This window comes from Pseudodesulfovibrio tunisiensis (assembly GCF_022809775.1).
In the GTDB taxonomy this organism is placed as follows: domain Bacteria; phylum Desulfobacterota; class Desulfovibrionia; order Desulfovibrionales; family Desulfovibrionaceae; genus Pseudodesulfovibrio; species Pseudodesulfovibrio tunisiensis.
Genome location: NZ_CP094380.1, coordinates 2,207,501 through 2,262,633, shown reverse-complemented (window position 1 = coordinate 2,262,633; position 55,133 = coordinate 2,207,501). Strand labels below are relative to the sequence as shown.

Genomic DNA, 55,133 nt, shown 5'->3' with positions numbered 1-55,133 from the left:
ACGACGCGGTCGAATTGTCCCGCCACATCCTCTATCCTGCAAAGGTACGCCTCCACGTCGTATTCCACTTGGATGTGGTGCGTGGAATGCTTGGGAAAGAGGAGCAGAGTCCGTTGCGTCCCGTCCTGCTGGCCCTGCGGCCTGGGCAGGTAGGCCGGGTAGGGACCGATGGGGATCGCCTTTTTCCCGCCACGATTGTTTGCGTTGAAGTATTTCGCATAGCGTTCGGATGCGCACAGGAGAATGGGCAGTCTGGAATTTTCCTCCACGTCCCAGATGAATTCCTGGACGCAGGGAGCATGCTCAAGCATGACCTTGAGCGAATATTCCGGTTTCAGGCCGAGAAATTGCTTCAACAGGGCCGCGTGCCCGTAGAACTGGTTGACGGGATGGATTTCGGGACCGCTCAGAGGGCGGTCCTCCGCCATGCTGCGCAAGGTTGTCGGGTCCATGCTTTTCAAGGGGGACTCCTTTTGGGTGGCGCTACGCCGTGAAGTCGTAGAGATTTCGGGAAATGATTTCCCTTGCCACCTCGAGGTCTTCCGGAGCGTCTATGTCGATGCATTCGATCGGGTTTGTCAATTCATGATGATGATAGCGGAAGGAGTGCTGCATGTTGCTGTCCCAATGCAGTTTCCTGTCCCAGTAGGCTGTGGTCACGCCGTAGAAGGTGCCTGCCGGGACGTGGAATGCCGTCAGGCTCAGGGTCTCGTCATCCCCTTGCAGCAGAGGATGCAGGCGGCCGTCCTCCTTTTCGCAGAGATAGCTGACGGCATCCGGCCGCACAGGGATGACCGTCTTGACGACATGATGGCTTTCCATCCTGTTCGACAGGTGGCGAAGCATGCTCGCGGTTCGGAACGGGTGAGTGGGAAAAAGGACGACCAGTCCTTCCGCTTCATATTTTTCCCCGGTCTTCAGCCGATCAACAGTGTATTCCACGCCGAGATGCGGCGAGGCCGTGTCATCCGCGAATTCGGACGGGCGCAGGAACGGCACTTCCGCACCGCTGGCGCATGCCACGTCGGCGATGATCGGATCGTCCGTCGAGACCACGATGCGGTCGAAGACGTTCGAGTTCAGCGCCTGGGAAATGGTATAATCGATCAGGGGCCGTCCGCAGACGTCCGCAATGTTCTTGTGGGGAATGCCCTTGGATCCGCCACGGGCGGGGATGATGCAGAGTCGTTTCACGTCAGACCTCCATCACATGCATGACCGGCTCGTTCGGATTCGCCAGATAGAGTCGGCTGTTGCCGGACCAGTTCCTTTCCATGTTCGCGAGCAGCGAACAGCCGCTCGTGAAGCGCATGAAGCTGGTTTGCAGGATTTTCTCGCCTTGCAGGGAGCAGACGGTCAGGGTGTTCTTGCCGAAAAGGAGAAGTCGGTCGGCTGAAAAGCCCGTGACGCGCACCGGTCGCAGCATGTGGCCTTCCGGCAGGGTGAACAGGTCGGTCGGCTCCGGCCGCAGTTGTCGCACCTGGCCGGAAAATCCTTCGATCATGAATACGCCTTGCGGAGTTTGCGTCACATACGCATGTCCGGGGCAGGCGAGAACGGGCGACACCGAAAAGTCTTCGGCGACTTTCAGAATTGCGCTGTGGTCGGCTGCCTCGTCATAGGCCGCCAGATACACGCCGAATTGTCCGCCGCAGCCGGTGAGGCCGTTCTGCGTGGGAACGAGAAATTCTTCCAGATTCAGGGTGTGCATGACAACGCCATCCGGATTCGTCACGATCACGATTCCGGCCATGGGGTCGCAGGCCCAGACATTGGCCCGGGCATCCGTGAATATCTTTTCGATGCGTCGGGTGTCTGACTGGATTTCCTGTTTCAGGGTTCCGGCATCATCGAACCGGCGAAGCTCGCCCTTGATGGTTCCTGTCCAGAAGCCGCCGGGCACGGCGCAGGTGGCAGAGGTTCGGCGGAACATGTCGTCGCGGAATTCCGCGACCTTGCGGAACCTGCGCAATTCGTCAGGCAGCTCGTTGCGGAACGTGCCGTCCTGCGAGTCCGCAAGGGCCAGCAGTTCCCGGTCTCCGGGAAACCTGCGCAAAGCCTCGAGCAGACATGGCCCGGTTTCCGCTGCCCCGGCGGCCTGAAGCCTCGCACACTGATTCGTCAGGCGCTCTCCTTCACGGCGTATGGCGGCATGGTCGTCAACACATTCGAAATTCCGGCGCAGTTCGTTGCTCAGAACGCGGTTGAGGCTCTTGACCGATTCCCTGAGGTTGCAGGACGTCTGCGGCAGGTTCGACAGCATCTGGGCCTCAAGGAAGCGGCGGCGACAGGTGTCGCGTTCCGCAGGCTGTTTGGCATCAGGAAGTCGTGACATCATGCACCTCTAGAAATTTTCCGCTTTCATGTAGTCCGCAGGCCTCCGGGAGCGAGATTCGGACCGAACCGTTCCGATTGCGCGCAGCAGGCCGGGCAGGTCCCGGACGGAAACGGATTCCGCTGGAGACAGGCGTATCGCCCCGAGCTCCCCCTTGAGTCCAAGGGGCTTGATGGCGATCAGATCCGGAAGCCGCCCAACTGACAAGCCGCCGGTCGGACTGAGGTTTTCCGGGTAGTTCTGCCTGCCCCGTATGGTCGCCCGGTTTGCGCAATTGCGTTTTGTCCCGGTCCCGAGATCAATGTCCCACAGGTGTTCTCGCAGGGAAACCGGGGTCACGAAATCCGCGGTTCTTGACGTGGCTGGTTTTTCCATTCGCCAGATCAGGGATTGGGGCGAATCCTCCATCTCCAGAATTGGCCCGATAAACTTGCGGGTTCCGACCCGGATGGATTCCCGTGCGGAATTTGTCCAGCCGCTTTGCAATTCCTGAACTTCCTGCCCCGAAGATGTCCATATCCGCATTCTGGTCGCGGGAAGGGCCAGGGATTCGCGGATCCATATCCCGGCTTTGCCTTTTCTGCGCAGGCAGAGCAGGTCGGCCGAATCTTCTTCCCGGAGCGCGTCCATGCCCAGAAATTCGAAGCCTGCCGGGAGTGGCAGTTCCGGGAAAAAACGTCTGTACAATCCGTCCGATTCCCTGCGGAGGGCCGAGACGAATCGGGCCGGGGCATACCGCTGCCGTTCGAGTCTGTCCGCGGGGATGATTTCCGGCAGCAGCGGATCAAGGGCAAAGGCATTGTGCGCGATGATCAGGGCTCGCCATGGGCAGGACGGCGTTGCCGCCTTTTCGGCCGAAGCCGTCATCATGGCAGGAAGGGGAAAGGGGATGGACAATCCTGCGGCTTTTGGCATCCTGCTCGCGATCTGGTCCGGAACATCATGCGGATGCAGGTTTTCATCCTTCAGAGCCAGTCGTCCCACGGCCAGAATGTCGTGCGGACATTCCAGTATGGCGCAGTTCAGTCGTGCCGGGGCAACGGAAATGCGGGGAGCGTGGTCGCGTTTCAGGTCCGCAAGAGCGGTCCGTACCGATTCGGGGGAAATCAGGCAGCTGCGGAAATCGATCATCGCGATTTCGTGAGTTTCCCGGGTTCCCATCGCGGCCAGGGTTTGCAGGCTGGCCGGACCGCCCGGCGGGAGCAGGCTTTCCGTCGCCCTGACGTTGCCTCTGGTCGGAACCACGGGCATTCCGAAATCCCATGCCCATGATGGCAGGGTGTCGGGACTGCCCGAAATGATGACTGAATTCTCGCAGGCAAGCTCCTTCAGGGTTTCCCCGAGCCGGGACAGAAGCGTTTTTGCGTCGCCGGTTTCCCACAGCGCGCGTTCGGCCTCGGTCAGTTCGATGGGAAGCAGGATGGTTACGCCTTGCATTTGCGCACTCCCAGCGGAAAATATTGCGGGTCCCAGCGGCCCCACGGCATGCCGTTGTTGCCGGACTGGAAATAGAACGGGGCAAGGTGTTCCCTGAGACCGTCTCCCTGCCGAAGTTCCTCGAACAGATCGCTGGCCCTGCCGAAGTTGGATTCCGGGGATTTCAGGCGAAACAGGTCGATGATGCTCTGCTCGCAGTAGCACCATCCCCTGGACGGTTCGTGAAACCAGTCCTCCCGGTCCGAGCCGCTGATGGTGACGTGCATGGCGCCGCCGGGCTTGAGAACCCTTTCCAGTTCGCGGGCGCAGGCGGCCATGCCTTCCGGGGAGTTGTGTTCCAGCGCCGAGACCGAAACCACGCTGTCCACGGCATTGTCCTCAAGAGCCGAGAGGTCCGAAAGATCGGCTCGCCAGTAGACGATGTCCGCGTCGCTGTTCAGGCACTCCCGGAGCGATGCCTCATTGGTCGCGTCGCAGGTTTCGGCCATGTTGTAGGTTTGCTTGAGGTGCGTGATGTATTCGTTGGAAAAGGTTCGGTCCTCGAAGATCCGGATGTCGGCCACGCTGCGGAATGCTTCGGACGGACGACGCGGAGCGAAATCCACGGACAGGACCTTGTAGCCCCGCATGGCGAGCAGCAGCTGCATCAGTCCGTTTCCTGCGCCTGCGTCAAGGATCAGACTCCCCTTGGGCAGGGCTTCCACTTCCTGAAGCAGCCAGGTCAGGTCGAGCAGATAGTGCCAGCCGATGCCCGGGGTGAACCTGTCCACGGCTGACAGAACCTCCTGCTTGAGGTCGGGCCGGAGCTGGAGAAGTTCCAGCGGGAATATGTCGATGCAGTCCCTGGCTTTCATGTGCGCTACCTTGTCTTGCGAAAGAGGAAATTCGGGTTTTCCGCGACCAGTTCGTAATCGTCCCGGGCCGCGATTTCGAGCATGAACGGATACAGGCCGAAAGGCGCCTGCCTGGATGAATCGTCAAAAAGCGCGAACCCGCCCGGGGCAAGGAATTCATGGACGTTGGCAAAATCCCTGCGGCACTGGTCGGGCTGATGGCTGCCGTCCACATAGGCGAAACCTATGGGACCGCCCAGACGCACGGTCGCGCCGAGCACGTCCACGACTTCGATTCCGGATCGCCACAGTTCGAAGAATTCGTCGGAAAACGCCAGTACCGGATGAGGGGGAAGGTCCCCGGAAAAAAAGGCCACGTTGCGTCGGAAACTCTCCATGACGAAATCGCGGTACTGTTCATGGCTGATGGTGCTTGATCCGACCGGCCCGCCATCCTCCGCGCCTTCGAATATCCATTTGTCCGCGCAGAACAGGGCATTGTCGCGGCCGTTGATTCGACAGAAATGGCGGATTGCGTTGGTGGACAGCCCGCAGAACGAGCCGATTTCGATCATGGGCAGAGATTCGGGCATGTGCTTGACCGCGTGGTCGATGCACCAGACGTTCCCGCGTTCCAGCATGCCTGCGTTGGCGAATCTGAGCCAGGGCAGGAACGAGTCTTCGATCAGCTTCATTTTCCGGTTTCCTCCATGTGGACGGCGTGGTGACGGCAATTCGTCACTGTTCTGTTCGTGAAGCAAGTTTCGGACCATTTGGCAGGCGAACGGTTTTCGGCAAACCGTCGGTTGCGGCACGTTTCCGGAAGTCATTGGCCTTTCTGGCGTGAGGCCGTTTTTGCTTCCCGAAAACCCTATCGGTCATTTTTGCCGATTACTATATGGGTGAATGATTTTGGAGTCCATGTCGGCTTTTTGTCAGGGCCGTGTCAGGGAATGGTCTGCCGGTCGAGGGCCGACGCATGTCCTTCCGCATGGGACGGAAGCTCGGCGGCCTGTTGCCGGGGATGGGAATCGTCAGGTCCGGATCAGTTCTGCGGTGCGGTTTCGAAGGTTTTCCCGATGTTCGTCAGCATGCGCTGCTCCCGTTCATGGATGCTGGCGTAGAGATCGCTGGTCAGGCGGGCCATGATTTTCAGGGTTTCCTGTTGCAGCTCCTGTTTGCCCGATCCGATTCTGCCTTTCCTGAAAAAGAGTTCGCCCTGATGCTGCGGGGACAGCATCCGTTTCTCCCGGGCCTGGAGCGTCTGGAAATCGTTGTTTGCCAAGGCTTGTTCAAGATTGCTCTCGTCAACCTGAACCCCGAGAAATTTCAATATGCAGAAAAAGGAGAAGAACGTCTTGCGGCTCAGGGTCTCGTAGGTGATCAGGAACATGTCCTTCCGGTTTCCGGATGCGTTCAGGCCGAGGCAGGCATTCCGGATCCAGTCCTGAACCGCGACAAGGCAGAAATCGTCAATGGAGACGTGTTCCACCAACTGCCTGAGGGCAGGATAGCGGTTGTGAAAATGGAAGAAGGAGACCAGAGCGTCTTCCGGTCTGCGCACCACATGGATCAGGGCGTGTGCCGAAAAAGGGGTTTGCTCGGCATGGCTCTTGACGCATTTGTACGGAATCCCGTCCGGGAACGCATGACTCGTTACGTCATGGACGTGAATGTCCGGAATCATCGTGTCCTGATGAATGGATCCGGGCTCGCGCCCCATGGCGAGCAGCGCATAATCCGACAGGACTTTTCGCACCCAGGTGTTGCCCGAACGGGGGAAGGAGGAGACATAGGCATCAAAGGATGCCTTGTCGGCCTTTTCCAGCTCCAGGTGCTGGGTGCGGCAGGATGTCATCCGGTTTGCATAAAGGGGGGTCAGTGGCATGGGCTTGTCCTGTTGGCATGCGTTTCGACTATCCGACAACAGTATGAGATGTAGTCTTCAATGTAAACAGGCCCCTTCCGGCTTCTTGTCGCGGCCCCGGGGTTCTGGTACCACTCCTTTGCCAGCCCAACAGCGAGGAGATCATGTTCAGACAAAGCATTCCGGTATTCTGCTATCATAACGTGAGCGACGTGGACGGACACACTCCGGCTCGGTTCTGCGAACATCTCGACGCCATTCAGGACGCCGGATTCCGCACTATTTCGTCCCGGGACCTGCTGCGCGTGGTGCGCGGGGAGATGACCGCCCCGGACAAGGCCGTGTGCCTGACCTTTGACGACGGCCACATCAGCAACTGGCTGACCGTGGTGCCCGAGCTGGAACGGCGCAGCATGACCGGCACGTTTTTCGCGCTCACGGATTTCACGCTGCCGGGCGAGGCGCGGGATTTTTCCACGGCCCCGGCCATGACGACCATGCCGGACGTGTTCCGGGCCGCGTATCGCGACCACGACCATTCCCAATTCATCAATGAAGGGGAGATTCGGGCCATGCTGAACAAGGGCATGGACGTTTTTTCCCACGGCTGCCGGCATCAGGGCGCGTTCATGAGCCTCACCCCGCAGTCGAAAATGGGTGATGCCCGTGCTCATTGGGGCGCATGGACCCTGTACCCGGGCTTCAATCCGGAATGGCCCGTGCCCAAGGTCGGCAGCGGGTATGCATATCGCGGATTCCAGCCGCGTCTTGACGAGGACGGGACCCTGAGTTTCCGCCTGCGGTCCGAGAATGATCGCGCCGCATTCTGCCGCGAGGATTTCCGTCGCAGTCTGGAGCGCATCCGCGAGCTGAACGGGCTGGATGAACAGATTTTCTGCTGGCCGTGGGGCCAGTTCGACGACCTTTCCCTTTCCGAGCTTCGTCGCGCCGGATATGCCGCGGCCTTTACGCTGGAACGCTGGGTCAATGCCCGGGGCACGGACCCGTATCGGCTGAACCGCATCGGCGTGGGCCGGGCCAAGACCGGAAAATGGGTGGCCAAGCGGCTGCGCATGTACGGTTCCGACCCGCTGGCCCGGGTGTTCTTCAAGCTGCACCGCAAGCGGCCCGAGATCGGGCGCGTGCTCTACGCCACGGATTCGACCTCCCTGTCCGGGGGCAGTCGCCAGATGGTCAACAACATCCTTGCCATGCGCGACATGGGCGTGGATGCCTGCGCTCTGGTGGCGTCGGAGTCCCCGTTGCGAAAGGAGCTGGAAGAGCTGGACGTGACCGTGTTCACCTTTGACGGGTTCCGCAACTATCTGCGCGCCGGGCTGTTTCTGCGCGACCTCGTGCGGCGCGAAGGCTTCGACGTGGTCCATTCCTTTCACAACCGGGCCTACAAGATGGGTGTGCTGGCCCGGCTCATGGGCGCGAAGTTCCGGCTCTTCATCAACCGGGGCGTGAATTCCCGGCCCAATGACGTGTTTTTTTTCTGGACGGCCCTGTCCAACGGCGTGATCGCCAATTCCGGAGCATGCGCCGACGTGCTGCAAAAGCATCGGGTGTTGCGCAGGAAGCTGAACGTGGTCTACAACGCATACGCAGGCCCGGATTTCGGCGAACCGCCCATGCGCAAGAAACGCGGGATTCGAATGCTGTTCGTCGGCAATGCCGGACATGTAAAGGGCTTTGACGTCTATCTGCGCGCCTTGGGCCTCTATGCCCGGGCAGGGGCTCGCGACGTGGAATTCGCGGCTGCGGGCGTGCATGACCGCGAACTGTCGCAGTTTTCGGACCTGCTGACCCCGGAGGTGCGCGAGCGGTTCTGCAATCTCGGGCATCTGCCGCACGCCGAAGTGCTGGAGCAGCTTCGTGCCTCGGACATGCTGGTGGTGTCCTCGCGGCTGGAGAGTCTGCCGAACGTGATCGTGGAAGCCTTCAATCTGGGGCTGCCTGTTGTGGCGACCCGGGCCGGGGGCGTGCCCGAGCTCGTGCAGGACGGAGTGAACGGCCTGCTTTGCGAGGTCGAGGACGCGGAATGTCTGGCCGCGAAAATGCGCGAGCTGGCGGACGATGCGTCCCGCAGGCATCACATGGGCTGCATCAACCACGCGGTGGTGCGTTCGCTCCTGTCCCTGAGGAACAAGGGCATGCACCTGATGCGCGTGTATCTCGGGGAACGGCTCATGGAACCGTTGCCCATTGCCGAGGTTGCGGCGCGGATTCCCCGCAGGCAATCGGAGGAACAGGAGGATGAGCATCATCACGGGTAGTCTTGGGGATTCGTGGCAGGCATTGCCTGAATCGCTCAGGCGATTGCTGCGGCTCGGTTTTGCCGGGCGAATTCACCTGTGCGAAATTGCGGCGTACTGTCTTGATTCCGAAGATGTTTCCCTTGCGCCCATCGGATTGGATGCGGCCCTGACCGCGTTTGGCGAAAATCCGTTGGGCGGAGGCCTTGCCCGCGAACTGCTTGCCACGCCCGCTCTTGTGCCTCTGCTGCCCCGGGAAAGTGGGGCCGTCTTGTCCTCCCTGGTCCGGCATTGGGCTGCTCCTTCCAATATCGAGTATTTTCAGCGGCTGCTTGCACGCCGGGACTTCCCGAAGATCAAGCGGTTCATCGAGACCAACGCGGCCCGGGACGCGGAAAACGCGTATTGGCGCGAACAGGCGTTGACCTTCGGCCTGATCGATGCGGACCCGGATTGGGTCGAAGCCCAGCTTGACCTGCCGGGCACAGCCGTGCCGGAGCCGTGTCTGAACGCGGCCCGTGCGCAGGTGGCGCGATTCCGGGGCCATCATGTGGACGCGGCCCGCATGTATCAGGAGACAGGTCCGCTGTTCGGACCGGCCTTTGCCGCGATTCAGGCCGGGCACTGCCTGCTGGCTTCCGGTGATGCGGATACGGCCTCCCTGCTTTTTCTCGATGCTCTGCGCCGTACTCCATGGAACACGTCCCTGATTCTGCGCGTCCACGATCTCGTTTCCGGCGCGGATCGGGAAACGCATGCTCTGCCCGGCTCGTGCGCCGTGCTGCTTTATACGTGGAACAAGGCCGAGGAACTGGCCGCAACCCTTGATTCCCTGCTTGGCTCCGAGCTGGAAGACTGTGCGCTCGTGGTGCTGGACAACGGGTCAACTGACCGCACACCCGAGGTGCTGGCCGAATGGCTGCCCCGGTTTGCGGACCGGCTCGGTGCGGACAACGTGCATTGCGAAACCCTGCCCGTGAATATCGGCGCACCCGCGGCCCGCAACTGGCTCATGAACATGGACATGGTTCGGCAGCGGGATTTCGTCTGCTATCTGGATGACGACGTGGAATTGCCCGCGGACTGGCTGCCCCGGCTGGGCGCGGCCGTGCATTGCCATCCCGACGCCGGCGTGTACGGCTGCCGCGTGGTGGACCATGCGAATCCGGCACTGATCCAGCACGCGGACCAGCATCTGCTCGTGCCGGAAGACGCGTCTTTCGATCTTTCCCGGACCGAGCCGAATCCGTTTCGCCTGTCCAATCTGCATGTCCAGACATTGGACTTCGGCGCGTTCGACGTGCTTCGGTCCTGTGCGTCCGTGACCGGATGCTGCCATCTGTTCCGTACGGAAATCCTGCTGGAATCCGGTCCCTTTGCCCTGCATCTGTCTCCGTCCCAGTATGATGACATGGAGCACGACCTCAGGCTGGCCGAGTCCGGAAGATTTGCCGTGTATCAGGGACATCTGGCCGTGCGCCACAGGAAGCGTTCCGGCGTGGCCTCGCGCATTTCCCCCAGCGAGGAGGGCAATGCCCTTGGCAACAAGTACAAGATGCAGACCATGCATTCCCGCGTCGATCTTCTGGCTGCCGCAGCTCGCGAGCAGGAGTTGCTGGAATGTGATCTGTCCCGCAGAATCCGTCTTCTCGACGACCTGATTTCCGCCTGATTCCCCGACTTTGCCTTTGGGCTCCGCCATGGTAAGAGGGGCGCGGCGGCAGGGGCCTGCTCCTGTCCGCATTCTTTCCTGAAAAACGCGATGACGTTGCGTTGCCCGTCCGAGCGGGTCGCGCTGCTGCCATGCAAATCAGGCGGCCCGTTCCCCGATTCGGTCGCCGGAGGCATATCATGAGCAAGGACGAAACCAAGGAATTTCTCGAAAGCCTGCCGCAGCTCAAGGACGGCGAGACATACTGTTTCAAGTGCTACCCCGGCATTTCCTGTTTCAACGAATGTTGCGGCGACCTGAATCTGGTGCTCACGCCCTATGACGTGCTGCGTCTGCGTCGGGCTCTGGAAATGCCCAGCAAGAATTTCGTGCACGGGTTCTGCGAGGCCCAGCTCGCTCCGGACACCCGGTTCCCGGTGATGCGGCTGCGCATGACCGACAATGCCAGGCGGAGCTGTCCGTTCGTGCGTACCGAAGGCTGTTCGGTCTATCCGAATCGGCCCGGCGCATGCCGCACCTATCCCCTTGGCCGCGCCACCCGACCCGACGGCAAGGGCGGTATTCTGGAACAGTTCTTCGTGGTGCAGGAACCCCATTGTCACGGGTTCGAGGAAAAGGACGCGTGGACCAGCAGGGAATGGCTCAAGGATCAGGGCTTCGAACCCTATGTCGCGTCCAATGACCGCTACATGAATCTGCTGGCGCGCTGGAAGGAAACCGGCAAGTCCCTGCCCGACCAGATGGTGCACATGAGCATGCTCGCCCTCTATCAGATGGACGATTTCCGGAATTTCGTCCGCGACATGAAGGTCTTCGAGCGTCTGGACGTGACCCTGGAACGTCAGGAAGCCGTGCTCACCGACGAGGAGGCCGCCCTGGAATTCGGCATGGACTGGCTCGAACTCATGCTGTTCCGGTCCTGCGATCGCCTCAAGCCCAAGGAGAAATAATGAATCTGCCCGATAATCCGAAACTCGTGAGCATCCGTTCCTATCTGGAACGCCGCAAGAAGCTGCCCGGAGATGCGCGCATCGTGTTTACCAACGGGTGCTTCGACATCCTGCATCCCGGACACGTCGATCTGCTGAAACGCGCTCGCGCCCTCGGCGATGCCCTCGTGCTCGGCCTGAACAGCGACGGCTCGGTGCGCTCCCTTGGCAAGGGCGAGGACCGGCCAATCAATTCCCAGGAAGAACGGGCCTTTGTGCTGGCTGCTCTGGAATGCGTGGACTTCATCATCCTGTTCCACGATTCCACGCCCCTTGAACTCATCAAGGCCGTGCGGCCTCAGGTGCTCGTCAAGGGCGGTGACTGGGCCGTGGAAAACATCGTGGGCCGTGACGTGGTCGAGAAAAACGGCGGCAAGGTCGTGAGCCTGCCTCTCATCGAAGGCTATTCCACGACCGCGCTCGTCGAAAAAATTCGCGGATAGATGCCTCCGGCGGCCCAGGAACCTTTTCGGGAAAAGGTTCCTGGGAATCTCCCAAAGCTTTTCGGTTCTACGCCGCCTGAAATGGCAAGGGAGCTTGAAAGGTTCGTTTGGCGGCGTAGTTGGGCGCGGAAAAGCCCGACTTGCCCTGTCGAGGAGTGCAATTCGGGGGAAACGGTCAGACAGGAAGAAGAGTTTTTTTGGAGATCACCCGTTTTGAAAATGCGGAGCGGCCCGGTGAATGACCCGTCAGGGCATTCACCGGGCCGCTCCCGCATTTTCAAAACAGAATGGGGTCAAGGGGACGTCTGTCCCCTTGCGGGTCTGGGCAGGGCCCAGCCCCCCGGGAGGGTCGCCGAAGGCACCTTTTCTACGGATCGATTCCGGCGTCGCGGTTTTCCTTTCGGATGTGCAACAGCACGGCTGCGGCGAGATAGGCGGCGAGGATGGCGAGATCGCGTGTCCAGAGCGCATGGATGAAGAGGGGAACGAGCACGGCGACGAGGAAGATGTCGAGTCCCTTGCGAAAGGACATGGGAAAGGCGAGCCAGTTCTTTTCGTGATTGATGCAGCGCAGGACGAATCGGTGCCAGCGGGAGTCGGACATGGGCGGCAGCTCCATGCGCAGAAAACCGGCGGCGATGAGGGCTAGGGCAAGGGCGGAGAGTACGTAACTGTGCAGGAACAGACCGAGACTGAACGTGATGATGCCGCAGAACTGGGCGGTCCAGTTCCATGGTTCGCGTCGGCGCGTGGCGGCCAGATGCAGGAGTTGGCGCGGGGAGACCATCATGTCCGGAGAGTAGGCGCGACCGGATTCGATTGCAACATGCCGGGCGATTTTGTAGACAGGGGGATAGGGACCGCCCCGAAGACCGCATTCGTGCAATGACGCGGCGATTTCGGCTTCTGTCTTTTTCTGGTGGTTCGTGTGAATGTCGATGATGTTGGAGGACTGAATGGACCCGTATCTTCTTTCCCGCGCCGTGTCCGAACTGGGCGAACTGCTGCGCGTGAATTCGGCCATGCTGGTGACGGCGGAATCGTGCACGGGCGGGCTTTTGGCTAGTACGTTGACGGATACGCCGGGCAGTTCGGACTGGTTTGCCGGTTCCGTGGTGGCGTATTCCAACAGTGTGAAGCAGAACGTGCTGGGTGTGCCGGAGTCGGTGCTGGAACAGCATGGGGCCGTGAGCGAGGCATGCGTGCTGGCCATGGCCGATGGCGTGATCAGGACGCTGGGCGCGGATTATTCCGTGGCCATATCCGGTGTGGCCGGGCCTTCGGGCGGCTCGCCGGACAAGCCTGTTGGCACGGTGTGGATGGCCTGGGCATGGCCCGGGGGCAGCCGTGCTCGGCTGTACAATTTTCAGGGCTCGCGTGATCAGGTCAAGCACCAGTCCGTGGTGGCGGCCATCAACGGACTGCTTGGCGCGGTTCGCTGACCCTGCGGCGCAAATCCTTTTTGCCGGAGACAAGGCATGAACCCGTTTTTCTTTTTTCAGGTCATTCGCGATGCGTTTGAACGCAGAAGGCGGGATCAGCTCAAAAAAAAGGCTGAGAAGGAATGCGGCTGCTCTTTGGACGAGGAATCGTTCGAGGCCTACCGCAAGGGCCTGAAGCGACCGCGATACGGCCAGCGCCGGGACGCGGACGGGAAAAGGAACGAGGACGAATAGACCTTTTCCGGCAACATGTTTCGGAAAGGCCGGGGGCGCAGGATGCGTTCCCGGCTTTTCTGCGCCCGCTTACTGTGGCGAGAGGCGCACGTCCGGGATGCGGTTGACGGATTCGGTCCAGGTCTTGCCCGAGGTCTTCCAGCCGAGGATGGAAAAGGTCATGGTTTCCGTGCGATAGCCCGGCAGGCGGAATACGGCCCACGCGGTTTCAAAGGGGGGCTGTGGTGTGGTCGTCGCGTCCGAACCGGATGGCCTGGCGCGCGGAATAGCGGCCCGTGCAGCGGGCGAGATACGCGCCGTTGGCACCGGAGAGGCCCACGGGCGGCGTTCCCACCTCGGCGCGCAGGGTGCCGTTCGGGCCGAGTCGTCCCCAGCGTCGGGCATCCGTGCGGAACAGCGCATCCAGATCGGACGGTGCGGACGGAGGCGGGGAGACCAGAAGGAGCACTTCCACATCCCGGAGCGGCTGGTTCGTGACGCTGTCCAGCACCCGGCCCACGCCTTGGTAGCGGATGGTCATTTTCGCATTGAACCGGACAAGACCGTATGCCGCAGCCGAGCAGGCAGCCAGAGCCACGACCGAAAACAGAATTTTTTTGGCAATCCGGGCACGCATGGTCATGCAATGAGCATACGCCTTTGATTCCGGGCGGTCCAGACTGTGGGACAAAGAGGGAAAGCGTTCCTGAAAATGGACAGGATCGTTGATTTTTCTCCCAAGGGATGGCAAGTGGATTGTGTGCTGGATATTCGGGGTTCTGTACGCCTTGCCGCAGCTTGGGGGATTGCCGCGGCGCTGCTGCTGTTGGCAGCCTTTCCGGGTCGCGCCGCAGATCGGGGCGAGCTGGTTTTTGGCATGTCCGCACCCTTTACCGGGGCGAACGGGGAACTCGGCATCGAGTTCTACCGGGGCTTCATGGCCTATATCGACTTCATCAACGTCGAGGGCGGGGTGGAAGGATGGAAGCTGCGCGTGACCCCGGCCAACGACGGGTATAACCCCGGCCCGTGCTTCTGCAATACTGCGGAATTCATCGAAGGCAACGTGTTTGCCCTGTTTTCCTACGTGGGCACCCCGAACACGGCCGCCGTGCTTCCCCTGCTGGAAAAGTTCGAGTCCCGGGACATGTTTCTGCTGTTTCCGTTCACCGGGGCCATGCCCATGCGTTCTCCGCCGTATGGCAAGTACGTCTACAATCTGCGTGCCTCGTATTTCGACGAGACCCGGGCCATGGTGGACCGGTTCACGGATCTGGGGCTGACGCGCATTTCCGTGTTCTACCAGAACGACGCCTATGGCCGGACAGGATGGGATGGCGTGCGCCGGGCGCTCCGGACGCACGGGCTGGAAATGGCGTCCGAGGCTGCGTATCAGCGTGGCGCATCCTTTTCCGAGGATTTCGGGGAACAGGCGCGACTCATTCTGGACGGCGATCCGGACGTGATCGTGTGCATCGGCACCTATGCGTCGCAGGGCGCGTTCGTGCGGGATGCGCGCAATGCCGGATTCGACGGCCTGATTGCCGGTGTCTCGTTTGCGGACAGCGACAAGATGCTCGATCTGCTCGATACCGAGGAGCGTCGCACCGGGTGCAACTATACCCGCAACCTGTTCAATACGCAGGTGGTTCCCTGCTACGAGCGGACCGACCTGCCGGGTGCGGCCCTGTATCGCAAGCTCATGGACAGGTACAAGGGACTGCCCATGACTCCGGGCGACGGCTATTCCCGGCGCCGTTTCAGCTACGTGAGTTTCGAGGGCTTTCTGAACGGCATGCTGCTGGTGGAGGTGGTGCGCAGGATGGCGGACGATCCCCGGCGGGAGCGCATTCCCGAGGTCATGGCCTCGATCCGGGGGTATGATCTGGGCATTGGCGTGAAGGCCAATTTCGGGAACGGGCGGCATCAGGGACTGGATCGGGTCTACTTCACCACGGCCGAGGACGGGCATTTCGCGCCGGTCCGCGACTGGGAGAGGTGGCGGAAATGAAGGCTCCCAAGCTTTTTCAGAAACCCCTGCTGTTCATGATCGCGATTTTCGGGGTCATTGCCATGGTCACGTCCATCACCTTCGGCATGCGGCTGAAGCGTGAACTGACCCGGGAGTACGAGAGCAAGGCCATTGCCCTGGCCGGAAGCGTGGCCGAATCCGACATCGGCACGATCCTGCGGCAGGATGCGGGGTCGGTGCAGGCGCGCATCGACAGGTACCTGAATATTGCGGGCGTCTCCTACGTGCTGGTGGCGGACGAGCATGGCAGGATCATCGCGCACACGTTCGTGCCCGTGGTGCCCGCGGAAATCGAGGACCTTTCCGAGCGCATGGCCGAAACCCTGACCGGCGAGGAACCAGCTCTGCGGGAACTGCGGCTGCCGGACGGCCGGGACTGCCTGCATGTGGCCCAGCCCATTCTCGCGGGACTGGGCGGGTTCGTGCACATCGGCATGGACATGTCCATCATTGCGGCCAACATCCGGGAATCCACGATCCAGCAGCAGTGCATCACGCTGGTGCTGTTTCTGGCCAGCACGATCATGGCCTTCGTGTTCATCTTCAACATTTCCAAGCCCATCAACCTGCTCGCCGAATACGCACGCAAGGTGGCGGGCAACGATTTTGCCGAGGTCCCGGAAATCCGGTCCCGGGATGAAGTCGGCCAGCTTGCCCGGGCCATGCGTGCCATGTCCCGCCACATCGCCGAGCTGGTGGCCAACCTTGAGGAGCGCGTGCGTCAGAAGACCCTGGAGTTGCAGGAGGCCAAGGACGCGCTGGAGCAGAAGGTGGAGGCGCGGACCGCGGAACTCCTGCGCACCAATACCCAGCTCAAGATCGAGATCGCGGAACGCAAGGTCATCGGCGAAGCTTTGCGCAAGGCCGAGCGCAAGTATCGCACGATTTTCGAAAAGGCCGTGGAAGGCATCTATCAGAGCACGCCCAGCGGCCGGTTCGTGAGCGCGAATCCGGCCATGGCGCGACTGATCGGGTTCCAGACCCCGGAAGAGCTGATGAGCTCGGTCTATGACGTGGGCACCCAGCTCTACATGGAGCCGGGCCGCCGTCGGGAGTTCGCCCGGAAGATGCAGGAGCGGGGCGAGGTCAAGGACTTCGTGTCCAAGGTCCGCCGCCGCGACGGCAGGATGATCTGGATTTCCGAGAATTCCCGGGCCGTGACCGATTCCGAGGGGACCATCATCTACTATGAAGGTTCGGTGGAGGACATCACCCTGCGCAAGAAGGCCGAGGACCAGCTCAAGCGGCAGGCGTTTCACGATCCCCTGACCGGGTTGCCCAACCGTGCCCTGTTTCTGGACCACCTGCGCATGGCCATGGACCGCGCCCGGCGGCGCAAGCATCTTTTCGCGGTCCTGTACATGGATCTGGATCGCTTCAAGGTCATCAACGACAGCCTCGGGCACGAGACCGGGGACGAACTGCTGCGCGGCGTGGCCCGGGTGCTGGAAAAATGCGCCCGGTCCGTGGATACCGTGGCCCGGTTCGGCGGCGACGAATTCGCCATCCTGCTGGAGGAGATTTCCGCGCCGCGCGACGCCATCACCTTTGCCCGTCGCATTCTGGACGGGGTGCGCGAGCCGTTCATCATCCGGGGCAACGAGGTGTTCACCTCGGCCAGCATCGGCATCGTGCTCAAGACCGACGGCTACGAAAGGCCCGACGCCCTGTTCCGTGACGCGGACACGGCCATGTATCGGGCAAAGGAGCTGGGCAAGTCGCGCTTCAAGGTGTTCAACCGCAAGATGCACGATCAGGCCCTGAAGCTCATGGCTCTGGAAACCGATTTGCGCCGTGCCGTTGATCTGGGCGAATTCGAGGTGGTGTACCAGCCCGTGGTGAGCATGGAAACGCGTCTCATCTCCGGGGTGGAGGCTCTGGTGCGCTGGCGGCATCCGCAGCACGGCATCATTCAGCCCGGGGATTTCGTGCCGCTGGCCGAGGACACGGGCCTGATCTACGCCATCGACAATTTCGTGCTGGAACGGGCCTGCTCGCAGGTCCGGCAGTGGCAGACCCTGTTCCCGGATTCCATGCATGCGCCTCTGGAACTCAACGTGAACATCTCGGGCAAGCATTTTGGCCAGCCCCTGCTCATCGGGCAGGTGACCAAGGCGCTTCAGAATTCCGGGCTGCCGTCCGAAACCCTGAACATCGAGATCACGGAAAGCGCGCTCATGGACGATCCGGCACGGGCCGAGGACATGGTGCGTCAGCTCAAGGAGCTGGGAAGCAACGTGTGCATCGACGACTTCGGCACCGGGTATTCCTCCCTGTCCTATCTGCAACGGTTTCCCATCGACGTGGTCAAGGTGGACCGGACCTTCATCAACGAGGTGGACACGGACGCGGACAGTCAGGCCATTGTGCGCACCATCTTCTCCCTTGGCGAGAGCATGGGGCTCAAGGTCGTGGCCGAGGGCGTGGAAACGCCACAGCAACTCGCCTTTCTGGAAGGGGAAGGCTGCAATTTCGTTCAGGGGTATCTCTTCTACAAGCCGCTCTCCGCTGCCGAGCTGGACGAAGTGTTCGGACTGGTCTGACTTTTGCGACAAGCGGAGCACCCGGCCCGGAACCGGCTTGCGGGACTCGACACGGCCCGGGGTGCTCGGGTATCCTGTTCTTTCGGGGCGCGCGTCCGGCCCGCCCGGAACCGGCAGCCGTTGCCGCCGGAGGCCGTGAAACCAGCAAGAACAGGAACAAATACAGTGATGCTCCCTCTGAACCAGAATGGTGAAAGCATGATTCAGGGCGTTTTTTCCATAGAAAAGGCCATGAAGATCGGCGCGGGAACCACAGCCCGCCGGGTCAGGCAGACCATGAACTATTTTGTTCAGGAACTGGATGACGGCTTCGTGGAAATCCAGCCCCTCAGTTCCGAGAACATGCCTGTCGGCGCCAAGGAGCGCATTACCCGCGATGAGCTGCTCAAGGATTATCTGCCCAATCCGGAACTGTACAAGGAAGTGATGACCCGCATGCGGGAAATCCGGAAGGCCGTGGCGCGCGGCGACAAGTTCCGCAAGCGCGGGGAAAGCTTCACGGCCGAATTCGAGTACAACAAGGCTCTTGCTCTGGACGAGATGAACGTGCGCGCCAACTTCGGTGTGGGCATGTGCTACATCCAGCGCGGCGAGACCGAAAAGGCGCAGGAAGTCTTCGAACGCATCATCCGCATCGATGCGGCTTTCGAGGACGAGCACAAGCACCTCTTCAACGAGTATGGCATCCAGCTTCGCAAGAACGGCATGTTTGCCGAGGCCGCGGACTATTACAACCGCGCCCTTGAACTGACCAGAAAGGACGAAAATCTGTTCTACAATCTGGCCCGTGCCCGGTTCGAGGGGGAAAAGTACGCCGAGGCCCTGGAGGCCGTGGAGCAGTGTCTGGCATTGGCCCCGGGCCACGAGGAAGGGGCCAGGCTGCGCAACTACATCAAAAAGAAGAATCTGGCCTAGGCCGGACTCGCAGACAGGGAAGCGAACATGAGCGGGCGCAAGGGATTCGTGGTGGCCGGAACGCACAGCGGGTGCGGCAAGACCTCGGTGGCGCTCGGTCTCATGGGCGCGTTGGCCCGGAACGGCCTTCGGGTGCAGCCCTTCAAGTGCGGCCCGGATTTCATCGACCCCGGACACCATGCGCTTGCCTCCGCACGCAGCGGCGAGCCCGTGCCCAGTCACAATCTGGACGGCTGGATGCTTGCGCCGGAGACCAATCGCGCCCTGTTCATCCGCCATGCCTCGGATGCCGATGTGGCCGTGGTCGAAGGCGTCATGGGATTGTTCGACGGGTTTTCCGCCACGAACGAGACCGGAAGCACGGCCCAGCTCGCCAAGATGCTCGACCTGCCCGTGATTCTGGTGGTGGACGCCCGATCCATGGCCCGGTCGGCCGCTGCGCTCGTGGCCGGATACGCCGGGTTCGATCGCGACCTCTCCATTGCGGGAGTCATTTTCAATCGCGTGGGCAGCGAAAACCATGCGGATCTGCTGCGCGAGGCCATGACCCTGATGCCCGGCATTCCCGTGCTCGGCTGTCTGCCCCGGGACGAGTCCGTGACCGTGCCGTCCCGCCATCTCGGGTTGACCACGGCGGAAGAGGAGCCGGATCCGGCCCTGTATTCCCGTCTTGCGGACTGGGTGGCTGCGAACATCAATCTGGACGCACTGCTCGCGGCGCTGCCCGTGCACGAGGATGAACCGAATTTCGAACCGGTTCCGCCCCTTGGCGGGGTGCGCATCGGTCTGGCCCGGGATGAGGCCTTCTGTTTCTACTACGAGGAAAACCTGCGGCTGCTGCGCGCTGCCGGGGCGCGGCTCGTGGAATTCTCGCCCATACGCGATCGCAGCCTGCCCGAGGTGGACGGCCTGTATTTCGGTGGCGGCTATCCCGAACTCTATGCCTTCGAACTCGGCCAGAACAACAGGCTGCGCCGGGACATAAAGGCCTTCTGCGAATCCGGTGGCCCGGCCTATGCCGAGTGCGGCGGGTTCATGTATCTCATGGACGACATCATCACGAATCGGGGCCGCTATCCCATGTGCGGGGTCTTTCCCTGCCGTGCGGAAATGGGCGACCGGTTCCGCGCTCTCGGCTATCGCGAAATCACCACGACCCGTGATTCCCTGCTCGGCCCGGCCGGAACCGTGGCGCGCGGTCATGAATTCCATTATTCGACCCTGCGCGACAACGAACAGGCCCGCGCCCTTGAGCCCATCTATGCCATGTCCGGCAGGAAGGGACCGCTGGATGCTGCCGAAGGGTTCCTGTCCGGCAATGTGCTCGGCTCCTACGTGCATCTGCACTTCGGCTCCTGCCCGAATGTACCCGCCGCGCTTGTCGAGGCCTGTCGCGTGCATTCACCGAGTCAGCCTCCGGCGGCTTAAGAACCTTTTCGAGAAAAGGTTCTTAAGAATCTCCCAAAGCTTTTTGGCTCTCCGCCGCCTGCAAGGGGACGGGCAGCTTGAGAGGCCGACTGGCGGCGGAGTTGGACGCGGGATGACAGAGATTGTCCTGTCGGAAGGGATTTTCAAGGGAAAAAAAGGAAAATTTCTTGTAGCGGAACCTGTTTTCGGGAAGTGCGGCTGTCAGGCGAATGTCTCGTCAGAGCATTCACCTGACAGCCGCACTTCCCGAAAACGGATGGGGATCCAAGGGGCCTTGCTCCTTGGCGGGTCCGGGCAGCGCCCGGCCCCCCGGGGGGGGGCTGCCGGAGGCATCATCTTCATGCAAATCTGGATACTGCACATCGACATGGACGCGTTTTTCGCCTCCGTGGAACAACTGGACAACCCGGCGCTGCGCGGGTTGCCTGTTGCCGTGGGCGGTTCGTCGGATCGCGGCGTGATTTCGGCGGCGAGCTACGAGGTGCGCAAGTACGGGGTGCGCTCGGCCATGAGCGTGATCAAGGCGCGGCAGCTGTGCCCGGACATGGTGCTGGTTCCGGGCCGGATGGCGCGTTACAAGGAGGTTTCGGCCCGTGTCATGGGCGTGCTCGGCGAGTTCTCGCCTCTGGTGGAACAGGCGAGCGTGGACGAGGCGTACATGGATGGCACCGGTCTGGAGCGGCTGTTCGGCCCGGTGGAGGAACTGGGCAGGCGCATCAAGGCGCGGATGCGGGCGCGTACCGGGCTGACATGCTCGGTGGGCGCGGCACCGATCCGGTTTCTGGCCAAGATTGCCTCCGATCTGGACAAGCCGGACGGGCTGGCCGTGATCCATCCCGAAGACATGGACGCGTTTCTGCTGAACCTGGCCGTGGCCAAGGTGCCGGGCGTGGGCAAGCGCATGCAGGAGACATTGCGCAGGTTCGGCGTGCGTACGTGCGGGGACGTGCGGCGGTATCCTCGGGATTTCTGGGTGCAGCGGCTCGGCAAGGCGGGTGGCGTACTGTTCGACAGATCGCACGGCATCGACCCGAACGGAGTGTGCATTGACGGGGGCGTGAAGTCCACGAGCGCGGAAAACACGTTCGAGGCGGACACGTCGGACCGAGGCGAACTGCGAAAATGGCTGCTGGTCCAGTCCGAGCGGGTGGGCGCGGACCTGCGTCGGCACGGGCACAGGGGGCGCACCGTGACGCTCAAGGTCAAATTCGCGGATTTCCGGCAGATCACGCGCAGCCGTACGCTGGAGGCCCGGACCGACAACACCGCACTGATTTTCGAGACGGCGTGGGAGCTGCTGGAGCAGTTGGAACTGCCTCGGGCCGTGCGGCTCATCGGCGTGGGCGTGTCCAATTTCGAGGCTCGGGAGCGACAACTCTCGCTGCTGGAGCAGGCCGAGGGCCCGCAGGAAGCGACCAGCGGGCTGGACAGGGCCGTGGATGCGGTGCGCGGTCGGTTCGGCAAGGGGGCGCTCGTGCGCGGCGGACTCATGGATTTTCGGAAAAGGGATGGAAATTCCGACCATTGACCCGAAGGGGAAGAATACTTGCCAAAGCGCGAAAACGTCACTACATATTGGATTCGGAAGGGGAGTAAAGACAGGCCGTTTGCGGACGGGCCCCAAAAAAGGATATGAAGCTGAATTATATGCGTAATCATGAATTTCGCGGCAAAGTGGCTGCGAGGGTAGCCTGCGCGCTTGCGAGCGTGCTGGCTGTTGTTTTTCTTTTTTCCGGCACCATGGCTGAAGCTGCGGAATCGGCCAACGTGACTTCCTCCGGAAAGGCCAAGGTCAAGGCCGAGGAGATCACGCCCCAGGCAGCACAGGGGCTGGACTATCTGTTCGATGTGCTGAACAAGGGCACCGCATTTGACGCAACGCGGCTGACCGGACTTTTCGACTATCTGGACGCGGGCGGTTTCAATGCTGAGAATGTGGCCCTGCCCAAGCGGTACGACGGTCAGGGCATTCTGCTCACCTCCGAGGTGAACAGCAGTCTGGACCGGATTCTCCGCTATTTCTACAATCCCGACATTCCGAACTATCTGCTGGTGCCGTCCGTGCTGCGCGTGAGCGGCTGGCGCGACGGGAGCGAGATCGTGACGCGCGGCCGCGGCCTGTGGGACGATCTGGCCGAACTGTCCGAGCCCGTGCTGGTGCGCGGCCGGGAATTCGAGGTGTGCACCCCGGATTCCTTTGCCGAGAGCTATTACGGATATGATCTGAAGCGGCTTCTGGTGCTCGTGAAGTACAAGGGCCGCAACGTGTTCCTGTCCATTTCCGAGCAGGACGGCAAATCGGACGTGGGCCGCAAGGGCGCGGTGCTGGACGATGCCCAGTGGCAGTATTTCTATTCCGGCATCGAGGGCATCAATGTGAGCATGGTGGGCTGGATGGACACGTTCATGTACGGGTCCGGTTCGGTTCAGGTGTTCATGGAGTCCGAGGATGGCACCATGACCCGCACCAACCTGTTCAAATGGCTCAGGGCCGGATGGGGCGGCATGAACGTGGTCAAGCGCAGTCATATCTACGAGGGCGCTGCCCGGGCCGCGCGGAGCTTCAGGACCGTGATCGAGTCCGATCTGCTTGCCCCGGAGGAATTGGCCGCGAACATCCGGCAGGCCATGAACCTGCCCGAATCCGAGGTCAATGCCCTGATTCGTGAATATGCCGAGAATTTCGAGCAGCGGTTTGCAGCCAACCCCAAGCTCAAGAAGCGGGAATTCGCCAAGGTTGTCCGGGACGGCGGCTATGCCGAAGTGCTTGACGAGGATCAGCGCAAGGGCGTGCTGGCTCTGCAGAAGCTCAAGTGCCTGCTGGGCATGGAAACGCTGGTGGACATGTGCGGATCGGCCATTGCCGGGGAACCCGCCGGGTCCGAGTCGGATCCCGTGGCCGAGGCCGGGAAGACCGAGGCGCGGTCCGAGGGCTGACAGACCGCCTGAACATGGCTATGATGACGGCGCATCGGGATTCCCGGTGCGCCGTTTTTCATTGACCAGTGGAGGAACCATGCAGACTGCGGAAAGCGACGCCAAGTTCAAGTACTGTCCCCTGCTCAAGACCGGGGATGACAAGATGAAGATGTGCCAGACCACCATGTGCATGATGTGGCGCTGGCTGGATAGGGAAAGGGAAGTGGGCTACTGCGGCCTTGCCGGAAAACCCGGCTCCGCCGAAAAGTAGTCCGGGAGACGGACCATGGCCAAGCCGTTTCGCTTCAAGCTCCAGAAGGTTCTGGAATATCGCGAGCAGCGCGAGGAACAGGCCCGGGCCGATCTGGCGCGTGCCCAGCGTGCGCATGACGATCAGCAGCGCGTTGTCCGTGATCTGGAAGCGCGGCTGGCCGAGCACGAGGCCAGACAGGGCGAATCCGCGAGCGATGTCAACATGATGTGGCTCTGGCGGCAGTACAGGGAAGCCCTGGCTCAGGATATTTCCGTGGCCCGTGTGGAACTCTCCCAGTTGGAACTGAAATTGCAAAAGTGCCGTCGTGAGGCCATTGCCCGATCCAGGGACAGAAAGCTCCTGGAAAAGCTCAAGGAAAGCCAAGCCAGGAAGCATCATGATGAAGAACAGCTCCGGGAACAAAAGGAAAACGACGAAATGGCAACGATTCGCCACGAACCTGAGGCTCTCTAGGATTCTGACCGCTCTCGCGTTTCTGGCGTTTCTCAAGCTCGCGGCCTTCTGCATGCTGAGTGTCGATTCCATGACACTCAACGTGCTGGAAACCGTGGTTCCCGAAGTTGCCCAGTCCGTGGCCGTGGCAGCCGAGGAAGACGCTTCGGCCAAGCCCGACCTTGCCGCCGAGGAAAAGGCGGCCAAGGAGCGTGAGGCCAAGGCCGTGGAAAAGGCCGTGGGCAAGGACGGCACCCGCACGGAAAAGGATTTGCCCGCCGAGTGGAAGGCCCTGAAGCGCAAGGAAGAGGAATTGGCCGTCAAGGAGCGCACCCTGCGCGAGATGGAAGCCGGCATCAAGGCCGAGGCCGAGCAGGTGCGCAGGATGCATGCGGAAATCCGGCAGATGCTGGACGAGGCCAGGAACGTCAAGGACAAGCGCGTCAAGCAGCTCGTGGACATGCTGTCCAACACCAAGGCCAAGAAGGCCGCCGAGATTCTCCAGAATATGGACGAGGATCTGGCCGTCAAGGTTTTGTCCGGCATGCGCGGTCGTCAGGCCGGAGAGATTCTCACCTTTGTCGAGGCCAAGAAGGCCGCCAAGCTGTCCGAGGCGCTCACTGCGCTTCAGATACCGTTTCAGCAGTAGATGGCCCGCATACGACTGACTCTTGCCTACGACGGCACGGATTTTTCCGGCTGGCAGTTGCAGCCCCGGGATCGGACCGTGCAGGGCGAACTGGAGCTGGCTGCGGCGTCCATTCTCGGTCATTCGGTTCGGGCGCACGGCTCGGGCCGTACCGATGCAGGCGTGCATGCCCTGGGGCAGGTGGCGCATTTCGACGTGCCTGACGAGCGGGCCGACCTGCCGTGGGCGCGTGCCCTGAACAGCCTGCTGCCCCGCGACGTGCGCGTACTTGAGGCCGGTCCGGCCTATCCCGATTTTCATTCCCGCTATTCCGCTGTTTCCAAGACCTACACCTATGCGCTCTGGCATACCCGGGAATACGTGCTGCCCCAGCGCAGGCGGTTCGTGTGGGGTTGCGGTTCTCTTGATCTGGAGAACATGGAGCGCGCAGCCGCGCATCTGTGCGGCACCCATGATTTTGCCGCGTTCCAGAATGTGGGCACACCCGTGAAGAGCACGGTGCGGACCATCTCGGAGTTCGGTTTCACCCATGTTCCGGGATGTCCGGAAACCCTGTGGCGCGTTTCCGCGGACGGATTTCTCAAGCAGATGGTGCGCAACCTCATGGGGTGTCTCGTGGCGGTCGGTCGTGGCAGGCTCTCCCCGGACGATGTACCGGAACTGCTGGAAAGGGTGGATCGCACTTTGCTGCCCGCGACCGCACCGCCGCAGGGGCTGACGCTGGAGCATGTGGAGTATGGGGGAGAAGAGGGAAAGGAAGCCGCCCTTGGCGGGATTGTCGAATGATTTTGCCTCCGGCGGCCAAAGGGTCATGACCCTTTGGAATCCCCCGACAGCCTCCGGCGGGGGAAGATATTTCAACAGGAAAGGCCGGTACCTTTGCAGGTACCGGCCTTGTTTTTTGGGGGAATCGGGAATGATTTTTTTTCAGTACGCCTTGGGGCGGGCAAAGTTGCCGCCCATGACGCTGAAGGTGTTCTCCACCACGAAGACGGCATTCGGGTCGACCTGGAACACGGCCTGTTCCAGTGCGCGGAGCCGCAGGTTGTCCGTGATGGAATAGACCATGTCCACGCGCCCGCCGGAATAGCCGCCGATGGCCGGGATGATGGTGGCGTGCAGCTTCCTGTTCCGGGTGATGCGTCTGACAACCGCCTTGGATTTGTTCGTGATGATCCGCACGGCCTTGCGCTGGTTGAACAGGGACAGCACGTATTCGGTCACCACCGAGCTGATGGCGAGCATGACAAGCGAGATGATGATCTTGTCAGGCACGTACATGGCCATGGCCAGAACCATGACCCCGGCATTGATGGCGAAGTAGAACACGCCGATGCGCCAGCCGTACTTGCGGTTCATGATCACCGCGACAACGTCCAGACCGCCACCGCCGCCGTAGGAACGGAGAATGATGCCGCTGCCCGCGCCCATGATGGCCCCGGCTGCAATGGCTGCGTTCATCTCGTTCTGGATGCCCAGATCCATGGGCAGGTACGAGGTCATGAGGGATATGAGGCCCATGGTGAACAGGTTCAGGAAAAAGAACCGTCTGCTCACGCCTTTCCATGCCACGAGGAACAGGGGCAGGTTCAGAAAAAAGTACCACTGTCCCACGGACAGGGATGGCTCGTATTTCTGGGCCACGACCGAAAGCCCATATGTTGCTCCGGGAATGAAATCGTGATGCGCTGCGATTCCATTGTACCCGATGATGAACACGAAGGATCCAAAAACAAGCAGGAAAACGTTCCAGGCAAGGGAATCGGTTATGTATCTCAGTGATTTGCCCATGGCTTTCCGCCTCCTTTCACATTGAATTGGGAGGGCAACATATAGAGGGGATGCACGACCTGCAAGGATTATCGGACCCCATCGGCGAATTTTCATTCACCGATGAGGGGGCGGAAATAGACGCTTTTTTTCAGTGGCTTGAAATAAATCGAAATTCCGAATTTCACAAGCTCTTCGGAATTTTTCGAGCGGGGATCAGTCGCGTTCGTCCTGCACGCGCTTGGTCTTGGCAAAACTGCGCGGCAGTTCGCCGGGGTTGACCACGGCGACCGTGGTGCGCACCAGAATCTGCTTGCGGATTTCGTCGGACACGGCCCGGGCCAGTCTTTCGTCATTGGCGGAATCCGTTCCGGTTGCCCGTTCCACGCGCACGGTCATGTGATCCAGCCCCTCGCGGCGGGTCAGGAGAATCTGGTATTCGGACGAGAGTTCCGGGAACGGGGCAAGGGCCGAGGCAACCTGACCGGGATAGATGTTCACGCCGCGGAAGATGATCATGTCGTCGGAGCGGCCGAATATCCTGTCGTGCCGGGGCATGGTCACGCCGCAGTCGCACAGGCCCGGAATGATCCGGGACAGATCGTGGGTGCGGTAGCGGATCAGGGGCGCGCCTTCCTTGCACAAGGTGGTGACCACCATTTCGCCCTGTTCGCCCGGGGCCACTGGCTCCAGGGTCACGGGATCCAGAATTTCCAGAATGTAGCGGTCCGCCCAGTAGTGGATGCCCTGATGCGCGGCGCATTCCAGCCCCGCGCCCGGGCCGTAGAGTTCGGTCATGCCCGCGATGTCGAAGCTGTCCTCCAGTCCGAGGGCTTCCTCGAACTGCTTGCGCATCCTCGGGGTGTGCGCCTCGGAGCCGAAGATGGCCTTTTTCAGGGAAATCCTGTCACGCAGGCCGTGCTTCTGCACTTCCTCGCCCATGAGCAGGGCCATGGAGGCCGTGGAGCACATGCAGGTGGTGCCGAGGTCTTCCAGCATCTGGAGCTGGATGTCCAGCAGGCCCGGGCCCACGGGAACCGCCATGGCACCGAAGTGTTCGCAGCCGGCCTGAAAACCGGCTCCGGCGGTCCACAGGCCGTAGCCCACGCATATCTGCACGCGATCCGTCACGGTCAGGCCCGCCAGTTCGTAACAGCGGGCGAACATGTCCTTCCACACGTCCACGTCCCTTTGCGTGTAGCTCAGCACCTTGCGCTTGCCCGTGGTGCCGCTGGACGCGTGGATGCGCACTATGTCGGACTCGGGCACGGAAAGCAGGGGCAGGGGATATTCGTCGCGCAGGTCCTGTGCCGTGGTCACGGGCAGCTTTCGGATGTCGTCGAGGCTGGTGATGTCGCCCGGCTCGACGCCCGCTTCCCGCAGGCGGGTGTTGTAGAAGGGACTGCCGTTGAACGCGTGGTTCACTGTCCATTTCAGGCCGTCGAGCTGGATTTGCGCGAGCTGGTCTTCGGAATACCGGGGAATGAAACGATGGCCTGACATGGGGACTCCTTTGAAACGCATGCGTCATGCTGTCCCGAAATGGTGATCTGCTGCGTTGCATTCCACCGTTCCCGGACAGCCGGTATTTTTCATTTTTCCAACGGGCTGCTAGGCTTGTGGCCGGGCCGCGAATGACGTAGATGAACATATGCCGACCCGAGGCACAACCTTGCAGCAAACACGGTGATTATTCAAGTCTCATGGCAGAGTACGTTTTTCCCATACCGCAATGGATTTTTCTGGTGGCCGCGGCTGTGGCCGGGCTGGAACTTGGCGGCATCGCCACGGTTTTCATTCATCGCTGGATAGCGGAGCAGCCCATATTCCGTCCCTTCGGCTCGACCTGTCCGTATTGCGAGAATCGGCTGGAATGGCGGGACACCATCCCGCTGATCAGCTATCTGCTGCTGCGCGGTCGCTGTCGTCACTGCAACATGCCCATCGGTCCGCGCTACGTGCTCACGGAGCTGGCCTGCTGCGCCCTGTCCGTGGCCCTTGCCCATCAGTTCGGGCCGACCCTGTCGTGGCTGGTCTATCTGGTGTTCGGGGTCATGCTGGCCTCGGCGAGCTTCATCGATTTCGAGACCTTTCTGCTTCCGGACCGCATCACGCTCGGCGGCACGGCGCTGGCCCTTGGTGCGGGCTTTGTCCTGCCCCGGCCCGGCTGGGAACAGGCCGTGCTCGGCGCGCTCGTGGGTGCAGGCATGTTCTGGATTCTGCAGCAGGGCTACAAGCTGCTGCGCGGTCAGGACGGTCTCGGCACCGGGGATGTGAAGCTCATGGGATTCATCGGTGCGATCGTGGGGGTGCAGGGGCTGCCCTTCACCATTCTGGCGGGCGGCATTGCCGGACTGGCTGGCAGTCTTGCCTACATGGTCCGGCCCGGCGCAAAGGGCGTGCAGACACGCGTGCCGTTCGGTCCGTTCCTCAGCCTCGGCTGCCTGCTCTATCTCCTGCTCGGTCCGTCCATTACCCTGTGGTGGCGATACTAGCAGACGGCCCCGAAGCTGCAATCTGCTGCGTTGCTGCCAAAAAGACAAATCCTCGCGTATGGGCATACGCGTCGGCCTTGCCTTTTTCTTGCGCCTTGCATCTTCCGACTTCGGAACAGTCTGCCGATTGGCACAAATTCAAACTGTTGGGTTCTGTTCAGGAAACCACCCAGACCGTGACGTCCTTGGCGGAGTGGATGATCTTGTTGGACACGCTGCCGAACAGGAATTCCTCGGCCTTGGACACGCCCCGGCGGCCTACCACCACGGTGCCGAAGCCGCCCTGCCGCACGGCCTCCATGATGTCCTGCGCCACGCTGGTTCCCCGGGAGCAGGAAAAGGTCTCGTTGGGAAACGGTGACGTGCAACTGATGAGATACTGATCGGTTATCGATTCCCGGGCCATGCCCAGCGTTTCCAGCCGGGTGTGTGCCTGTGCCATGAATGTCTTCAGCTCTTCGCGCGTGCGCTCGCAGCTTTCCGCCCATGCCGCTTCATCCGGAAACGTGTCCCGGTGCGGCAGCCGTTCCACGCAGAACAGTTCCACCTGAAATCCCTTGGTGCTGCCTGCGATGCTGCCCGTGTATTCCACGGCACGCATGGCATTTTCACTCGCATCCACGGCAAGCAGAATCTTCTTGAAATCCATGATCATCCTCCCTTGGGCAGGCTGTCCAGACACGGGCGCAGATCGGCCAGAAATTCGTCCACGGTCTCGTAGAACACTTCGGTCCCGGCGGAAAAGTGCATGAGCACCCGGTTCAGGTCTTCCGGGACATAGGGAAAGGCCTTGCGCAGGTTGGCGAACCGGTTGCGGAAGACCAGATTGAAATCCCCGGGTTCGGCCTTGTCCAGAATGCCCATTTCCTCCAGATCCGGAGGCCGGAACACCTGCCTGCCGACCAGAAATGCCAGAATGTTGCCCAGCCCAGCCAGATCAAGGGCAAACGGGTTGGCCGACAGGTCGTAGGCATAGTCGAAGTCGATCCAGCGCAGCATGCCGGTGCGCGGCTCCAGCCAGAGGTGGTCGCGCCGGATGTCGCCGTGCCGTTCGTCCCGGGAATGCAGCCACGCAATGGCCTCGCACGCGTCGATGAACAGGCCGAGCGCCCCGGCGAAATGGTTGTCGAAATAGTCGCGGTGATTTTCACCCATTTCCGACACGGCCAGATCGAATCGCTTGCCGCGGATCACGTCGAGAACGCGCACCAGATTTCCCTGATCGTCCACAATGGAAAACCCGTGCATGAATCGGCGGTCGTCCTTGACCATCTCCAGAATCCGGGCCTCCTTGGCCGGGCTTCGGTAGCTGCGGATGGTGATGTCCCCGAGCTGTTGAAGGAATTCCTCATGAAACACGAGCTTGAGAATCGCGGATTCCCCGGTCTCCAGCACCTTGCACCGCTTGACCCAGAACTTGAAATCCTCGATCCCGAATCGCCGTTCGGCCTCGTCCCGGAGCACCATGTAATGCTGGCCGCCCAGATGCACCACGTCCCCATAATCAATGGAGGAAAAGTCCGTGGTGTCCGTGACCAGCCTGCGCACGCGTCTGACCGGGAAATTCGGCAGATAGAACCGGACCAGAGCCCTGACATCCTCGCTCATGCGCATACCTCCATGTCATCATCATACGACACCGCGCGACAGGGGGAATTATTATGAGGAAAGTATGCCTTCGGCGACTCAAGGAACCTCTTGAAAGAGGTTCCTTGAGAATCCTCCAGAACTTTTTGGCTCTACGCCGCCTGTAAGGAGGAGGGAACTTGAAAGGCTCGTATGGCGGCGTAGGGTGATGCGGAAGAGCAGAAGCTTTCGCTATCGAGGAATCAGAATTCGGGGAAACTGGCAAAGAAGGAAAAGCAAGTTTCTCCCTTGAAGCCACCCCGTCTTGAGAATTTGGAGAGGCCGGATGCATGTCCCGACAGGGCATGTATCCGGCCTCTTCGAATTCTCAAGACAGAATGGGGATCCAAGGGGCCTTGCTCCTTGGCGGGTCCGGGCAGAGCCCGGCCCCCCGGGAGGGGCCGCCGGAGGCATCTTCCCCGCCTACAGCCAGGGTTTCATGAATTCTTCCGAAGTTCCCCCGTTGCAGATGTGGGTGATGAGCGCGGACCCGAACACGGCGGCGTGGCACAGGCCGTCGAGTTCCCTGAGCTGATCCGGGTGCCTGAGCCCGAATCCGAGGGCAATGGGAATGTCGAAGATGTCGCGCGCCTGGGCAAGCTTTTCCCTGATCTGTTCGGGCAGGGTGTCGCGCTGGCCCGTTGTGCCGAGCACGGACACGAAATAGGCGAACCCGTCCGCACCGTCGGCGTACAGGGCCATGCGTTCCGGCGAGGTGTTCAGCCCGACCAGCGGCACGAGCGAGATGTGGTGCGATTTCAGGGCGGCCTTGATCGATGCGGATTCCTCGTAGGGGAGATCGGCCAGAATCAGGCCGGAAATGCCTGCCTGCCCCGCGTCATGGGCAAAACGTTCCAGCCCGTACTGGAGCACGGGATTGAGGTAGCCCATGAGTAGCAGGGCTGCGCGGAACGTGCCTTTGCGCGCCTTGAGCTCCGAGAGAATCCATTCGAGGTTCACGTTGTCCGCAAGGCATTCCAGAGAGGCCTTTGCCACGACAGGACCGTCGGCCACGGGATCGGAAAAGGGCATGCCGATCTCAATGACTGCGGCCCCGGCCCGGTCCAGTTGTTCGAGTTCGTCCCAGAAGCGGTCGCGGGACGGAAATCCGGCGGGCAGGAATGGAATGAGCGCGGTCTTTCCGGCCTTGTTGGCTTCGCGGATGCGCAGGGTCATGGGCGAGGTCATGCGTCACCTCCGAGTGTGGCGGCAAGGTGCGCGAATGCGGGATCGCGGAGCGCCTCTTCCACGATGTCCATGTCCTTGTCTCCCCGGCCGGACAGGTTCACGAGCACGGACTGGCCTTGCAGCGCGGCCGCGTTTTCCAGAATCCATGCCACGGCATGGGCGCTTTCCAGCGCGGGAATGATGCCTTCGCGCCGGGACAGGGTCAGAAATGCGGAAAGGGCCTGTTCGTCGTTGATGCAGGCGTATTCCGCGCGGTGGATGGCCTGAAGGTGGGAATGCTCCGGGCCGACTCCGGGATAGTCCAGCCCGGCGGAAATGGAATGGGACGGAAGAATCTGGCCTTCCGGGGTCTGGAGCAGCCTGGTCTTCATGCCGTGCAGCACGCCGTCCGTGCCCAGATTCAGGGGCGCGGAATTGTAGCAGCCCGGCTCGCCCGTGCCTGCGGCCTCCACGCCCACCAGCCGCACGGATCCGTCCGGGATGAAGGCATGGAATGCGCCGATGGCATTGGACCCGCCGCCCACGCAGGCGCAGACGATATGGGGCAGCCTGCCGTTTCTGTCCAGAAACTGCTGGCGCGCCTCGCGGCCCACCACGGCCTGGAATTCGCGCACCAGATAGGGGAACGGGTGCGGCCCGGCGGCCGTGCCGAAACAGTAGTGCGTGGTCTTCTGTGTCGCTATCCAGTAGCGGAGCGCCTCGTTGATCGCGTCCTTCAGGGTCTGGGTGCCCGAGGTCACGGGCACCACGCGCGCGCCCAGAATTTCCATGCGCCGTACGTTCACGGACTGGCGTTCCACATCCTTTGCACCCATGTACACCACGCAGTCCAGATCGAGCATGGCCGCTGCCGTGGCCGTGGCCACGCCGTTCATGCCCGCCCCGGTTTCGGTGAGCAGGGTCTTCTTGCCCATGCGGCGGGTGAGCAGGGCCTGCCCGAGGGTGTTGTTGATCTTGTGCGCGCCCGTGTGGTTCAGGTCCTCGCGCTTGAGCCAGAGGTCCACGCCCGTGTCCCGGGACAGGTTCGGGCAATGGGTCATGGCCGAGGGCCTGCCCACGCAGTCGCGGAGCATGTCCTTGAATTCCTGCTGGAATTCGGGCGAGGGAAGGATTTCCTTCACGGCCCGTTCCAGTTCCAGAAGGGGCGGCATGAGCAGTTCGGGCACGAACTGGCCGCCATAGTCGCCAAAGTATCTGTCTTGCATGTCATGGCACCTGTGCGAGTCGGTCAAAGACCGCGCGCAGCTTGTTTTCGTCCTTGATGCCTGGTGCCTGCTCCACGCCGGAATTGATGTCCAGACCCGGCGGGTTCAGCTCCAGTGCGGCGGAAATCGTGTTGGGGGCGATCCCGCCGGCAAGAAACCAGGGTGTATGTATTTCAAGATGTTGCAGCTTCGTGAAGTCAAAGGATCGCCCGGTTCCGCCGCTTCCCCGCGTGCCTGCGTCGAACAGGAAATGGGAGCTGACCTCCTCGAACCGTTCCAGATCGCGCAGCAGGGCGGATTGCGAGGCGTATGCGTCGGGCCAGAAGACCTTGATCACCCGGTCCGGGCCGACCTGTTCGCAGAACGCCTCGTCCTGTCCTCCGTGCAACTGGGCCGCGTGCAGGCCGCAGCGATCCATGATTTCCACGACTTCGGTCGCGGTCCGGGATACGAACACCCCGACCTTGACCGCCTTTCCGGTCCTGATCCCGGCCACGAAATCCGGGTCCGCATTGCGCTGGCTCCGGGCATGGAAGATGAAGCCCAGCAGGTCTGCGCCGAGATCGACACAGAGCCGGACATCCCGCATGCGGGTCAGGCCGCAGATCTTGACCAGAGGGCGTTGCATCATTGTGCTCCGGTGAGTTCGGCCAGTTTGGCTCCGGGGTCTTCCGCTTCCATGAGGCAGGTGCCCACGAGCACGGCATCAAAGCCGAGTCCGGCCAGTTCCTCCACGTGGGCGCGTTCGGATACGCCGCTTGCGCTGATCCAGAGTTCGCCATCCCTTTTGCGGGAGATGAGCCTTCGGGATACGTCCAGCGTGGTTTGCAGGGTGTCCAGATCACGGTTGTTCACCTGAATGATGTCCGCGCCAGCCTGATGCGCGGTTTCCAGATCGGTTTCATCGAATATTTCGACCACCGGGGCCAGACCGGGCATGCGCGCTATCTCGATGAGCTGGGCCAGTTCGGCCGCGCCCGAGAGCATGCGCGCAATGAGCAGCACGGCAGAGGCCGGGCTGGATGCGGTCATGGCCACCTGAAGCGGGTCCAGAATGAAGTCCTTGCGCAGCAGGGGCAGTCCTGCCTGACTCATCATGAACAGATAGTCCGGGGTGCCCTTGAAAAAGGCGGCCTCGGTGAGCACGGAAATGGCGGCCGCGCCGTTGTCCGCGTAGTCCTGTGCAAAATCCAGCGGGTTGGCGAATTCGCGCAGCACGCCCCGGCTGGGGCTGGCGGGCTTGAATTCCGCGATGACCGCGCCCGGTCCCTTGGCCCGGATGGCGTCCGTGAACGAGGGACGTTCGCCCCGGTACACGCCCGGGATCATGCCTTCCGCGAACTTCTGGCGCAGTTCCGCGATTTCTTCCTGCTTGGCTTCCCTGAATTTATCCAGCATGTGGCAATTCCTTTGTAAGTCCTTGGTTGACTGCGTCGCGCGCCATGTCGGCGCACTCCCGCATGGTGCCTTTTCCCAACAGATTCAGGCACCCTGCCAGATTCAGCGCCACCATGTCCATCATGGCCGCAGGCCCGTTGCCCGCAAGTATTTTCCGCAGGCTGTCCACGGCGTGGGCCTTGTCCGTCACGCGCACGTCCTCGGGCGAATGGGCCTTGAATCCCAGCCGGTCCGGGTTGACCGTGGTCTTTTCCATGACCCCGTCGTGAATCAGATAGCCCCGGTTCGCGCCCCACGTGGTGAGTTCGTCCATGCCGCCCGCGCCAGAGACGAGCAGGGCCTTTTCCACGCCCGTGAGCAGCAGGGTTTCGCCCATGAGCTGGAGTCGCTCGGGATCTCCCACGCCCAGCAACTGGTGCGAGGGCCGGGCCGGGTTGAGCAGCGGTCCCATGAAGTTGAACAGGGTGCGGATGCCCAGTTCCCGGCGTACGGGCATGATGTGCCGGAACGCGGGATGATACTGGGGCGCGAACAGGAACGCGAAGTTGTGGCGGTCCAGACTCTCGGCCGCCTGTTCCGGAGTGAGTTCCAGCGGAACGCCCAGTGCTTCCAGCGCGTCGGCCGAGCCGCAGGACGAGGACAGGGCGCGGTTGCCGTGCTTGGCCACCTTGAAGCCCATGTCCGCAAGGAACAGGGCCACGGCCGTGGAGCAGTTCACGCTGCACGAGCCGTCCCCGCCCGTGCCGCAGGTGTCGATCACGGGTTCGGCCCGGGTTCCGTCATATCCGGGAATGGTCAGGGCGTGCTCCAGTCCCGCCCTCACGCCCGCTGCAAGGTCCGTGGAATCCTCGCCCTTGGCGCGCAATCCCATGAGGAACGCGCCTGCCTGCGCCGGGGTGAGTTCGCCGTTCATGAGTCTGCCGAACATGTAGTCGGCCTGCTGGTCGGTCAACGGCTTGCGACTGGCAAGCTGTTCAAGAATTTCGGCTATGGTGGTCATTGGGTCTCTCCTTTTTGCATGTTCAGGAAGTTCTTCAGAATCCTCGGGCCTTCCGGGGTCAGGATGGATTCGGGGTGGAACTGCACGCCGTGCCATTCCCGATCCCGGAAGCGGATGCCCATGACCTCGCCCCAGCTGGTGCGGGCCGTGACTTCCAACGTGTCCGGGGCCAGATGCGCGGGCACGATCAGGGAGTGGTAGCGGCAGACCTCGAAGGGATCGGGCAGCCCGGCAAACACGCCCTTGTGGTCGTGCATCACGCGCGACACTTTGCCGTGCATGATGCGCCCGGCCCGGACCACGGGCGCGCCCGCGTGATGGCCCAGCGCCTGATGCCCGAGACACACGCCCAGCACCGGGACTTCCCGGGGCAGCAGGGACAGGAATTCCAGACAGAATCCCGCGTTTTCCGGACGGCTCGGTCCGGGCGACACGCAGACCCGTTCCAGTTCCCCGGACCGGGCCAGGTCCAGCAGTTCGGCGTGATCGTTGCGGATCACTTTCGGCTCGGCCCCGAGCTGCTGGAATGCCTGCACCAGATTGAAGGTGAACGAGTCGAAGTTATCGATGAGCAAAAACATCGGTTCCCCCCTTGCCGGTGATGACTTCCAGAAGCACGCGCGCCTTGTTGTTGCATTCGTCCCATTCCCGTTCCGGGTCCGAGTCGTGCACGATGCCCGCGCCCGCCTGCCAGTGGCACATGCCGTCCCTGATCCACATGGAGCGGATGGTGATGCCGGTATCCAGATTCACGCTGCCGCGATCCAGTCCGATCCAGCCGATGCAGCCGCCGTACGGGCCGCGTTCCTCGGGTTCGATGTCCGCGATGATCTCCATGGCCCGAATCTTGGGCGCGCCGGACAGGGTGCCTGCCGGAAACGTGGACCGGAGCACCTCGATGGCGTCCAGTCCGGGTTTGAGCTCGGCTTCCACATAGGAAGTGAGATGCATGACGTGGGAGAACCGTTCCACGTTCATGAATTTTTCCACGGTCACGGTGCCGGGCGCGGCAATGCGGCCCAGATCGTTGCGGCCGAGGTCCACGAGCATGACGTGTTCGGCGCGTTCCTTGGGATCGGCCAGCAGCTCCTGCTCAAGGGCAAGGTCCTCGCGTTCCGTGGCCCCTCTCCAGCGGGTTCCGGCAATGGGGCGGACCTCCAGCCGGTTCGCGGCGCAGCGCACCATCATTTCCGGGGACGAGCCGAGCAGGGTGGTCGCGCTCCCGTGTCTGCCGCTGTTCACGCATTCCGGGAATTTCATGAAGAACATGAAGGGCGAGGGATTGGCCTGCCGCAAACGGCGGTAGATGCGGAACGGATCGTCGGGCACGGGCACCGAGAACCGGGTGGAGAGCACCACCTGAATGCATTCCCCGTCCGCAATCAGTTCCCTTGCCCGCTCCACGCCCTGCATGTAGGCCTCTTTTCCCGGATGCACGGTCGGGGCCGAGGTCTCGGGCGCGGCAAGGTCGTTGCCCCATGACACGGGCGCGGGCATGGGCGCGCGATCCGGGTCCAGACTCAGGTAGCAGCACGAGTGGCGCAGGTGGTCGAACAGCACCATCTGGCCGGGCAGGGCCATGCAGGCTTCGGCATCCTCGGGGGGGCACGCGTCCCGGAGCTTGCGTTCGAACATGCCAGCCGTGTCGTAGCCGAAGTAGCCGTACAGGCCGCGAGTGAGCGCGGGCAGGGGATCGCGTCCGCCTTCGGCACGTTGCTTGATGCTCAGGGCATTCGTTGCGCTGCGCAGGCCGTCCAGAAAGTCCATGCCTTCCAGCTTTCGGAATGCTTCCAGACGCGGGTCGAGCACGTCCACGGCAAGCTTGCCATTCCTGGGATGCAGCAGGAGCCGGAAGTCCCAGGCAATGAGGCTGTACCGCCCGAGTCTGCCGTCCACTTCCGCGGATTCCAGCAGGATGCCGGGTCGGTCTCCCACCAGCCCGAGATACAGGCTGATTGCGGTCTGCACGTCCGCCGGGAGCCATTTCCCGTATTGCGTCAGTGTTATGTCCATGTTTCCTCCGTTTTCGATGCTGTAAAAAAAAGGCCGCCCCCCGGAGGGGACGGCCTTGGCGTTCAGAAACGATGCCGACTGTGCGTATCCGTTTATCGGATACACCCCTCCTGTTGCTGTTCATGACGCCACCACCAGTTGGCACGCTGGGCGAGAAGATCGAGATCTCCGCCGGCAGCAAGGCCGAGGTAGGACATGAAGTGGCGGGTGGTTTCCTGCAGAAAGGGATTGGCTTCGGAGATGACCTCGAACAGTTCCATGTCCTGCGTGGTCATCTTGTGCGCGGAGTCGAGACGGCGCTTGAGAGAGGGAGTGACGTAGTTTTCAATATGCTCCACATCGCGCATGGCTGCAAGGTAGGCCACGGTGGTGGTGAAGTTCAGACCCTGCACGAACGCCATGGCCTTGTCATGCTCCTCGGCCGTGGTGCGGAACGCGGTGTAGCCGCAGGCTTCCATGAGCCGGGCCACGCGTCTTGCGGCCTGCTCGTCGGATTCCCGGCCCGGGGTCACGGCCACGCGGGGCTCGAAGCCCTCGGGAATGACCGGGCCGAACAGGGGGTGCGTGCCCACGACCGGACCGGCATGGGCGCGGGTCATGACCTTGATGGGCATGACCTTGACCGAACCCACGTCGGCAAGGATGGTCGATGCCTTGAGGTGCGGCTGTACGGTTGCCAGCACGTCCTTCATGGCCGTGACAGGCACGCTGAGCAGAAAGAGGTCGCAATTGTCCAGAGCTGCGGCCACGTCCTCGTCCCGGAAGGGACGGTTCAGTTCGGCTACTTCGCAGCCCAGTTCGCGCAGCTTGCGGGTGAAGAGCTGGCCCATCTGGCCGTTTGCGCCCGCAATGGCGATCCTGTGAAAGTCGGGGTCTGCCATGGTGTTCACTTATCCTTCAAGAATCTTGTTCCATTTGTCGAAAAATTCCGGGAACGACTTGTTCACGCATCCGGGGTTGTCCAGCTTCGGGGTCAGTCCGGCAAGGGCGAATAGGGACATGGACATGGCCATGCGGTGATCGCCGTAGGTGCTGAATCCGATTTCTCCGTCCCGGGGCAGGGGCGCGGGGATGATGGTCAGGCTGTCCTCGCCCACTTCGGTGCGGCAGCCGGTTTTTGCAATCTCGTCCGCGCTGGCCTGAAGCCGGTCGGATTCCTTGATGCGCAGGTGCGCCACGTTGCGGATGGTGGTGGGCGAGTCCGCGAAGGCCGCGGCAACGGCAATGGTGGGCACGATGTCCGGGCAGCGGCCCATGTCCACGTCAATGCCGTGCAGCTTGGAGGGGCGTACCGAAATGCCGTCGAAGCCCACGTTCACCTCTGCGCCCATCTGGGCCAGAATGTCCAGAACCGCCTTGTCTCCCTGCTGGGAATCCGCAGCCAGCCCCTTGAGCAGCACCGGGCTGTGGCCCACGGCGCCAGCCGCCGCGAAATACGAGGCATTGGACCAGTCGCCTTCGACGCGGTAGTCGCTGGGCTGGTAGCCGGTCGGTTCCACCACGAAGCGCATGGCGTTCGGGGTCACGCTCTTCACGGTCTTCCACGGCACGCGTTCCCACTTGCCGTCCTTCAGGATTTCCACGGCGAATCCGGCCTTGAAATCCTCCATGATCTTGAGCGTGAGGCCTACGTACGGCCACGAAACCGCTTTCTTTCCCGTGACGGAAATGGTAACAGGGCGATCGGCCAGGGGCGCACCCAAAAGTAGCCCGGAGAGGTACTGGCTGCTTTCTTCCAGGGTGATTTCCACTCTCTTGCCCTTGAAGCCCCTGGCCGACATCATCACCGGAAGAAATCCCTTCCTGCCCTCGTAATGAAATCTGGTCCCCAGCGTTTCCAGCGCCCCGAACAGCTCGGCCATGGGCCGTTCGTGCATGCGTTCGGCTCCGTGCAGCCGGAAAGTGCCGTTGCCCGCAGCCGCCACGGCCGTGATCAGGCGGCAGGTAGTGCCGGATTCGTGCATGTAGAGTTCGACCGGAGCCTCGTCCTTGTGCTTGCCGTCCGCATTCCCGCCTCTGGGGCCGTTTTCCATGCCGGTCACGGCAAGGGCGTCGCCCTGTTCCTCGATCCTTGCGCCGCAGGCTTCCAGACACGCGCGGGTGCGGCGGATGTCGTCGCTGTCCAGCGCGCCGGAGATCACCGAGGTTCCCGAGGCGAGCGCGCCCGCGATCAGGGTTCTGTGGGAAAGGGACTTGGACGCCGGGGCATTGATCACGATGGGGTCGTTCATGACTTGTCTCCGTTTCCATGGGTTCCGGCCGGATAGGTGCCGAGCACGCGCAGGGTGTGGCAGCGTTCCCGAAGCTCGTCGAGGAGCGAATCGTACTCCGTCTTGCTCAGGTCGCATTCCAGGTCGGTGAAGAATACGTATTTCCACTTTTCGCCCTTGAAGGGGCGGGATTCCAGCTTGGTGATGTTGATGCCCTCGCGCGCCAGCGTGGCGAGCACTCCGGCCAGTGCGCCGGGTCTGTCCGGGGTGGTGAACAGGATGGTGGTCTTGTCGCGTCGGTCCTCGCGGGTGGGCGAGGGCGCGATGACCAGAAAACGCGTCCAGTTGTCGGGCAGGTCCTCGATGGATTCGGCCAGCACGTTCAGGCCGTGCATTTCAGCCAGTCGGGCATGGCCGACCACCGCGGTTCCCGGATGGGATTTCGCGTATTCCGCGGCAGCCGCGGATGATGTCGTGGGCAGGCTCGGCACGTCCCGGAGATGGGAGCGAAGCCAGTTCCTGCACTGCTCCAGAGCCTGCGGATGGGAGCGAACCTCGGTCACTTCCTCCATGGTTCCGGCGCTGGACATGAGGCAATGGCTGATGCGGCGGAACAGTTCGGCCTGAATGAACACCGAATATTTCATGAACAGGTCCACGACCTGTCCCACGGTGCCCTCGATGGAATTTTCCAGCGGGATCACGCCCAGTTCCGCGCCTTCCTCGGCCACGGCCCGGAAGATGTCCTCGAAATTCGACTTGGGAGTCAGGTGTGCGGAGCTGCCCATGTGCTCCACGGCCGCGAAATAGGAAAACGTGCCTTCCGGTCCCAGAAACACCACGCGCTCGGGCCGCTGGAGTCGGCGGGAGGAACTCATGATCTCCCGGTAGATGTGGCGCAGGTGCTTTTCCGGCAGAGGGCCGGGGCTGGACTGGGCAATTCTGTTCATGACCTCCCGTTCGCGGAAGGGCTTGTAGATGGGCTCGTCCCGTTCGGCCTTGTACCGACCGACGTCCAGACTGACTTCGGCCCTGCGGTTGAGCAGTTGCACGATCTGTCCGTCCAGTTCGTCGATGCGGCTGCGCATGGCCGCAAGCTGTTCCTTTTCCGTATTCTTCCCGGACATGGGGCTACCCTTCCTTGATGTCCTCTTTGATGCGCATGCCGAAATGGCGGCCTGCCTCGTCCGTGCGGACCAGAATTTCGTCTCCGACTTCCAGATTGACCACGCTCACGGGCTCGCCGTCCGCGTTGACCACGCGGATGGTCTCGGCGTTCTGCAGGAACACCTGTCCGGTGCTCACGGTGTCGCCGGACCGGACTTCGGCCTGAATCAGGAGCATGGGCCGCACCTCGATCTTGACCCGGCCAACCGTGGCCAGACTGGTCGCGCCGCTTGCGTCCACGATGAGCACGTCGCGGCCCGCAGCGAGTTCTTCCAGATACGCGGTTCTGTCCCCGGGCATCTGGGCATAGGCGTGCACGGCTCCGGCGTTCACGCGAAAGGGGCGCGCTGCAACATAGGGATTGGACTCGGTCTCCGCGTGGACCAGAAAGGTGAATGCGCTGGAGTTGCCCACCAGCATGCCCTGACCGCGCCTGAGCATGGAAATGGTGTCCACGCACACGCGGTGGCCGAGGCCCGCCGGAGTGATGGCCGTGACGACCGCTTTCCGGAGCTGCATGGTTCCCTGCGAGAGTTTGAGTTCCGCGACAATGGCCTTGAGGTCGGCGGCCCCTTCGGGCAGCACCACCACGGTGTCGGCCCCGCGTTCCAGGATTCCGGCGGCAAGCCGCGCCCGGTCAAGGCTTTCGCATTCCAGAGCCAGCTCGCTCACCTGTGCCAGAATGTTTTCCACCGGGATGATTTCCCAGCCCTTGCCCAGAACCACGCGCTTGCCCTTGCTGGCAAGGCCCACTGCGGTCTGTTCGTCCGCCTTTTCGGTCAGTGTCACTTCGGGCATGTCCTGCGGCGTGAGCACCGTGACGCGGCCAAGGGACTTGATGGCATCGACCTGGCTCTTTTCCGCCAGAATCGCGTCCACTCCCGACTCCAGAGCCAGCGTGACGAGTTTCTTGTCAAAGGGGATGGCCTTGAAAATCACGTTTTTCATTGCTTCGCTTCCGTGTGGTTCGCGGGTTAGCCGTTCAGGTGTGCCAGAGCCTCTGCCACCGAGGCATCCTCGTGCACGATCATGTTCAGGGACTGGACCAGACGGGTGGGGTTCTCGTGCTGGAACACGTTGCGTCCCACGGACAGGCCTGCGCCGCCTGCTTCCAGAGAGTCATGTACCATACGCAGAAACGCTTCGGTACTGTCAAGTTTGGGGCCGCCTGCAATGACCACGGGGATGCAGCAGGAGTCGCACACGTGCTCGAAGCTGGCCTTGTCGCCGGTGTAGGGAACCTTGACCACGTCCGCGCCCAGTTCCGTGCCGACCCGGGCGCAATGGGCCACGGTTTCGGGATCGAATTCGCTTTTCACCTTGGGGCCGCGGGCGTAGACCATGGCGAGCAGCGGCATGCCCCAGTTGGCTGCGTCCGAGGCGACCTTGCCCATGTCGTGGAGCATGCGGCGTTCGGTTTCGTCGCCGAGATTCACGTGGATGGAAACCGCGTCCGCGCCCAGCCGGATGGCATCCTCCACCGAGGCGACCAGACATTTGGCGTTGGGAAACGGAGACAGGGACGTGCTGGCGGACAGGTGCACGATCAGGCCGATGTCCTTGCCCTCGGCCCTGTGTCCGCAGCGGACCAGTCCCTTGTGCTCGACAACCGCGTTTGCTCCGCCTTCCACGACCTTGCCCACGGCCTCCTTCATGTTCACGATTCCGTCGATGGGGCCGACGGATACGCCATGGTCCATGGGCACGATGATGGCCCGTTTGGTGTTGCGGTCGAAAATCCGCTCCAGTCTGATGGCTTTGCCGATGTGCATGGTGTTTCTCCTCATGCTGCCTCCGGGACGGGAAAAGCTCGGACGGCCGTGGTTGTGACAAACAAAAAGGGCCGCCGGCTTTCGCCTGCGGCCCTGGTATGGAGGTCAAATCGTGTTTGTCGTCCGGTTAGAACGCACCTCTCCCATGCCCGCAAGCGTCGTTGCGATACCAAAAATAATAGTAGGAAAAGGAGTATGCGAAACCGGAAAAATTGTTCATGCCGTCTGTCTACCTTGGCTCCGAAAGGATTGTCAAGAGGGTTTTTGAAATTAAATAATCAATAAAAACGGCATTTTGTGCGCAATACTATATAATAGGAGTGACCGGCGGTCATTTTTATAACAGGTACAAAAATGACAAAAAATGTCCATTTTCATGTATTGAAAATCATCATATTAAACATTTTTGTAAAAATAGTCATAGTATGCAAAAGATGATTTTGCGTACTTTTGCTTTAAATATCAATATCTAGTCTGCTTTGGCACGCGCCTTGCCATGGAAGGGGCAGTCGTAACGCATTTTCCAAGGAGGAGTAACCTATGCTGTCCAGACTGTCCATGAAGGCCGTGCCGTGGCCGGGCGTGATTGCCGCTGCCGCCTTTGCTCTTTTGGCCCCGACCTCGGCCATTGCCGGGGATGTGGAATTCCTGACCCAGTCCAATGCCAATGTGCTGTGGACCCTGATTGCCGCGATTCTCGTCATGTTCATGCAGGCCGGATTCGGCTGCGTGGAGGCCGGATTCACCCGGGCCAAGAGCGCGGGCAACATCATGATGAAGAACTTCCTGGATTTCTCGGTGGGGTCCGTGGTGTTCTTCGTGTTCGGATTCACCCTGATGTTCGGGGCCGACGTGTCCGGGCTGTTCGGTTCGTCCGGGTTCGGGCTGTCCGGCGTGGCCGAGTCCGATCTGATGTGGACCTATGCGTTTTGGTTCTTCCAGTCCGTGTTCGCGGCCACTGCAGCGACCATCGTGTCCGGCGGCATGGCCGAACGCACGAAGTTTTCCAGCTACGTGATCGTGTCCATCGTCATCACCGGGCTGATATATCCGGTCTCGGGGCACTGGGCCTGGGGCAGCCTGTGGCTCGGCGAAGCGGGCGCTGGCTGGCTGGAAAAGCTCGGGTTCTGCGATTTTGCGGGCTCCAGCGTGGTGCATTCCGTGGGCGGCTGGGTCGCTCTGGCCGGAGCCATGGTGCTTGGTCCGCGCATCGGCAAGTACACTGCCGAGGGCGAATCCCGGGCCATCATGGGCCATAACATACCACTGGCCGGGCTGGGCGTGTTCATCCTGTGGTTCGGCTGGTTCGGGTTCAATCCCGGGTCCACCACCACGGCAGACGACACCATCGGCATGATCGCCATGAATACGTCGCTGGCCGCTGCCGCGGGCGTGCTCGGCTCCATGGCCCTGTCCTGGCTGCGCTATGGCAAGCCCGACATTTCCATGACCATGAACGGCGCATTGGCCGGGCTGGTGGGCATCACCGCCGGATGTGCCACTGTCGGACCGGTCTCGTCCCTGTGCATCGGGCTGATCGCAGGGCTGCTTGTGGTCCTGTCCATCGAATTCGTGGACAAGGGACTCAGAATCGATGATCCGGTGGGCGCGGTCTCCGTGCATGGCGTGTGCGGCGCATGGGGCACCATTGCCTGCGGCCTGTTCAACTCGGATGGCGGCCTGTTTTTTGGCGGCGGTTTTGGTCAGCTCGGCGTGCAGTTGCTGGGCGCGGGAACGTTCTTTGTCTGGGCGTTCGGCGCGGGATTCGTGCTCATGAGCGCGGTCAAGGCCGTGACCGGATTGCGCGTGAGCAAGGACGAGGAGCTCAAGGGGCTGGACATCGCGGAACACGGTTCCGAGTCCTACAGCGGGTTCCAGCTCTTCAGCAACGAATAGCCGAACAACAAGGAGAATAAGCCATGAAGCTCATCATAGCCTATGTCAGGCCGGAAAAGCTCAACGATGTGAAGCAGGCCCTGTATGCCCGGGAGGTCTACTCCCTGTCCGTGACCAACGTGCTCGGCTCGGGCCGCCAGAAGGGATTCACCGAAACCTACCGCGGCGTGATCCGCGAGGTGAATCTGCTCAAGAAGGTCCGTCTGGAGATCGGCGTGAACGACGATTTTCTGGATACCACACTTGAGGCCATCAAGACGGCCGGACATACCGGCAACGAGGGTGACGGCGTGATCTTCGTTCTGGAACTGGCCATGGCCCAGCGCATCCGCACGGGCGAGGACGGCATTTTGTAAATCTCCTCCACACCCCCATCCTCAAGGTTTCGGGGGGCATCCGCAAAGGCCCCCCGGAACCGGCTTCATTTTTTGACCGATGGCCGATCCCTCGCGCGGGCATGATCCATGCTTCGTGCGTCTGCATTTTTTCGGGCGGAAGGGAACGTCCTGTCGGGATATTGCCAAAAGGTGCATCCCGGGCTAATGTCCGCCAATGCGTTCTTCTGCCTTCCTTTTCGGGTTGATCCTTCTGTTTTCGATCATGTTTTGTGCGCCTCGGGCAGAGGCGGACGTGTTGCGCGTGGTCATGGACAGGGAACCTGCGGAGCAGGGACAGATGGATGCCGGGCCGCTTTACAGCACGGCGCGGACCATCGTGTTCGAAGTCTGTCGCAGGCTCGGGCTGACCCCCCGGATACACAACGTGCCCTGGGCTCGGGCGCTGGACGACGTCTATCACGGCGAGGCCGACATGATCTGCGGACTGTTCCGAAATCCGGAGCGGGAAGCGTATCTGGTGTTTTGCGATTACCCCATGTTGTGGGAGAGAACCGTTGTGGTGGCCCGTGCCGGGAAAGCGGTTTCCCTGGATTCCGTTGCCGACTTGCGGCATTTCGTTGTCGGGGTTGTGCGCGGCTATGACTACGGGGAGCGTTTCAACAGGATTGCCGGATTGACGCTGGAATCGGCCAATGACAACCAGTTGCTGCTTCGCAAGCTGCTTGCCGGGCGATGCGAGGTGATCATGGGCAATTGGGACGTGATCATGGATCAGGCAATTCGGCTGGGTGTGGCCAAGGACATTGAAGTTGTCCTCGAGGTGGAAAGGGCGCCTTTGTTTCTGGCCTTTTCACGCAAGCTCGGGGATCGGGCCGAAGCGCTGGCTTCGGAGTTCGATCGCGTTCTGCGGGAGATGGAGCAGGACGGAACCCTTGTCCGCCTCAGAGGGGTTTGGGGATTGGAGTAGGGGAAACGGAATTTCGGCCCGGGATCGCAAGGTCCCGGGCCTTTTTTTTTCATCAAATGGCGCGAGCCGCAAGGGCCAGCCCATGCCCGGCCGAGCCTGTGGAACAGGCCCGGAATTCGGAAAAGCCGGTTCTGGACAGGGCATTTTCCAGTGTGTCCCGCGACAGGAAATGTGTTGCGTACCCGGAAAGTCTGGTCACCAGTTGCAGGGTGGCCTTGTACTGGTCGATGCCGGGGCTGTCCGGATCGTAATGGTGGGAAACAAACCATCCGCCCGGCACGAGGCTGTTGCGGATCATCGTGAGGATGTCCACCAGATTGTCTTCGAAGCCGTAGAGAATGTCGGAAGCCAGAATCAGGTCGTAGGCCCCGTTCGGCAGGGAGTCCGTGCGCAGATCGCAGGCAAGGGTGGTTATCCTGTCGCCGTACCCTGCCTGATTGCATGCGGTCTGCACTGCCGGAGTCACGGAGGGCAGGTCGGCGATGGTTCCACGCAGGGAAGGGTTCCGGTCGATGAGATGCATGGTGTATCTGCCATGATTCCCGCCGATGTCGCACATGGTGCGCATGTCTGCAAATCCCGGCAGCTCCGAGGCAAAGGCGACCGTATCCTGAAGCGAACCGAGCAGGGCGTGCCGGGCCATGCCTTCAAGGGTTTCCGGGCTGGCCCATGTGGCGTCGGCAGTTTCCCGGGCATCGGCCTGTCCGCGCAGCAGGCTGTCCATGTTGGCGCTCACGTACTGATTGAATGTTTCGTGCACGTTCAGCGCATGTCCCTGAAAAAAAGGGGAATCCGACACAAGAAATTCGCTGGACATCGGGGTGTTGGCCCAGCCCTCGGAAGTCCGGGTGGTCAGGCCGCGCGACCGAAGCAGTTCGAGCAGTGCGTTCAGGGCCTCGGGAACGAGGTCGAGTCTGGCTGCGAGAGCTTCCGGGCTGTGCGTGGTTTCCAGCGCGTCGAACAGGCCCATGCGAACGGACTGGAGCAGGGCCTGAGTGACGACGCCCTCCATGGCCAGGGATTCTATGGGGGTGAAGTCATTGATCGGTCGGGAATGGTTCATGTTGCCTCCTTGTGTTTGGGTGCTGAACACATTGGGTGGAATTTCTATTTCATGTAGGCGTCCATCCATCTGTCCATGTGTCGGCATATTCTTTCGAATAGACAGTATTCATCCCCGTTCAGGGCGGCGATGAATTCCATGAACTCCCGGTCGTGCTCCATGTGGAAGCGGCTGTGCCCCTGATCCGCAAGCCGGCCGGATTCGGTGAGGCTGATCAGGCTTCTGGAGCGGTTCTTCGGATCGGGTTCCCTGTGTATCAGGGCCTTTGCGTCGAGGCGGGCCAGCAGTTGGGACATGGCTCCCTTGGTGACTCCGGCATGTTTCGCCAGTTCGGTCACTCCGGCCTGTCCGAGGCTCGCGATTGCGGAGATGCAATGGATTTCGGCTGGATGCAGCTTTTCCCCCGTGCCGAAATCGTACGCTGTCTTGTTGATGCGCTCGTATTTGGCAAAGGCTCTGGACAAGGCCGAAAGAGCCGGTCGCATTGATTCGTAGTCTCGCATGGTGGAAGTGTATAGCAGCTAAACTGTTTGCGTCAAGCAGAATTCCGGATCAAGGGCAGGGAGCTGTGGGAACGTGTCGGACAATCGTCGGGAGACTGTGCTACAGCCCGTATTCACCTCGAATGAGCACCACGGAGATGCGGCCTGCGGGCCAGCATTTTTCCGTGATCATCCATGTGTTGCAGATGCGGTCCGGGCTTTTGCAATCCATGCACTTGCCGGTCTTCACGCACGGGGTGCGAATCTCGTGACGTTTGGCATTGAGCGGGGCAGCGATTTCCCTGATGCGGGCCGTGGCCTGCTCAAGGTCCTCCACGATCTTGTTCGTGCCGATGGTCAGGACCACATGGCGCGGCCCCCAGACAATGCCGCCCACGCGGTTGCCCACCATGTCCAGATTCACGAGCTGCCCCCTGGCGGTCAGGGCGTTGGTGCCCGTGAAGAAGAGATCGGCCAGCACTGCCCGGCGACGGCGTTCCAGAATCTCCGCCCTGTCCACACCCGGCTCGAAGGTGTCGAGAAACTCCCACCCGTCCCGGTGGCGCATGTCGTCCAGCACTCCGGTGGCCTGCAATGTCATGGAATCGCCGTAGGACACGAGTCCCGGCGTGATTCCCGGCAGGATGTCATCCAGAATGATCTGCCGGGCCTGCCCCGGATCATCGGCAATGAACACGTTGAAATGGTTTTTTTTCAGGGAATCGACTGTCCGGTCGAAAAGGGAGGAGGACATGATGGCTCCATTGGAAAAAGGGAAAGGGGACTGCTACCCGGCCAACCACTTCACCCACAGCTTGCGGCTTCTCGGGCCGTTGAACTCGCAGAAGTGGACTTTCTGCCATGTGCCGAGCTGGAGGTCGCCATTCTCCACGATGACGATGACTTGATGGGCGCGTCGGAACTGCCCTCGGCGTGACGGAAATCGCCACGATACGGGACCAGCTTGCTCTTGTTGACCGTGATGTCACGCATAACGTCCTGGTCCGCGCCTTCGTTGACGGCAAGCATTGAAATACCTCAAGCGGAATCATTGCACAATGCCGCCAGATTTTTGGCTGCAACTCGAAAAGGAGTGAAGCAAGGTTCTTTTCTGTTCGTGAAATGTTTCGCCCTTCTTTCTCTCCAGTCTCCATGCAAAGTGTTCGCTCAATTCGCCAGCCCCCTTGCAGGAAAATAAAGTTCATTCAGATGGCGCAATCTGCATGGGAGATGGCGTCATCCGCGATTGATGAGGCGTGAATTGCTGATACCCTTCCGGGTATGGAAAACATCACCCAAGGAGAAACGAAAATGGGAAGATCGAGCAACAAGGTGGCACTGGTAACAGGGGCATCTTCGGGCATGGGCAGGGACATTGCGAAAAAGTTGCTGAAGGATGGCGCAACGGTATATGTTGTGGCTCGGCGCGTGGAGCAGATGCATGACCTGGAAAGCCTTGGCGCGAAAGCGCTGAAGATGGATATCACGAAGGAAGAAGATATCCTTGCGGTTGTCCGGAAGATCGGGAAGGACCATGGCGGCGTGGATATCCTCGTAAATTCCGCGGGGTTTGGCATGTATGGCGCAATGGAGGAAACGACCATCGACGACGCCCGCTACCAATTCGAGGTCAATCTGTTCGGTCTGGCGCGGCTGACGCAGCTTGTGCTGCCTGCCATGCGCGAGAAGCGGTCCGGCAAGATCATCAACATTTCATCTGTTGGCGGCAAAGTGCATACCCCGCTCGGAAGCTGGTATCACGCCACCAAGTACGCGCTGGAGGGGTGGTCGGACAGCTTGCGGATTGAAGTGGAGCAATTCGGAATCGATGTTGTCATCATCGAACCGGGCGCCATCAAGAGCGAATTTGCCGACGTCATGACCGGCCCCATGGTAAAACGCTCCGGCAAGGGACCATACCGCAAGATGGTTGAAGGCCTGATCGCCGCCACCAGGGAAGCAGAGGCCAAAGGCAGGATGTCTGCCCCTGGCGTGATTACCAACCTTGTCATGAAAGCTGTCCATGCCCGCCGTCCAAAAACTCGTTATTCCGGCGGGTACTATGCATGCACGCTGCTGTTCATGCGCAAATGGCTCGGCGACCGCCTCTTTGACAAGGCCGTCATGTCCATCGTGAAGGCAAACTAAAGGGATGATCCAGTGAAACAGGCAACCCGCTTCCGCATCCATGAAGGCTGGAAGCTCCTGATGATCGACATGGGATTGAACCCCGCCGAGGTGCTGACGTTGGCGGGGCTTCCCGCGGACCTGTTCTCTCGCGGAGAGATCCTTCTTGGCACAGAAGACTATTTCGCACTCTGGTCCGGGTTGGAAAAAACAGCTGGGAAAAGTGCGCTGCCACTGCTGATCGCGGAAAAACTCAGCACGGAGCTTTTCAATCCGCCGATGTTCGCCGCGCTATGCAGCCCGAACTTCAACGTCGCCATGCAGCGTCTCAGCCAATTCAAACGTCTTGTCGGCCCGCTGAATCTGACCGTTGCCATTACGCCGGAACGGACAATGCTCTCCGTGGACTGTGTCGGCTACAATCCGGTTTTGCCACAGTCCATCGGAATTACGGAGCTTGTCATCATGACGTGGCTCATCCGCAAGGCCACGCGGCACGCCATCATTCCCCACAGCGTCATCTTCGGGCATGAGCCTGACAATATCGCAGCATACGAGGAGTTCTTCCAGATCAGCGTGGACGTGGACGAATTCTACAGCATATCTTTCGCCGCCGAAGACGCAACACGTCCGTTTCTTACGGAAAACGTCGAGATGTGGAATTTCTTCGAACCCAGGCTCAAGCAGCGGCTTTCCGACCTTGACAGCGAAGCCCCCACGTCCCAGAGAGTCAAAAGCGCATTGCTGGAGATGCTCCCGCGGGGCCAGTCCTCAATTGAGGACGCGGCGGAAGTTCTTGCCACGAGCAAGCGCACGCTTCAGCGCAAGCTCGGCAGCGAAGGGGTCAGCTATCAGAAGCTCCTCTCGCTTACCCGAAAGGAACTTGCGTTTCACTACCTCGCCAACTCAAGCCTCCCTGCAAGTGAAATCTCGTTCCTGCTCGGTTTTCAGGATACAAATTCCTTTGCGCGCGCATTCAGCTCATGGACCGGAATAACCCCGAAAACGTACCGTCAGTCCGTGGTGCAGTAATCCGTCCCCGGTGAAACTTCAGAGTCTCCACAGGTGTCTTTCATGAATCAGAGACAGAATCCGGCACCCCCATGGCAAACGGCATGAAAGTGGCTGAATCCGATTACTTGCTTGGAAGCCACTTCACCCACAGCTTGCGGCTTCTCGGGCCGTCGAATTCGCAGAAATAGATTTTTTGCCACGTGCCGAGCTGGAGGTCGCCATTCTCCACGATGACGAGCTGGTCGCAGCCGAACATGGATGACTTGATGTGTGCATCGGAGTTGCCCTCGGCGTGGCGGTAGTCGCCTCGATAGGGGACCAGCTTGCGCATGTTGACCGTGATGTCGCGCACAACGTCCGGGTCCGCGCCTTCATTGATGGTCACTGCGCCCGTGGTGTGCGGGCAGTACAGCAGCACGGCCCCGGTCTGCCAGTTGTTGCGGCGCACGAGCTGGCGTACCTGCGAGGTCACGTTCACCATTTCCTCGCGCTCATGGGTGCGAACTTCCAATGTTTCCATGGCAACCTCCTATTTCCGGAACATGTGCTGAAAATTCGTGTCGTACAGCAGGGATTTTGCCGAGGATGCGTCGGATTTGCCCTGCCCCGGGAGGATCAGAAACACGGTCTGGCGGGTGAAGTTGTTTTCCCGGGCCGTGCTTGCCAGATCGGCCAGCACGGTTTCCCGTATCTGCTGGTCGGGCCAGCCCACGCGGTAGGCCGCCACGACAAGGGTGTCCGGTTCGTATGCTCCGGCCAGAAGTTCGCGCTGCACTCCCTCGGGATCGCCTGCGGAAAGATACACGCACATGGCCGAGCCGTGCGCGGCGAGTTTGGCCAACTGTTCGCGCTCCGGCACCGGGGTCCGGCCTTCCAGCCGGGTGAAGATCAGGGTCTGCGTGACCTCGGGCACGGTGTAGGAACGGCAGGCCGCAGCAGCCGAGGCAAATCCCGCAGTCACACCCGGCACCACCTCATAGGCCACGCCGTCGCGATTCAGCAACGCCATCTGTTCGCGGATCGCGCCATACAGGGCCGGGTCTCCGGTATGCACGCGTACGGCCAGCCCGCCGTTTTGCACGCAGGTCATGAGTTCGGCATGGGTCTGCTCCAGATCAAGGGGCGCGGAATCCACGACGCGCGCGTCCTTCCGGGCACATGCCACCACTTCGCCCGGCACGAGCGATCCGGCGTACAGCACCAGATCGGCGCGTTCCACGAGTTTGCGGCCCTTGACCGTGATCAGGTCGGGATCGCCCGGCCCTGCGCCGATGAAATACACGGGATGCCCATGCGCGGACATTACAGGACCCGCTCCAGATAGTCGGGATTCTCGCGCAGCCCGGCCACGGCAATGCGTGCGCATGCCTCGGCATCCGATGCCGCGTTGTGGTGATCCAGACCGATGCCCAGATGGTCGCACACGCACGGCAGCTTGTTGGACGACAGGTCCCAGGTGGCGCGGGAAAGCTGCACCGTGCACATGAAGGGCTGAACCGGAGCGGACACTTCGGCCATGTCGCAGCATGCGTTGAGCACGGAGCGGTCGAAGGGCGCATTGTGTGCGGCCAGAAACTGCGCGCCGTCGAGCATGGCCGAGAATTCGGGCCACAGGTCCGCAAAGACCGGTTCATGCTCCACGTCCTTCCAGGTGATGCCGTGCACCCGGACGCAGAACGGATTGAATCGGCTTCTGGGCGGACGGATCAGTCGATAGTCGCGGGCCGCGATCCTGCCTCGTTCCACCCGGACCAGACCAAGGGCGCATGCGCTGTCCCGTTTGGGATCGGCGGTCTCGAAATCCAGAGCCACGAAACAGACGTCGTCAAGATTCATGCAGGGCATGGTACTCCATTGAAGTCAGTGAGATAATCGAAAAAGCAGGTTGCTAGAAGCCTTGTTCCAGAGGCGGCCACACCAGAGCCGGGGCCGCGGGGGCCACATCCGCCTGAGGCTGGGCCGCGAGCGGTTTGCCGGAAACGCGCAGCCGGACATGGCGGCCTTCCCTGACCAGCCTGTCCTCGGCCAGCCATTGGATGGCCTGGGGGAAAATGCGGTGTTCCAGCTTGAGGATGCGTGGTCCGAGATGCCCGCCGTCTTCGCCAGCGCTGCACGGCACGGCCGCCTGAATCACGATGGGACCGTTGTCCATGGTTTCGTCCACGAAATGTACGGTGCAGCCGGAAATCTTCACGCCATAGTCCGCCGCATCACTCTGGCCGTGCACACCCGGAAAGCTGGGCAGCAGCGCGGGATGGATGTTCAGCACGCGGTGGTCGAACCGCTGGAGAAAGCCGGGCGTGACAATGCGCATGAATCCGGCCATGACAATGGCTCCGGTGCGGTCCACGCCTGCCGCTTCAATGACGTCGCCCATGGCCTGATCAAACTCCTCGCGGGAGCCGAAGTCCGTGTGCAGCAGTACCTTGTAGGGGATGCCGTGCTTTTTGGCCCGCTCAATGCCATAGGCACCGGGCTTGTTGGAGACCACAAGTTTTATCTCGGCGTCGAGTTCACCGGCTTCGATCCTGTCGATGATGGATTGCAGATTGGAGCCGCTCCCGGAAACCAGAACGGCGATGGGCAGTGTCATTGGCGCTCCTTCGGACCCGATTCGGCCCCATTTGCTTGTCGTCGGTGTCGGCGGCGTGGATGCCGCGTTCGGCCCGCAACGACTAGTTGACTCATTCCCCGAGGATTTTCAAGTGTGGAGCACATCCTGTTCGTGCATGGAAAGCAGACATATGCGGCAGGCAATATTTTTTGTTCGTTTCCGGCTTGCAAAGTCCGAAAGGGTGGGATAGCGTTTTCATACACCTGCGGATCAAAGCTCGTTTTTTTGTCAGCAGGTCAATGAAATGATTTAATTTTCCCCTGGCGGTTGAGGGCGGCGGGGACATACGGCGCAAGAAGCTCGCCGTGCGCATTGCGCAAGAAGGCGGGCCACACGTTCGATCTGAATCCCATCCTGAAACACTCGCGAAACCGCCTGTTTCCATTCCTGCTCCAATGCACTCTGAGGCTCCTGCTCAGCCGTTCCCCCCGCCGCCGGACCCGGGAAATTCTCCCGGAGTCCAGCCTGCCGCCGCTTTCGTCCATATAATGAGATGCGCCTTCCGTTTTCAGGAATGAACTCTTTTCCGGCAACGCTCCCTGTTCGGTTTTTCCGTTGCCCGTTTCACGGCTCCGAAAACCAGCAGGCGGACGCAGAACCGTTCCGCACCGGAGAGCATGGCTTCCGCGCATGTCAGCAAATCGTCGCGCGCCCGGTTGCGGGCCGTCGTGCTATCCAGTCCCGTTCTTCTGTGGGCAACCGTCCTGACCCGCAGGGCTTTTTCCACCATGGCCGGGTTCATGGCCGCCTCCTTGCACCAAAGGTTGATTCCGCACCTGTTCCCACGTAGATTGCTGCATGATCCGGACCATGTCGGTTCGGCTTCAAACCGTGGAGGAAATCATGTCCGCAACCAGAGAAACAACCGCAAGTCGCGGGGCTGTTGCCCGGCGTTTTCTCTATGCCGTGGTGGCGCTGATCTTTTTCGAAGTGGTCACGCTCATGATCCAGTTGGCCGTGGTCTTTCAGCACGGCTATCTGCTTGTGGCCGGAAAGCGCAGTGAACCGTTGCGCCTCTTCTGCAACCGTCTGGCCCGGTACGGGTATCGCATCATGCGCTACGCCACGCTGAACGAGAACATCAGACCGTTTCCCTTTGGCGAGTTCCCCATGGACAAGGATTGCGAGCCACCGGCGCGTCAGGTATTGTTTCGCTAATCATGAAGAACAGCTATCGCTTTTTCTGCAACACGGATTGCGAGTACTTTCCGTGTCACAAGACCGCACGGCCCGAGGAATTCAACTGCCTGTTCTGCTTCTGTCCGCTGTATTTCCTCGAGGAATGCGGGGGGAACCATTCCCGGACAGAGCAGGGCGTAAAGGACTGCACCAACTGCCTGATTCCGCACACGCCCAAGGGGTACGACTATATCCTGAAGAAGCTCAGGGAGCGCTTCGAACTCATCAGGGCCGGCAAAGGGTAGGTGGCGGAGCTGGGCGGCAGATGAGCCAGCCTGCCGCCGGGCCTATACATATAGTATAGGGGCGCATTCCGGTCGGAGTGGGGTGAAATGCGGATTCTCCAATGACTCCGCAAAATCTTTCATCATAAAAACGCTGCAATTTCAACATGTTGACTTTTTAGCTGCATTTTTTTGCAAAAAGCGCTTGACCGGGGGAGGTGTTTTCTCTAGAACTCCTCTTCGCCGCACGGGGAAACGCAACGGCGCTTCAGCAACCCGGGCGGCTTGATCTTTCTCATTGATATGGACTGGTTGGCATCGCAGTCGACTTTGAAAAAAGTTGAAAAAAGATGTTGACTGGGGCAAACGAAAGACATAGGTTCTCCCACCCGGCCATGGTCGGGCAACACTGGGAAGCGGCTGAAAAAAAGTTGCAGAAAGGTGTTGACGGGGTTCACTGAGTGGACTAAGTTCCCACTTCCGGCTTCGGTCGGGTCGACAACGGATCGACTTGAAAAAGTTGAAAAAAGTTGTTGACAGGGGCGAACGAAAGACTTAGTTTGCCTTCCCCGCAAGTGAGCGGGGAGTTCCTTGAAAGATAAGGACCACTTCGGTCTTTGACAATTAAATAGCGAGTTGGGCGAAATTAAGATCGCAAATCACAGCCCGTTTAATACGAGTATGTTGACTAAGTGATCAATTCA

General features: G+C 61.1%; 57 protein-coding genes and 1 pseudogene (1 of these 58 cut by a window edge). 24 read left to right on the top strand and 34 right to left on the bottom strand.

Annotated elements, in window-relative coordinates; translation table 11 throughout:
• The 7 genes from MPN23_RS11120 to MPN23_RS11090 form a co-directional block, all read right to left on the bottom strand.
• Positions 1-452 carry the 5' portion of a hypothetical protein gene (locus tag MPN23_RS11120; protein WP_243544265.1) on the bottom strand. 547 nt of this gene lie to the left of the window's left edge, so only the first 452 of its 999 coding nucleotides appear in the window; the start codon lies at positions 450-452; the stop codon falls past the left edge of the window.
• Between the two features lie 31 nt (positions 453-483).
• Positions 484-1,194, bottom strand: coding sequence for an acylneuraminate cytidylyltransferase family protein (locus MPN23_RS11115; RefSeq protein ID WP_243544264.1), 711 nt, complete (start codon positions 1,192-1,194; stop codon positions 484-486).
• A gap of 1 nt (position 1,195) precedes the next feature.
• On the bottom strand, positions 1,196-2,335 hold the full coding sequence (locus tag MPN23_RS11110) for a hypothetical protein (RefSeq protein WP_243544263.1): 1,140 nt from the start codon (positions 2,333-2,335) through the stop codon (positions 1,196-1,198).
• Between the two features lie 9 nt (positions 2,336-2,344).
• On the bottom strand, positions 2,345-3,772 hold the full coding sequence (locus MPN23_RS11105) for a hypothetical protein (RefSeq protein WP_243544262.1): 1,428 nt from the start codon (positions 3,770-3,772) through the stop codon (positions 2,345-2,347).
• Positions 3,760-4,626: a class I SAM-dependent methyltransferase gene (locus MPN23_RS11100; RefSeq protein WP_243544261.1), complete on the bottom strand. Its 867-nt coding sequence runs from the start codon at positions 4,624-4,626 to the stop codon at positions 3,760-3,762. The genes MPN23_RS11105 and MPN23_RS11100 overlap by 13 nt, the downstream gene beginning before the upstream one ends.
• A gap of 5 nt (positions 4,627-4,631) precedes the next feature.
• Positions 4,632-5,300 carry a class I SAM-dependent methyltransferase gene (locus tag MPN23_RS11095; protein ID WP_243544260.1) on the bottom strand — a complete coding sequence of 223 codons (669 nt, stop codon included), beginning with the start codon at positions 5,298-5,300 and terminating at the stop codon, positions 4,632-4,634.
• A 350-nt stretch (positions 5,301-5,650) separates the two neighbouring features.
• The gene (locus MPN23_RS11090) at positions 5,651-6,493 is read right to left on the bottom strand and encodes a sulfotransferase domain-containing protein (protein ID WP_243544259.1); all 843 of its coding nucleotides are present in this window, start codon (positions 6,491-6,493) and stop codon (positions 5,651-5,653) included.
• 143 nt (positions 6,494-6,636) lie between these two features.
• On the opposite strand from MPN23_RS11090, the gene MPN23_RS11085 reads away from it, so the two are divergent.
• The 4 genes from MPN23_RS11085 (at position 6,637) to rfaE2 (ending at position 11,834) form a co-directional block, all read left to right on the top strand.
• Complete coding sequence (locus tag MPN23_RS11085) at positions 6,637-8,751, top strand: glycosyltransferase (RefSeq protein ID WP_243544258.1); 2,115 nt, start codon at positions 6,637-6,639, stop codon at positions 8,749-8,751.
• The gene (locus tag MPN23_RS11080) at positions 8,732-10,402 is read left to right on the top strand and encodes a glycosyltransferase family 2 protein (RefSeq protein WP_243544257.1); all 1,671 of its coding nucleotides are present in this window, start codon (positions 8,732-8,734) and stop codon (positions 10,400-10,402) included. The genes MPN23_RS11085 and MPN23_RS11080 overlap by 20 nt, the downstream gene beginning before the upstream one ends.
• Before the next feature lie 179 nt (positions 10,403-10,581).
• Positions 10,582-11,352: a YkgJ family cysteine cluster protein gene (locus tag MPN23_RS11075; protein ID WP_243544256.1), complete on the top strand. Its 771-nt coding sequence runs from the start codon at positions 10,582-10,584 to the stop codon at positions 11,350-11,352.
• The gene (rfaE2, locus tag MPN23_RS11070) at positions 11,352-11,834 is read left to right on the top strand and encodes a D-glycero-beta-D-manno-heptose 1-phosphate adenylyltransferase (protein ID WP_243544255.1); all 483 of its coding nucleotides are present in this window, start codon (positions 11,352-11,354) and stop codon (positions 11,832-11,834) included. Before MPN23_RS11075 ends, rfaE2 begins: the two co-directional genes overlap by 1 nt.
• 367 nt (positions 11,835-12,201) lie before the next feature.
• Here the strand turns inward: rfaE2 and MPN23_RS11065 are convergent, their stop codons facing one another.
• A complete protein-coding gene (locus tag MPN23_RS11065) occupies positions 12,202-12,720 on the bottom strand; it encodes a hypothetical protein (RefSeq protein ID WP_243544254.1) in 519 nt (172 codons plus the stop codon).
• Positions 12,721-12,790: 70 nt separating this feature from the next.
• Here MPN23_RS11065 and MPN23_RS11060 point away from each other — a divergent pair, with 70 nt between their 5' ends.
• Together MPN23_RS11060 and MPN23_RS11055 are read left to right on the top strand one after the other, a co-directional pair.
• A complete protein-coding gene (locus MPN23_RS11060; protein ID WP_243544253.1) occupies positions 12,791-13,276 on the top strand; it encodes a CinA family protein in 486 nt (161 codons plus the stop codon).
• 36 nt (positions 13,277-13,312) lie between these two features.
• Entirely contained in the window at positions 13,313-13,510 is a 198-nt protein-coding gene (locus MPN23_RS11055; RefSeq protein ID WP_243544252.1) for a hypothetical protein, read from the top strand.
• 208 nt (positions 13,511-13,718) lie between these two features.
• On the opposite strand, the gene MPN23_RS11050 is transcribed toward MPN23_RS11055, so the two are convergent.
• Positions 13,719-14,132 (bottom strand): hypothetical protein, encoded by a 414-nt coding sequence (locus MPN23_RS11050; protein ID WP_243544251.1) that lies wholly within the window; start codon positions 14,130-14,132, stop codon positions 13,719-13,721.
• Positions 14,133-14,201: 69 nt separating this feature from the next.
• Between MPN23_RS11050 and MPN23_RS11045 the strand changes: the two genes are divergently transcribed.
• From MPN23_RS11045 to truA, 10 genes are all read left to right on the top strand, one after another.
• Complete coding sequence (locus tag MPN23_RS11045) at positions 14,202-15,500, top strand: ABC transporter substrate-binding protein (protein ID WP_243544250.1); 1,299 nt, start codon at positions 14,202-14,204, stop codon at positions 15,498-15,500.
• The gene (locus MPN23_RS11040; protein WP_243544249.1) at positions 15,497-18,064 is read left to right on the top strand and encodes an EAL domain-containing protein; all 2,568 of its coding nucleotides are present in this window, start codon (positions 15,497-15,499) and stop codon (positions 18,062-18,064) included. The genes MPN23_RS11045 and MPN23_RS11040 overlap by 4 nt, the downstream gene beginning before the upstream one ends.
• Before the next feature lie 168 nt (positions 18,065-18,232).
• Positions 18,233-18,979, top strand: a complete 747-nt coding sequence (locus MPN23_RS11035) for a tetratricopeptide repeat protein (RefSeq protein ID WP_243547382.1) — start codon at positions 18,233-18,235, stop codon at positions 18,977-18,979.
• Between the two features lie 27 nt (positions 18,980-19,006).
• Positions 19,007-20,407, top strand: a complete 1,401-nt coding sequence (locus MPN23_RS11030) for a cobyrinic acid a,c-diamide synthase CobB (protein ID WP_243544248.1) — start codon at positions 19,007-19,009, stop codon at positions 20,405-20,407.
• A 340-nt stretch (positions 20,408-20,747) separates the two neighbouring features.
• Positions 20,748-21,935 (top strand): DNA polymerase IV, encoded by a 1,188-nt coding sequence (gene dinB / locus MPN23_RS11025; protein ID WP_243544247.1) that lies wholly within the window; start codon positions 20,748-20,750, stop codon positions 21,933-21,935.
• A 119-nt stretch (positions 21,936-22,054) separates the two neighbouring features.
• A complete protein-coding gene (locus MPN23_RS11020) occupies positions 22,055-23,344 on the top strand; it encodes a hypothetical protein (RefSeq protein WP_243544246.1) in 1,290 nt (429 codons plus the stop codon).
• A 79-nt stretch (positions 23,345-23,423) separates the two neighbouring features.
• Complete coding sequence (locus MPN23_RS11015) at positions 23,424-23,597, top strand: hypothetical protein (RefSeq protein ID WP_243544245.1); 174 nt, start codon at positions 23,424-23,426, stop codon at positions 23,595-23,597.
• A gap of 15 nt (positions 23,598-23,612) precedes the next feature.
• Positions 23,613-24,053: a flagellar export protein FliJ gene (gene fliJ / locus MPN23_RS11010; protein WP_243544244.1), complete on the top strand. Its 441-nt coding sequence runs from the start codon at positions 23,613-23,615 to the stop codon at positions 24,051-24,053.
• Positions 23,977-24,681, top strand: a complete 705-nt coding sequence (locus MPN23_RS11005) for a MotE family protein (protein ID WP_243544243.1) — start codon at positions 23,977-23,979, stop codon at positions 24,679-24,681. The genes fliJ and MPN23_RS11005 overlap by 77 nt, the downstream gene beginning before the upstream one ends.
• The gene (gene truA, locus MPN23_RS11000; RefSeq protein ID WP_243544242.1) at positions 24,682-25,467 is read left to right on the top strand and encodes a tRNA pseudouridine(38-40) synthase TruA; all 786 of its coding nucleotides are present in this window, start codon (positions 24,682-24,684) and stop codon (positions 25,465-25,467) included.
• Between the two features lie 141 nt (positions 25,468-25,608).
• Here the strand turns inward: truA and MPN23_RS10995 are convergent, their stop codons facing one another.
• Both MPN23_RS10995 and MPN23_RS10990 read right to left on the bottom strand, forming a co-directional pair.
• Positions 25,609-26,472, bottom strand: coding sequence for a YitT family protein (locus tag MPN23_RS10995; protein ID WP_243544241.1), 864 nt, complete (start codon positions 26,470-26,472; stop codon positions 25,609-25,611).
• A gap of 195 nt (positions 26,473-26,667) precedes the next feature.
• Positions 26,668-27,954 (bottom strand): phenylacetate--CoA ligase family protein, encoded by a 1,287-nt coding sequence (locus tag MPN23_RS10990; RefSeq protein WP_243544240.1) that lies wholly within the window; start codon positions 27,952-27,954, stop codon positions 26,668-26,670.
• 200 nt (positions 27,955-28,154) lie between these two features.
• On the opposite strand from MPN23_RS10990, the gene MPN23_RS10985 reads away from it, so the two are divergent.
• Positions 28,155-28,946 (top strand): prepilin peptidase, encoded by a 792-nt coding sequence (locus MPN23_RS10985; protein WP_243544239.1) that lies wholly within the window; start codon positions 28,155-28,157, stop codon positions 28,944-28,946.
• A 157-nt stretch (positions 28,947-29,103) separates the two neighbouring features.
• Here the strand turns inward: MPN23_RS10985 and MPN23_RS10980 are convergent, their stop codons facing one another.
• The 14 genes from MPN23_RS10980 to MPN23_RS10915 form a co-directional block, all read right to left on the bottom strand.
• Positions 29,104-29,595: a universal stress protein gene (locus MPN23_RS10980; protein ID WP_243544238.1), complete on the bottom strand. Its 492-nt coding sequence runs from the start codon at positions 29,593-29,595 to the stop codon at positions 29,104-29,106.
• A 2-nt stretch (positions 29,596-29,597) separates the two neighbouring features.
• Entirely contained in the window at positions 29,598-30,554 is a 957-nt protein-coding gene (locus MPN23_RS10975) for a serine/threonine-protein kinase (RefSeq protein WP_243544237.1), read from the bottom strand.
• Between the two features lie 441 nt (positions 30,555-30,995).
• Positions 30,996-31,760: a tryptophan synthase subunit alpha gene (gene trpA, locus MPN23_RS10970; RefSeq protein ID WP_243544236.1), complete on the bottom strand. Its 765-nt coding sequence runs from the start codon at positions 31,758-31,760 to the stop codon at positions 30,996-30,998.
• Complete coding sequence (trpB, locus tag MPN23_RS10965) at positions 31,757-32,965, bottom strand: tryptophan synthase subunit beta (RefSeq protein ID WP_243544235.1); 1,209 nt, start codon at positions 32,963-32,965, stop codon at positions 31,757-31,759. Before trpB ends, trpA begins: the two co-directional genes overlap by 4 nt.
• A gap of 1 nt (position 32,966) precedes the next feature.
• Positions 32,967-33,596: a phosphoribosylanthranilate isomerase gene (locus MPN23_RS10960; protein ID WP_341540075.1), complete on the bottom strand. Its 630-nt coding sequence runs from the start codon at positions 33,594-33,596 to the stop codon at positions 32,967-32,969.
• Complete coding sequence (locus tag MPN23_RS10955) at positions 33,593-34,363, bottom strand: indole-3-glycerol phosphate synthase TrpC (protein WP_243544234.1); 771 nt, start codon at positions 34,361-34,363, stop codon at positions 33,593-33,595. The genes MPN23_RS10960 and MPN23_RS10955 overlap by 4 nt, the downstream gene beginning before the upstream one ends.
• Entirely contained in the window at positions 34,353-35,363 is a 1,011-nt protein-coding gene (trpD, locus tag MPN23_RS10950; RefSeq protein ID WP_243544233.1) for an anthranilate phosphoribosyltransferase, read from the bottom strand. The genes MPN23_RS10955 and trpD overlap by 11 nt, the downstream gene beginning before the upstream one ends.
• Entirely contained in the window at positions 35,360-35,944 is a 585-nt protein-coding gene (locus MPN23_RS10945; protein WP_243544232.1) for an anthranilate synthase component II, read from the bottom strand. The genes trpD and MPN23_RS10945 overlap by 4 nt, the downstream gene beginning before the upstream one ends.
• Positions 35,925-37,376 carry an anthranilate synthase component I family protein gene (locus MPN23_RS10940; protein ID WP_243544231.1) on the bottom strand — a complete coding sequence of 484 codons (1,452 nt, stop codon included), beginning with the start codon at positions 37,374-37,376 and terminating at the stop codon, positions 35,925-35,927. Before MPN23_RS10940 ends, MPN23_RS10945 begins: the two co-directional genes overlap by 20 nt.
• Positions 37,377-37,468: 92 nt before the next feature.
• Positions 37,469-38,257, bottom strand: a complete 789-nt coding sequence (locus MPN23_RS10935; RefSeq protein ID WP_243544230.1) for a prephenate dehydrogenase — start codon at positions 38,255-38,257, stop codon at positions 37,469-37,471.
• Positions 38,258-38,266: 9 nt separating this feature from the next.
• The gene (gene aroA / locus MPN23_RS10930; RefSeq protein ID WP_243544229.1) at positions 38,267-39,607 is read right to left on the bottom strand and encodes a 3-phosphoshikimate 1-carboxyvinyltransferase; all 1,341 of its coding nucleotides are present in this window, start codon (positions 39,605-39,607) and stop codon (positions 38,267-38,269) included.
• Positions 39,604-40,713 (bottom strand): prephenate dehydratase, encoded by a 1,110-nt coding sequence (pheA, locus tag MPN23_RS10925; RefSeq protein ID WP_243544228.1) that lies wholly within the window; start codon positions 40,711-40,713, stop codon positions 39,604-39,606. Before pheA ends, aroA begins: the two co-directional genes overlap by 4 nt.
• A gap of 4 nt (positions 40,714-40,717) precedes the next feature.
• The gene (locus MPN23_RS10920) at positions 40,718-41,701 is read right to left on the bottom strand and encodes a 3-dehydroquinate synthase II family protein (RefSeq protein ID WP_243544227.1); all 984 of its coding nucleotides are present in this window, start codon (positions 41,699-41,701) and stop codon (positions 40,718-40,720) included.
• Positions 41,702-41,727: 26 nt separating this feature from the next.
• Complete coding sequence (locus tag MPN23_RS10915; RefSeq protein WP_243544226.1) at positions 41,728-42,525, bottom strand: 2-amino-3,7-dideoxy-D-threo-hept-6-ulosonate synthase; 798 nt, start codon at positions 42,523-42,525, stop codon at positions 41,728-41,730.
• 540 nt (positions 42,526-43,065) lie between these two features.
• Here MPN23_RS10915 and MPN23_RS10910 point away from each other — a divergent pair.
• The 3 genes from MPN23_RS10910 (at position 43,066) to MPN23_RS10900 (ending at position 45,726) form a co-directional block, all read left to right on the top strand.
• Complete coding sequence (locus tag MPN23_RS10910; RefSeq protein ID WP_243544225.1) at positions 43,066-44,421, top strand: ammonium transporter; 1,356 nt, start codon at positions 43,066-43,068, stop codon at positions 44,419-44,421.
• 23 nt (positions 44,422-44,444) lie between these two features.
• Positions 44,445-44,777 (top strand): P-II family nitrogen regulator, encoded by a 333-nt coding sequence (locus MPN23_RS10905; protein ID WP_243544224.1) that lies wholly within the window; start codon positions 44,445-44,447, stop codon positions 44,775-44,777.
• A 274-nt stretch (positions 44,778-45,051) separates the two neighbouring features.
• Complete coding sequence (locus MPN23_RS10900) at positions 45,052-45,726, top strand: substrate-binding periplasmic protein (protein ID WP_243544223.1); 675 nt, start codon at positions 45,052-45,054, stop codon at positions 45,724-45,726.
• 52 nt (positions 45,727-45,778) lie between these two features.
• Here MPN23_RS10900 and MPN23_RS10895 read toward each other — a convergent pair whose 3' ends face one another.
• The 4 genes and pseudogenes from MPN23_RS10895 to MPN23_RS10880 all read right to left on the bottom strand — a co-directional run.
• Positions 45,779-46,789: a methyltransferase gene (locus MPN23_RS10895; RefSeq protein WP_243544222.1), complete on the bottom strand. Its 1,011-nt coding sequence runs from the start codon at positions 46,787-46,789 to the stop codon at positions 45,779-45,781.
• Positions 46,790-46,833: 44 nt separating this feature from the next.
• Positions 46,834-47,274 carry a MarR family winged helix-turn-helix transcriptional regulator gene (locus MPN23_RS10890; RefSeq protein ID WP_243544221.1) on the bottom strand — a complete coding sequence of 147 codons (441 nt, stop codon included), beginning with the start codon at positions 47,272-47,274 and terminating at the stop codon, positions 46,834-46,836.
• A 118-nt stretch (positions 47,275-47,392) separates the two neighbouring features.
• Entirely contained in the window at positions 47,393-48,025 is a 633-nt protein-coding gene (locus MPN23_RS10885) for a lactate utilization protein (protein ID WP_243544220.1), read from the bottom strand.
• Between the two features lie 33 nt (positions 48,026-48,058).
• Positions 48,059-48,297 (bottom strand): annotated as a pseudogene (locus MPN23_RS10880) (YjbQ family protein); the annotation flags it as partial.
• Positions 48,298-48,552: 255 nt separating this feature from the next.
• On the opposite strand from MPN23_RS10880, the gene MPN23_RS10875 reads away from it, so the two are divergent.
• Complete coding sequence (locus MPN23_RS10875) at positions 48,553-49,419, top strand: oxidoreductase (RefSeq protein WP_243544219.1); 867 nt, start codon at positions 48,553-48,555, stop codon at positions 49,417-49,419.
• A 60-nt stretch (positions 49,420-49,479) separates the two neighbouring features.
• Positions 49,480-50,430, top strand: a complete 951-nt coding sequence (locus MPN23_RS10870) for an AraC family transcriptional regulator (RefSeq protein WP_243544218.1) — start codon at positions 49,480-49,482, stop codon at positions 50,428-50,430.
• A 103-nt stretch (positions 50,431-50,533) separates the two neighbouring features.
• Here the strand turns inward: MPN23_RS10870 and MPN23_RS10865 are convergent, their stop codons facing one another.
• The 5 genes from MPN23_RS10865 to MPN23_RS10845 all read right to left on the bottom strand — a co-directional run bounded on the left by MPN23_RS10865 (position 50,534) and on the right by MPN23_RS10845 (position 53,768).
• Entirely contained in the window at positions 50,534-50,932 is a 399-nt protein-coding gene (locus MPN23_RS10865) for a secondary thiamine-phosphate synthase enzyme YjbQ (protein WP_243544217.1), read from the bottom strand.
• 9 nt (positions 50,933-50,941) lie between these two features.
• On the bottom strand, positions 50,942-51,715 hold the full coding sequence (gene cobM, locus MPN23_RS10860; protein WP_243544216.1) for a precorrin-4 C(11)-methyltransferase: 774 nt from the start codon (positions 51,713-51,715) through the stop codon (positions 50,942-50,944).
• Positions 51,715-52,248, bottom strand: a complete 534-nt coding sequence (locus MPN23_RS10855; protein WP_243544215.1) for a 3'-5' exonuclease — start codon at positions 52,246-52,248, stop codon at positions 51,715-51,717. Before MPN23_RS10855 ends, cobM begins: the two co-directional genes overlap by 1 nt.
• 52 nt (positions 52,249-52,300) lie before the next feature.
• Entirely contained in the window at positions 52,301-53,005 is a 705-nt protein-coding gene (gene purN / locus MPN23_RS10850; protein WP_243544214.1) for a phosphoribosylglycinamide formyltransferase, read from the bottom strand.
• A 529-nt stretch (positions 53,006-53,534) separates the two neighbouring features.
• Positions 53,535-53,768 (bottom strand): hypothetical protein, encoded by a 234-nt coding sequence (locus MPN23_RS10845; RefSeq protein ID WP_243544213.1) that lies wholly within the window; start codon positions 53,766-53,768, stop codon positions 53,535-53,537.
• A gap of 101 nt (positions 53,769-53,869) precedes the next feature.
• Between MPN23_RS10845 and MPN23_RS10840 the strand changes: the two genes are divergently transcribed.
• Together MPN23_RS10840 and MPN23_RS10835 are read left to right on the top strand one after the other, a co-directional pair.
• Positions 53,870-54,184, top strand: coding sequence for a DUF4389 domain-containing protein (locus MPN23_RS10840; protein WP_243544212.1), 315 nt, complete (start codon positions 53,870-53,872; stop codon positions 54,182-54,184).
• A gap of 2 nt (positions 54,185-54,186) precedes the next feature.
• Positions 54,187-54,450 carry a cysteine-rich small domain-containing protein gene (locus MPN23_RS10835; RefSeq protein WP_243544211.1) on the top strand — a complete coding sequence of 88 codons (264 nt, stop codon included), beginning with the start codon at positions 54,187-54,189 and terminating at the stop codon, positions 54,448-54,450.
• Positions 54,451-55,133: the final 683 nt, after the last annotated feature.

Bases quoted from the DNA above. Each gene is read 5' to 3' on its own strand.
- MPN23_RS11110 (WP_243544263.1), bottom strand. From the start codon at position 2,335: ATGTCACGACTTCCTGATGCCAAACAGCCTGCGGAACGCGACACCTGT.
- MPN23_RS11105 (WP_243544262.1), bottom strand. From the start codon at position 3,772: ATGCAAGGCGTAACCATCCTGCTTCCCATCGAACTGACCGAGGCCGAA.
- MPN23_RS11100 (WP_243544261.1), bottom strand. From the start codon at position 4,626: ATGAAAGCCAGGGACTGCATCGACATATTCCCGCTGGAACTTCTCCAG.
- MPN23_RS11095 (WP_243544260.1), bottom strand. From the start codon at position 5,300: ATGAAGCTGATCGAAGACTCGTTCCTGCCCTGGCTCAGATTCGCCAAC.
- MPN23_RS11090 (WP_243544259.1), bottom strand. From the start codon at position 6,493: ATGCCACTGACCCCCCTTTATGCAAACCGGATGACATCCTGCCGCACC.
- MPN23_RS11085 (WP_243544258.1), top strand. From the start codon at position 6,637: ATGTTCAGACAAAGCATTCCGGTATTCTGCTATCATAACGTGAGCGAC.
- MPN23_RS11080 (WP_243544257.1), top strand. From the start codon at position 8,732: ATGAGCATCATCACGGGTAGTCTTGGGGATTCGTGGCAGGCATTGCCT.
- MPN23_RS11075 (WP_243544256.1), top strand. From the start codon at position 10,582: ATGAGCAAGGACGAAACCAAGGAATTTCTCGAAAGCCTGCCGCAGCTC.
- rfaE2 (WP_243544255.1), top strand. From the start codon at position 11,352: ATGAATCTGCCCGATAATCCGAAACTCGTGAGCATCCGTTCCTATCTG.
- MPN23_RS11060 (WP_243544253.1), top strand. From the start codon at position 12,791: ATGGACCCGTATCTTCTTTCCCGCGCCGTGTCCGAACTGGGCGAACTG.
- MPN23_RS11055 (WP_243544252.1), top strand. From the start codon at position 13,313: ATGAACCCGTTTTTCTTTTTTCAGGTCATTCGCGATGCGTTTGAACGC.
- MPN23_RS11050 (WP_243544251.1), bottom strand. From the start codon at position 14,132: ATGACCATGCGTGCCCGGATTGCCAAAAAAATTCTGTTTTCGGTCGTG.
- MPN23_RS11045 (WP_243544250.1), top strand. From the start codon at position 14,202: ATGGACAGGATCGTTGATTTTTCTCCCAAGGGATGGCAAGTGGATTGT.
- MPN23_RS11040 (WP_243544249.1), top strand. From the start codon at position 15,497: ATGAAGGCTCCCAAGCTTTTTCAGAAACCCCTGCTGTTCATGATCGCG.
- MPN23_RS11035 (WP_243547382.1), top strand. From the start codon at position 18,233: ATGCTCCCTCTGAACCAGAATGGTGAAAGCATGATTCAGGGCGTTTTT.
- MPN23_RS11030 (WP_243544248.1), top strand. From the start codon at position 19,007: ATGAGCGGGCGCAAGGGATTCGTGGTGGCCGGAACGCACAGCGGGTGC.
- dinB (WP_243544247.1), top strand. From the start codon at position 20,748: ATGCAAATCTGGATACTGCACATCGACATGGACGCGTTTTTCGCCTCC.
- MPN23_RS11020 (WP_243544246.1), top strand. From the start codon at position 22,055: ATGCGTAATCATGAATTTCGCGGCAAAGTGGCTGCGAGGGTAGCCTGC.
- MPN23_RS11015 (WP_243544245.1), top strand. From the start codon at position 23,424: ATGCAGACTGCGGAAAGCGACGCCAAGTTCAAGTACTGTCCCCTGCTC.
- fliJ (WP_243544244.1), top strand. From the start codon at position 23,613: ATGGCCAAGCCGTTTCGCTTCAAGCTCCAGAAGGTTCTGGAATATCGC.
- MPN23_RS11005 (WP_243544243.1), top strand. From the start codon at position 23,977: ATGATGAAGAACAGCTCCGGGAACAAAAGGAAAACGACGAAATGGCAA.
- truA (WP_243544242.1), top strand. From the start codon at position 24,682: ATGGCCCGCATACGACTGACTCTTGCCTACGACGGCACGGATTTTTCC.
- MPN23_RS10995 (WP_243544241.1), bottom strand. From the start codon at position 26,472: ATGGGCAAATCACTGAGATACATAACCGATTCCCTTGCCTGGAACGTT.
- MPN23_RS10990 (WP_243544240.1), bottom strand. From the start codon at position 27,954: ATGTCAGGCCATCGTTTCATTCCCCGGTATTCCGAAGACCAGCTCGCG.
- MPN23_RS10985 (WP_243544239.1), top strand. From the start codon at position 28,155: ATGGCAGAGTACGTTTTTCCCATACCGCAATGGATTTTTCTGGTGGCC.
- MPN23_RS10980 (WP_243544238.1), bottom strand. From the start codon at position 29,595: ATGGATTTCAAGAAGATTCTGCTTGCCGTGGATGCGAGTGAAAATGCC.
- MPN23_RS10975 (WP_243544237.1), bottom strand. From the start codon at position 30,554: ATGAGCGAGGATGTCAGGGCTCTGGTCCGGTTCTATCTGCCGAATTTC.
- trpA (WP_243544236.1), bottom strand. From the start codon at position 31,760: ATGACCTCGCCCATGACCCTGCGCATCCGCGAAGCCAACAAGGCCGGA.
- trpB (WP_243544235.1), bottom strand. From the start codon at position 32,965: ATGCAAGACAGATACTTTGGCGACTATGGCGGCCAGTTCGTGCCCGAA.
- MPN23_RS10960 (WP_341540075.1), bottom strand. From the start codon at position 33,596: ATGATGCAACGCCCTCTGGTCAAGATCTGCGGCCTGACCCGCATGCGG.
- MPN23_RS10955 (WP_243544234.1), bottom strand. From the start codon at position 34,363: ATGCTGGATAAATTCAGGGAAGCCAAGCAGGAAGAAATCGCGGAACTG.
- trpD (WP_243544233.1), bottom strand. From the start codon at position 35,363: ATGACCACCATAGCCGAAATTCTTGAACAGCTTGCCAGTCGCAAGCCG.
- MPN23_RS10945 (WP_243544232.1), bottom strand. From the start codon at position 35,944: ATGTTTTTGCTCATCGATAACTTCGACTCGTTCACCTTCAATCTGGTG.
- MPN23_RS10940 (WP_243544231.1), bottom strand. From the start codon at position 37,376: ATGGACATAACACTGACGCAATACGGGAAATGGCTCCCGGCGGACGTG.
- MPN23_RS10935 (WP_243544230.1), bottom strand. From the start codon at position 38,257: ATGGCAGACCCCGACTTTCACAGGATCGCCATTGCGGGCGCAAACGGC.
- aroA (WP_243544229.1), bottom strand. From the start codon at position 39,607: ATGAACGACCCCATCGTGATCAATGCCCCGGCGTCCAAGTCCCTTTCC.
- pheA (WP_243544228.1), bottom strand. From the start codon at position 40,713: ATGTCCGGGAAGAATACGGAAAAGGAACAGCTTGCGGCCATGCGCAGC.
- MPN23_RS10920 (WP_243544227.1), bottom strand. From the start codon at position 41,701: ATGAAAAACGTGATTTTCAAGGCCATCCCCTTTGACAAGAAACTCGTC.
- MPN23_RS10915 (WP_243544226.1), bottom strand. From the start codon at position 42,525: ATGCACATCGGCAAAGCCATCAGACTGGAGCGGATTTTCGACCGCAAC.
- MPN23_RS10910 (WP_243544225.1), top strand. From the start codon at position 43,066: ATGCTGTCCAGACTGTCCATGAAGGCCGTGCCGTGGCCGGGCGTGATT.
- MPN23_RS10905 (WP_243544224.1), top strand. From the start codon at position 44,445: ATGAAGCTCATCATAGCCTATGTCAGGCCGGAAAAGCTCAACGATGTG.
- MPN23_RS10895 (WP_243544222.1), bottom strand. From the start codon at position 46,789: ATGAACCATTCCCGACCGATCAATGACTTCACCCCCATAGAATCCCTG.
- MPN23_RS10890 (WP_243544221.1), bottom strand. From the start codon at position 47,274: ATGCGACCGGCTCTTTCGGCCTTGTCCAGAGCCTTTGCCAAATACGAG.
- MPN23_RS10885 (WP_243544220.1), bottom strand. From the start codon at position 48,025: ATGTCCTCCTCCCTTTTCGACCGGACAGTCGATTCCCTGAAAAAAAAC.
- MPN23_RS10875 (WP_243544219.1), top strand. From the start codon at position 48,553: ATGGAAAACATCACCCAAGGAGAAACGAAAATGGGAAGATCGAGCAAC.
- MPN23_RS10870 (WP_243544218.1), top strand. From the start codon at position 49,480: ATGATCGACATGGGATTGAACCCCGCCGAGGTGCTGACGTTGGCGGGG.
- MPN23_RS10865 (WP_243544217.1), bottom strand. From the start codon at position 50,932: ATGGAAACATTGGAAGTTCGCACCCATGAGCGCGAGGAAATGGTGAAC.
- cobM (WP_243544216.1), bottom strand. From the start codon at position 51,715: ATGTCCGCGCATGGGCATCCCGTGTATTTCATCGGCGCAGGGCCGGGC.
- MPN23_RS10855 (WP_243544215.1), bottom strand. From the start codon at position 52,248: ATGAATCTTGACGACGTCTGTTTCGTGGCTCTGGATTTCGAGACCGCC.
- purN (WP_243544214.1), bottom strand. From the start codon at position 53,005: ATGACACTGCCCATCGCCGTTCTGGTTTCCGGGAGCGGCTCCAATCTG.
- MPN23_RS10845 (WP_243544213.1), bottom strand. From the start codon at position 53,768: ATGAACCCGGCCATGGTGGAAAAAGCCCTGCGGGTCAGGACGGTTGCC.
- MPN23_RS10840 (WP_243544212.1), top strand. From the start codon at position 53,870: ATGTCCGCAACCAGAGAAACAACCGCAAGTCGCGGGGCTGTTGCCCGG.
- MPN23_RS10835 (WP_243544211.1), top strand. From the start codon at position 54,187: ATGAAGAACAGCTATCGCTTTTTCTGCAACACGGATTGCGAGTACTTT.